This window comes from Kineococcus halophytocola, assembly GCF_041276425.1.
Lineage (GTDB): Bacteria > Actinomycetota > Actinomycetes > Actinomycetales > Kineococcaceae > Kineococcus > Kineococcus halophytocola.
Genome location: NZ_JBGFTU010000017.1, coordinates 1 through 56,879 on the forward strand (window position 1 = coordinate 1; position 56,879 = coordinate 56,879).

Sequence of the window (56,879 nt, forward strand, 5' to 3'; positions counted from 1 at the left end):
CCCGGGCGCGGCCCCCGCCCCCCCCCACGTCAGGTCCCGGCGGGTCCGTCGGTCCCGACGGATCCGTGGCCGGGGTCAGACGGCGGCGGGCTCGGCGGCCCGGATGGCCTCCTTGAGCTCGCGCGCGGCGGCCGCGGGGTCCGGCGCACCGTAGATCGCGGCCCCGGCCACGGCGACCGACGCGCCCGAGGCCTGCACCTGGGCGATGGTCGACAGCTTCACCCCGCCGGCGATGGAGAACGGGACACCGGACTCCCGGCCGTCGCGCAGGAGGACCTCGATGGAGTAACCGGGCTGCGCCTGCTCGTCCAGGCCCGCGTGGACCTCCACGAACTCCACGCCGAGCTCGGCCAGTTCCCGGGCCCGGTGGACGCGGTCGGGGTGGTTGATGAGGTCGGCCACCACGCCCTTGCCGTGGGCCCGGGCGGCCTTGACCGCACCGGCGATGGTCGCGTCGGCGGCCGAGCCCAGGACGGTGACGAGGTCGGCACCGGCGGCGAACGCCAGGTCGGCCTCGAGCTCGCCGGCGTCGGCGGTCTTGAGGTCGGCGAAGACCTGCTTGTCGGGGTGGGCCGCCTTGACGGCGCTGATGGCGCTCAGCCCCGCGTTCTTGATGAGGGGGGTGCCCAGTTCGATGATGTCGACGTGGGGGGCGACCTGGTGCGACAGCGCCAGGGCGTCGGCGGTGGTGAGCAGGTCGATGGCGACTTGCAGCTTCACGGGGTCCTCCTGCGGGGTGGGTTCCGGGGTGGGTGGGGGTTTTCCTCATTCGAGGTTCGTGTGCCGGGGCCAGAGCTCTGCGGCGGCCAGACCGCTGGTCTTCCAGGCGGAGTGGAACAGCGCGTCGAGCACGACGACGACGGATTGCTCGAACAGCGACCCGGCGTACTGGACCGACGCGGACCCGCTGTGGTCCTGCTTCGTGGCGGCCGGCAGGACGAGGGTGGCGTCGGCGGCCTCGAAGAGCGGGGCGGGGGTGAGGGCCGTGACCGCCAGGACGCGGGCGCCGGCGCCCGTGGCGGTCCTCGCGGCGGCCAGGGCCGAGCCGGTGGTCCCCGACCCCGACACGACGACGAGGAGGTCGCCGGCGCCGATGGCCGGGGCGGTGACCTCACCGACGCGGTGGACGGTCAGCCCCAGGTGCATCCAGCGCATCGCGGCGGTGGACACGGCCAGACCGCTGCGTCCCGAACCGGTCGCGAAGACGCGCCGGGCCCGCAGCAGCTCCCCGGTCGCGGCGGCCACCTGGGCGGGGTCGACCGCGGCGACGACCCCGGCGAGCTCGGCCACGACGGTCTCGGCGTCGGCGCGGAACCGCGCCGCCACGTCGGCGGTCGTGACGGCCCGCAGACCCGGTGCGCCGGTGGTCTCGCAGGTGGTCTCGCAGGTGGTCTCGCAGGTGGTCTCGCAGGTGATCTCGCAGGTGATCTCGCCGGTGGTGTCGTCGGTGGTGGTGGTGCTCATGCCCCGACCCTCCCCGGCGACGGGGCGGTCGCGCAGCTGGCCGGACGGGACGCCCACCCACCCGTCCGGACGGGTCGCCCACCGCCCTGGCTCCTCCGAAGGGCAGGTCGCGGCGGGTGGCGGTGGGTATCGTGCGCGCGTGAGCTCCCCCGTGGAGGCCGGGGCCGGACCGGCCGGGTCCACCGCGCTGACGATGGCGGGCGACGTCCTGGCGGCCCCGCTGCTGGAGGTGGCCGGGGCCTTGTCGCGGCACGTGGCCGGACGGGTCCGCCACGAGGCCCTGGTGGTCTTCACCGAACGGTGCACGGGTCACCCGCGCAAGACCGCCGGCCGCCCGCAGATCACCGAGCGGGTGACGATCGCGGAGATGGTGGCGGTCCTGGACCTCGTCCTGGCGGCCGGTGGCGTCCTCGACGGCCCGGCGCGCGTCGCCGGTGCCGAGCACGTCGTCCACGCCCGGGTGGCCCGGGACGGGCGCACCCTGCTGGTGCTGGTGGACCCGCGACCGCGGCCGGGCGCGTCGTGGGAGGCCGTGCGCGACCTGTTCGAGATCGCCGCCCTCAGCATCGCGCACCGGGTGGGTTTCGCGGGCCCGCAGTACCTCGCGGACTCCCGGGCCGCCTCCGCGGAACGGGCCCGGGCGGTCGCGGAGTCCACCGAACTGCAGCTGACGACCCTGGAGACCCTGCTCGGCGTCCTGCGGTCGGCGACCCTGGACGACGCGACGGCCCGCGCGCGGGCCGAGGAGATCGCCTCGCAGGCCGTCCTGGCCCAGCGCCGCCTGCGCGACGCGAACCGGGCGTTCACCGAGGAACCGGCGCTGCGGGCCTTCTCCGTCCTGCGGGCGCAGGTCGAATCGCTCGTGAAGCACCGCGACGTCGAACTGGACTTCGTCGAACCACCCGCTGACGGCCGGCCCGTGCCCGGGGAGGTCGCCAACGCGGCGCGGGCGGTGCTGCGCGAGGCGATCCTCGTGATGGTCGCCCAGGAGGGGGTGCGACGCCTGCGCGTGCAGTGGGACTGCGACGGCCGCAACCTCCTGTTCGACCTGCGCGACGACGGGGGAGGGCGCCTGCGCGAGGCCGACATCGCCTCCGGCGACGTCCGGGCGCGGGTCAGCGCGCTGGGGGGAGAGGTGAGCACCGAGATCGTCCCCGGCTGGGGTTCGCGGCTGAGCGCCCGCCTGCCGCTGGACGCGGCGGCGGTCCCCGAGCGGCCGCGGCTGGCCGGGTTGCAGCCGCGCGAGCAGGAGGTGCTGCGGCACCTGGCCGACGGGGCCCGGAACCGGGCCATCGCCACGACGCTGGGGATCAGCGAGAACACCGTGAAGTTCCACGTGGCCAACGTCCTGCGCAAGCTCGGGGTCTCCTCACGGGCCGAGGCCGTCGCCCTGCTGCACGAGCAGTCCCCGGGCTGATCCGCGGTCGGGGCTGGCGGCAGGGGTTTGGTGGCAGGGGTTTGGTGGCAGGGGGCCGGCAGTAGGGTTCGCCCATGCCGGCGGCCCCCACGTTCACCCTCCGCCAGTTGCAGTTGTTCTGCGCCGCGGCGGACCACGGGTCGTTCGCCGCGGCGGCCCAGGCGCTGTACCTGACCCCGAACGCGGTCTCGACCGCCGTGCGGGAACTGGAGACGGCCCTGGGGACGGACCTGTGCGTGCGCCACCGCGCCCGCGGTCTGACGTTGACCCCGACGGGTGCGCACATGCTGCCCAAGGCGCGGGCGTTGCTGCGCGAGGCCGAGGAGATGCACCAGACGCTGGGCAGCGTCGACGGGACGTTGAGCGGCCCGGTCGGCGTCGGGTGCTACTCGACCCTGGCCGCCACCGTGCTGCCCCCGCTCATGGACGGTTTCCGTCGCACCCACCCCGGGCTGGAACTGGGGGTGGTGGACGGGACGGTCACCGACCTGGTCGGCCGCCTGCACGACGGGCAGCTCGACGTCGTCATCGCCTACCGGTTCGGTCTGCCCGCCGACCTGGAGCACGTGGTGCTGTACGAGACCGAGGGGCACGTCCTCCTGCCGGCCGACCACCGGCTGGCGGCGGCCGAGGCCGTGCGGTTGACGCAGGTGCAGGACGAACCGCTCATCCTGCTGGACCTGCCGCCCAGCGACGTGCACACCCTGGAGATGCTGTCCAGGGCCGGCGTGAACCCCGTGGTGGCGCACCGGACGGCGAACTACGAACTGGCCCGCTCGCTCGTCGCCCGGGGTTTCGGCTACAGCATCATGATCCAGAAACCCACCATCGACGAGAGCTACGAGGGTCGCCCGCTCGTGGCGAAGCGGATCGTGCCGCCCCTGCCCCCCGCAGCGGTCGTCGTGGCCTGGCCCCGGGGAGCGCGCCTGACGGAACGGGCCCGGGCCCTGGTCGACTACGCCCGCACCACGGTCGGGTCGCAGCAGTGGACCCCCGCCACCCCCGCGCCCCGCCGGTGACCGCGCGGCCGCGTCAGCGGTGCACGCTGGACATGTCCGGGTAGCGGTCCCCGGCCGTCACGCCGACCGGCAGGACCGCGTCGAGGCGGGCGAGGTCCTCGGCGGTGAGCCGCACGTCCACCGCGGCGAGGTTCTCCGCCAGGTACGTGCGGCGCTTGGTGCCGGGGATGGGGACGACGTCCTCGCCCTGGGCGAGCAGCCAGGCCAGCGCCACCTGCCCGGCGGTCACGTCGCGGTCGGCGGCCAGGGCACGCACCTCCTCGACGAGTTCCAGGTTGCGCTGGAAGTTCTCGCCCTGGAAGCGGGGGTTGGTACGGCGGAAGTCGTCGTCGGCGAGGTCGTCGAGGCTGCGGATCGCGCCGGAGAGGAACCCCCGGCCCAGCGGGGAGTAGGGGACGAACCCGATCCCGAGCTCGCGCACGGCGGCCAGGACGCCGTTCTCCTCCACGTCGCGCGTCCACAGCGACCACTCGGTCTGCACGGCCGTGACGGGGTGGGTGGCGTGGGCGCGGCGGACGGTGTCAGGGGCGGCCTCACTGATGCCGAGGTGGCGGACCTTGCCGGCGTCGACGAGCCCGGCCATCGCACCCCACGTCTCCTCCACGGGGACGGTCGGGTCGACGCGGTGCTGGTAGTACAGGTCGATGTGCTCGACGCCGAGGCGCCGCAGGCTCGCGTCGCAGGCCGCGCGCACGTACTCGGGGGTTCCGTTGACGCGGCGGGTCCCGTCGGGTCGACGTTCGTTGCCGAACTTCGTGGCGAGGACGACGTCGTCGCGGCGGGAGGCGATCGCGCGTCCGAGGAGCTCCTCGTTGGTGAAGGGCCCGTACATGTCGGCGGTGTCCAGGAAGGTCCCGCCGGCGTCGAGGAAGGCGGCGATGGTGGCGACCGACTCCTGCTCGTCGCCGGTGCCGTAGAACTCGCTCATGCCCATGCAGCCGAGGCCGAGGGCGGAGACGGACAGGGCGGTGCCGTGCTCGGCGCTGCCCAGGACCCTGGTCGGCAGGTGTTCGCTCATGACCGGAACCCTGCGCCTTCGAGCGCGCTCGAGGTCAAGCCGGGACCGAGGCTCCCGCCACCGACCCCTCGTAGAGCGCGATCTTCGTCTCGATGGCCTCCAGGTGGGTGGCGACCTCGGCGAGCTGAGCGCGCACCTGGTCGCGGTGGGCGTACAGGAGGGTCAGGCGGGCGTCCTCGTTGCCCGCCCCGGCCCGGCACAGGTCGGCGTAGGCGCGCACTCCCCGCACCGGCATCCCGGTGGCCCGCAGCCGCTGCACCATGGTGATCCAGCGCAGGTGGGCGTCGGTGTAGCAGCGGTGGCCGGACCCGTCCCGCCCCGGCGGGTCCACCAGCAGCCCCGCGGTCTCGTAGTAGCGCAGGGTGTGCGCGCTGATCCCCAGCCGGTCCACCACCTCGGCGATGCCCATCGTCGTCACCGGTGGCCCTCCGGCCCGCTGCTCATCCACCCCACCAGTCTGCCCGGAGGCTGCCCGGCGGGCGTCGGCGCCGGTCAGACCACCCAGATCGGCAGCAGGAGCGGAGCGGGACTACCCGGCCTCGGGGGTCCTGGCGGGGACCGCAGTGACGGCGGCCACGGCACTGACCTCCAGCAGCGCACCGGGGACGCTGAGCCCGCTCACCCGGGCGACCTGCACCAGGGGGGCGGCACCCTCCAGGCCGGCGGCCGCGGCCGGGTAGGCGGCGGCCAGGTCGGCGGTGTCGAGGAGGAGGACGGTGACCGAGATGAGGTCGTGCACGCTCGCCCCGGTGGCGGCCAGGGCGAGGCGCACGTTCTCCATGACGCGTCGTGTCTGGGCCGCGACGTCGTCACCACCGACGAGCGCACCGTCGGCGTCGACGGCGTTCTGACCGCCGACGTGGATCGTGGTCGCCCCCGGCGGCACGACGGCGACGTGGGTGAAGGCGGGGGAGCGGACGAGTCCGTCCGGGCGCAGGCGGGTGATCTCGCTCATGGCGGCAGCATGGCAGCGGCCGCGCGCCACCGACAGGGTCGGACGCGGTGGGCGTGGCGGCGACCGCCTCGAGGCGCCCCGCGTCACCAGGTCAGGGCGAGGTGGTCGTGGCTGCGCTCGCGCAGGAGGGCGGTGGTGGCCCCGTCCTGCAGGCCGGGACGCATCGCGGTCTCCCAGCGGGCGTTGAAGGCCACGATCCACGCCGCCGCCGCGGCTGCGGTGCGCTGTTCGGCCCCGTCGAAGGGGCGACCGCGGGCCACCTCGTAGTCCCGCAGGAACTCCAGGGTCTCCTCCGGGGTGGACAGCCCTCCGCCACTGCTGGAGCTGGAGGCGTAGGACGAGGCGGCGAACCCGGCGACGACCGCCTCGGCGTCGGCGATGAGTTCCCAGTCGAAGGTGGCGACCAGTTTCCCGTCGGCGACGGCGCAGTTGCCCGCGTACCAGTCGGCGTGGCCCACGACGAGTTCGCGACGTCGATGGGTCAGCACCTGCTCGCTGGCGCGCCGGGCGAATGCGTCGAGCCACGCGTAGCCCGGGGGGCAGGTGGTGAAGTCCACGATCGGGTCGTGCGGGGTCGGCCACGGGCCGTTCTGGTACCGGCACCACGACGGCCCGGCACCTGCCCGCGCGAGCAGGGTGCCGTCCCGGCGCAGGAGCTCGATGTGCTGGGCCAGCCCCTCCGCCAGCAACCGCCGGACGCCCGGGGCCGACCCGTCAGGGGTTTCGCCGCGGTCGAGGAGTTCTTGTGCGACCAGCACGTGGCCCTCGACCTCGTCAGGACCCGGCCAGGGGCGGGGGCACGGGTAGCCGGCTGCGGCCAGCAGGGACGTGGCGTCCGCGCACCTGCGTCACCGTGACGTCGCCCAGCACCGCGCGTTCGGTGTCGGACAACACCGGCGACGTGCCGTTCAGCACGTCCTCGTGCGTCCCACCGGGGTTCGTCACGGGCCGAAGACTCCCACGATGCGCACCTCGCCGGAAGGACCCCGACGAGCCGCGGGGTGGGGCCTCGACAGCGGGACGACCGTGGGGTTGTCGAGACGCAGGATCAGGTCAGCACCAGGACGTGACGTCGTGCGGCGAGTTCCTCGTCGCTGGGGTCGTGACCCGCGGGTACGGCCAGGGCGATCCGGGCGGGGCTGAGGCCTTCGGCGACGGCGGCGCGGACGAGGGCGCCCACCTCTGCGGGGTCCTCCACCAGGTGCACCCGCACCGTCCTGCGCTGCCCGGCCTCGAGCAGTTCGGCGGTGGCGCCGCCGCGGAAGTTCACCCGCCACGGAGCAGCCGTGAAGACCAGCCGTCGCCCGGCCACCCGGTGCACGGTGACGGGGACCTCGAAACGTCGGCCGCTGCGCCTGCCGGTGACCGTCAGCACCGCCACCGGCAGGCGGGCACCGAGGCGGGTCGGCGCCAGGCGCCGCACCAGGGGGTTGGCGACGTACCGGGTGAGCCAGCGGGGTGGGCGACGGTCCTGGACGCGCTGTTCCACGGTGGTCCTTCCCTGGCTGAGGGACGGGGGAGGTTCTCCTTCGACGCCTGTTCCTACCGCAGCTTCCTACCGCACCGGGGGGAACTCCGGTAGGGGCGACGGTGGACCCGCGGGGTTGCCCGCGTTCGGCGGTCAGCGCAGTCCCTCGAGGATGTCGACCGCGGTGCTCGCCCCCTGCTCACCGGTCATGGCCCGCGCCGTCGAAGCCGCCACCTGCCGGTGTCCGGCCGCGGCCAGGAGCCGCTGCGTCAGCCGGTCCACCGTGAGTTCGCGCGCGGGCACCGGGGCAGGGCTCAGCCCGCGGTGGTGCAACCGGGCGGCCCACCACGGTTGGTCGGCGATGAAGGGGACGAGCACCGAGACCGCGCCGGCACGGGCCACGGCGTGGACGGTGCCCGCCCCTGCGTGGTGCACGACGACGTCCACCCGGGGCAGAACGCTGGCGTGGGGGATCGAGGACGCGACGAGCACGTCGTGCCCGGCCCCGCCCGCCGTCCGGGCCGCGCCGGCGTCCAGGCCGCCCCACCCCGTCACGACCAGCACGCGGGCCCTGATCGCCCGGGCCGCGCGGACCACCACCCGGCTGCGTTCCCGGGCCGCGGCCACGCCCGTCGCCATCGAACCGAACCCGGCGACGACGACCGGGGCACCGTCGCGGTGCGCCGCGGTGAGGAACCCGTCCACCTCCGCGCTCGGGCGGGCAGCGGTGGCGTCCTGCCACGGCCCGGTGAGGTGAGCGGTGCCCGGCCAGTCCCCGGGGCGGGGGACCAGGACCGGGCTGACGGGGCAGAGCACCGCGGCAGGGGGCGGCAGGGACGCCGTGCGGGGGAGACCGTGCGCGACGCGCAGGCGCCGCAGGTCCGGGCCGAGCACCGCCGCCGCGCCGGCGGTGGCGCGGTAGGTGAGCCGGTTCACGTGCCGGCCCAGGTCGCGGGAGGCGATGCCCGCGGCGGGGAAGTCACCGGTCGGGGTGAGGGTGGGGACGGTCTCCACGACGACGTGGGGCACGTCGAGCACCGCCGCGGCCAGGGGAGCCGAGAGCACCTTGGGGTGGGCGACGAGCACGTCCGGCTGCACGTCCAGAGCCGTCCGGGCCGCCGAGGCCAGCAACCCCCGCAACGCCGGGTGGACCGTGGAGCGCCACGACCGCAGTGCCGCGACGGGCGAGACGCCCTGGGTCGTGATCAAGCCGCCGAGGTCACCGTCGAGGACGACCACCTCGAACGGCTGGGGTCCGAGCCCGGCCGTCATGCTGCCGGTGGCGGCCAGCACCACGTGGTGGCCGCGGCGGGAGGCCTCGCGCGCCAGTTCCACGAACGGTTCCACGTCGCCGCGGGAGCCGGCCGTCAGCAGCAGCAGGCGACGTGGGCCGCCGCCGGGGTCCGGTTCGTCGTCCTCACGGCTGAGCACGTCCGAAGGCTGCCACGCAGTCGGCGACCGGCTCACTCCCGGTGGTCGTCCCCGGTGGTGGCCAGGGTCTTGACAGCGGTGACCGCCGATGTGAATCTAACGTCGTTAGAAGTTCTACCGGCGTTAGGTCCAAGGCCGCCACGTCTGGCCCGTGGCCGCCCCCACCCACCTCGACGGGAACGCCCCGCTTCGAGACCGGCACGGAGGAGACGAACGACATGGACGCAGTCCGCACGACCACCGCCCCGGCAGTGACCGCAGCACGCCCGGACCGGGTCGACCCCGACCGTCGCAGCGTGCTCGCCGACAGGATCAGCCGGGTCCTGACGGGGCTGAACGCGGTCCTGACCCTGCTCGCGCTGGGGTACGGCGTCTACCGGCTGACCCAGTCCGCCCCCGAGGACCTCGTCGTGCAGGCCTGGCGGACCTTCGGTTTCCTGGTCTTCTTCAGCCTGTGGACCATGGTCACCCTGTGGCCGCGCAGGACCCCGGGCGCCTGGGAGCTGATCTTCCTGCACAAGGTGGCGATCACCACCTTCGCCCTCGTCCTCGGAACGGTGCCCGAGGCCCGGGAGACGGCCCTCATCGACGGGTGGCTCGTCCTGAGCGGGGCCGCCGCCTACGTGCTCACCCGCGGGTGGGTGGCCTGGCGGCCCCTGCGCGCGGGCCGCGGTGCGGTTCCCGCGCCGGCGCCCTCGCGCGACTGAGGTGCCCACCCCCGCAGGCCCTGGACACCGACACTCGCATCGGCACGACCCCGGGGTCCGGGTCGAACGCGGCGGGACGCGGTGCAGGGACTGGGGAACGTGCGGTCGGTGGCGGTGGCACCGTTCCCCGGACGTCGAGCTCAGGACGCCGGCTCGATCTCGCTCTCGACCACCCACTTGTGGTTCACCATCGTCATCCCGTCGGCCTCGACGTCGACCATGTACGTGGTCTCGTCCGTCGAACCGGAGACGGTGGCCGTCGCGCCCTGCATGCCGGTCATGTGCGTGGCGTCCAGGACGACCTGCGCCCCGTCGGGCAGTCTCGCGTCCCCGACCCCTCGCAACTCCTCCTGGACGACCCAGCGGTGGTTCAGGACCGGCTCCCCGCCGGTGGTCGGGATCTAGTCCACCTCGTAGGTGTACGTGTCGAACGCGCCGACGACCGTGGCCTCGACGCCGTCCATCCCCGGCACGTGGTCGGCCCGCAACACCACCTGCGAACCCACCGGGTGGGACGGCGCCGCCGCGACCGCGATGCCCTCGGGTGCCGGACCACCGGCCGGGGCGTGGTCGTGACCCGAGTGGTCGTGACCGGAGTGGTCGTGACCCTCGTGCTCGTGCTCGTGCCCGGCGTCCGCGTCGCTGGACGTCGAGGTCTCCGGAGTTCCCGCGGTCCCGGGGGTCGCGCTCTCCTGGCTCGCACACCCGGCCATCAGGACCACCAGCCCGACCAGCCCCGCGACCGTCCGCCGATCCGCTCTCATCCCGTCCTCCTCGTGCGTCGCCGCGGTCGCCGGGAGCAGGACCCGACCACCGAATTCTTGAGAATGGATCCTGACTGGGGATCCGCCGCTCACCCCGACGGGCACGACCGGGACCGGCGCAGCGGAAGGGTCTGCTGCAGGGGGAGGCGACTGTTCGCCTCACGGCGCGCATCCCTGGGCATCGAGGCGATCGGGATCCGCTCGCGGAACATCGCGGTCTCACCGGTGCGGCGGAATCCGTGGCGCTGTTCCAGGCGCGGGCCGCGCGGCAGAGGGTGGTTTCGGGGTTCACGCGTCGGGTGCTGACCAGACACCGGCGGAAGTCGCCGGCCGTCGGGGACGTCCGGGGCACCACCTGTTCGTCGATACGTTCCGGGGGAGCGGGACCAGGTGTTCTCCACCCAGTCATCGGGCGCAGTGACCGCACATCGCGCGTGCTGCGCCAGACGCGTCGGGTCCCCGCAGGAGAAGCGCCCTTCTGCCACGATCGCGCGATGGCTGTCCATCACCCGGCGACGATCGTGCCGTCCGAGCGGGAACTGCTGCAGGCCTGGGTTCCACACCAACCCTGGACCGGAGACTCCGACACCTCCGTCCTGACCAAGCTCGGCTCGTACGCTTCGACGACCCCGACGGTGAGGTGGGGATGGAGACGCACCTGCTGGCCGGCGCCGACGGGCAGGTGCTGCAGGTGCCGCTGACCTACCGCGGCGCCCCTCGCGCGGGAGCCGAGGACTCCCTCATCACCACGATGACGCACACGACTCTCGGCCAGCGTTGGATCTACGACTGCTGCCACGACCCCGTCCACGTCAGCGCCCTGGTCACCACGATCGTGACCGGTGGCCGCGAGGCCGACCTGTTCGCCGCCACCGAGCAGGGCCTGGTGCTGGAACCGGTCACGACCCGGGGCAGGAGACCCCCTGCCTGTTGGCGACAGTGGTCGTCTCGTCGTAGCAGGGTGCCGGTGTGATGAGCGGCGGCTCACGTCAGGTGCAGCGCGGTGCGCAGGTGCCGCCTCGCCGAACCACCGCAGCGGCATGGCTGCGGCGCCGTGGTCGGCGAGCAGTCGTACCCGGTCGGTTCCGATGCGGCTGCTGGAGGCGGGCAGGACCAGGACCGCTCACCGCGGGCGTCCGGTGAGCGAGTCGTTGACGACGTCGGTGGCCGTCCTCGGTCGCACCCGCTCGGACAAGTGCCTGAGGCGGGACAACAGGCGTGGTCGCCGAGGAGCGGCCGTCAACGGCTAGTTGTCATAATGATGATTATCGGCTAATGCTGCAGCGCCGCCTGAGGGCCCGATCGAGGCCGATCCGTCCCGGTGCGGGCCGATTTGCGCCAGGTCACCGTCGACAGGTCACCTTCGAGGTGAGCACCACGCGCCGACGTGCCGACGTCCACGTGGGACGCATCGACCGGCGAGAACTTACGGTGGCTCCCGAGACGTTCCACCGAGGCCCGACGGTTCCTCCTGATCGCCGGTGACTGTCGTCGTGATCCCGGTCGCTGCAGCACCGGCCACCGGTCACCGTCGCCGGTCAGCGCCCCATCAGCCCGGCCGTCGTGCCCGTCGTCCGTCGCGGCTCGAACTCCAGCACGTTCCCGCGAGTTCGATGAACCTGAGCCGTCCACACGACCGACGACGCGACCGAACCCTTCGAGCGCCCCGCCCGTGAACTCCGCATAACGACGAGTATGCGGAACCTCTGGTCGTTCGTCCCCCAGACCCGTTGTGCCGCAACGTTTTAACTTGACGCCTCACTCCCCCGTCGCGTATCGTCACTGACATGGCTCCCCTGCACCCCGGGGTTCTCGAGTCCCTCACCACCTCCTCGGCGCTGCCGGTCGCGGTCCGCGCCTACGAAGTGGCCCGACTCCCCCGCAAGGACTCCCCCAACACCCTCGCCGCCCGCGCCCGCGACATCGCCGGCATCGCTCCCCGCCTGGCCGCGGCCGTCGGTGTCGACGACCCCCTCGTGGGTGACCTGACCACCCCCGCCCTGCGCGCGGCCTTCGCCGACTTCTCCCTCGACCACGCGCGCAGTTCCATCGCGCGCTGCTGGTCGACGTGGAACGGGTTCTGCGGGTTCCTCGTCGCCGAGGACGTCCTGCCGGGCAACCCGATGGCCGGGGTGCACCGGCCCCGCCCCGTCCAGCAGAGCCCCAAACCGTTGCGGGGCAACGACACGCCGGAGGTGCTGCTGGACGCCGTCGCCGCCGGGCGCCGCGCGCGCGACCCGTGGCCCGAACGCGACCTCGCGGTCGTGGCGACGTTGCTGGTCACCGGGATCCGCAGCGCCGAACTCGTGGGCCTGCGCATCGGGGACCTGGCCGGGACGGCCGGGGAACGCCGGATCCGGGTGCGGGGTAAGGGAGGTGCCGAACGCAGCCTGCCGGTGGAGGAAGCCCTGGGCGAACTCCTCGACCGGTACCTGACCGGGAGGGCCCGGCGGTTCCCGACGCCCCGGGGTCCGCGCCAGGACGCCCCCCTGTTCGTCGACACCCGCGGCCGGGAACTGTCCCGGCACCAGCTGCAGTACCTCGTGGAGCAGTGCTACCGCGCCGCCGGGGTCAGCGACCGCGTGCAGCGCGGCGCGATGGTCCACGCGCTGCGGCACACCTTCGCCACCCGCGTCGTGGCCGGTGGGGCCAGCGCGGTGGAGGTCATGCGACTGCTGGGGCACCGGAGCCTGGCCACGTCCCAGCAGTACGTCGACGCCGGCGCCGACGAGCTGCGAGCGGCGGCCGCGGCCAGCCGGTCCTACGCGGCCCTGCGGACACTGGCCACCGACCCCGCCGGCCCGCGACCGTGACATGATCCGGGCATGGCGACGACGCGGCGGACGCACTGCGCGAACAAGATGCCCTGGCCGGCAGGGAACCACCGCAGCCTCGAGCGGTTCCTCGACGAGGCCGAGAGGGCCGGCACCCTGGACGTCATCGCCGACCACCCGCAGGCGGCGACCACGCTGGCCTTCGCCCCGCACGGCCTGGACGCCGAGACGACCGGCACGGTGCTGAGGTTCGCGGAGTCCCCCGAGCAGGGCCTGGCCTTCCCCGCCGCCTGGCAGCACTGGCTGCAGGCCACCGACGGCACCTACGCCGACCGCTCGGCCGCGGCCGACGGCTTCGCCCGGTTCGCCGAAGCCGTCCAGCACGAGCACTGGGAGGCCCGCGGCGACGTGCCGGTGCAGGAGGCCCTGACCGGGTTCATCGACACCGTCGTGGCCGCGCAGGCCGACGGGACGGACCCGCGACAAGCGCTGGACGCCGCCACGGGCGTCACGACCGAGGGCTGACCCCCGGACCGGGCCCGCGCGCCGGTCAACCGCGCCGGTCGCGCTGGTAGGCGGTCCACGCCGCGGTGCACCGCTCGCACCGGCAGCCCAGGTTGCGGTAGCCGTTGGCGGTGCCGTGCCGGGCGTCGTGCCCGTCCTGGCGGAAAGCCTCTGCGCTCTGGGCCGGGGAGGGGCGGGCGGCGGCCCGGTCCAGGCCCAGCTCGGCCCGCCACACCCGGATCGTGGGGTGGCTCACGCCCAGCAGCCGCCCCGCCTCCTGCTGCGGCAGGCCGGCAGTGGCCTGCACGGCCTCGCGCCAGGTGGCGTACCCGGCCCGGCGGGCGATCTCGTCTCGGTCGTGGCGGGGCACCGGCGCACCCTACGGCCCGCGCCGCCGGCGCCCTCACCGGGCCGGTGTCTGCCCCAGCGCCCGCCGGGAGACCTGCAGCGCCTTGCGGAACGTCTCGCGCTCGCGCGAGCCCAGACCGGCCACCATCTCGGCCTCGATCTCGCCCACCGGCCCGCGCAGCTCCTCCAGGATCCGCTGGGCCTGCGGGGTCAACGTCAGCAGCATCCGGCGCCGGGACCGTTCGTCGACGTCGCGCCGCACGTGGCCCTTGGCCTCCAGGTCCACGACCATCTGCGCCATCGTCTGGGCCCGCACGAACGAGTTGCGGGCCAGGTCCGCCGACGTCATCCCGGGGTGGCGTTCCAGGACGGTCAGCGCCGTGTACTGCAGCGACGTCAGCCCGTGCCTCCCGACGACAGCGTCGAGGCGGTTGCGGATGGCGAGCTCGACCTGCTTGAGCAGGTACAGCAGGGTCACGTCGGTCGCACTGGTCACCGGCACATCCAACCGCACGTCCCGGCCCGTCCCCCGGCCCCGCACCGAGGGCGCGGGGCCGGGGGACGGACCGGGACGAGGTGGGGGCAGGTCAGGCGTAGAAGCGGGCGAGGAAGTCCACGACCACGGCCGGGCGCTCCTGGCCCTCGATCTCGATGACGGCCGCCACCGTCAGCTGCACCCCGCCCTTGACCTCGGTGACGTCCTTCAGGGTCCCGCTCAGACGCACCCGGGAACCGGCCGGCACCGGGGCGGTGAACCGCACGCGGTCCATCCCGTAGTTGACCTTGCTCGTGACGCCCTCGACGTCGAAGGTCTCCGACCACAGCGGGATGAGCAGGGACAGGGTGAGGAACCCGTGGGCGATGGTGCCGCCGAAGGGCCCGTCCTCGGCGCGCTCGGGGTCGGTGTGGATCCACTGGTCGTCACCGGTGGCCACGGCGAAGCGGTCGATGCGTTCCTGGTCGACGACCATCCAGCTCGAGGGCCCGATCCCGGTGCCGACCAGCCCGGCCAGTTCCTCGAAGCGCACGACCTTCTGCGCGGCGCCGGCCTGGGTTCCGTTCTCGACGCTCATGCGTCCTCCTCGGTGTGGGTGGGGATCTGGGGGGCCAGCCCGAGGATGCGCAGCGCGTTCTCGCGCAGGATCAGGGGCCGCACCTCGGGGCGGATCGGCAGGTCGGCGAAGTCCTTCATCCACACGTCGGGGTGGATGAGCGGGAAGTCCGAACCGAACAGGACACGCTCGCGCAGGAACGTGTCCGCGGCCCGCACCAAGGCGGGCGGGAAGTACTTCGGGCGCCACCCCGACAGGTCGATCGCCACGTTCGCCTTGTGGGTGGCGATCGAGATGGCCTGGTCCTGCCAGGGCACCGAGGGGTGGGCGAAGATCAGCGACAGGTCGGGGAACTCGGCGGCGACGTCGTCCAGCAGCATGGGGTCGGAGTACCGCAGCTTGAAACCGTGCCCGCCGCGGACCCCGGCGCCGATGCCCGTCTGACCGGTGTGCACGACCACGGGCAGGCGCAGTTCGGCCAGCGCCGCCCAGAACGGGCGGTACCGCGGGTCGGAGGGGTCGAAGCCCTGCACGGTCGGGTGCAGCTTGAAACCGCGCGCCCCGTGCTCCAGGGCCAGGGACCGCACCCGGTCCACGGCGTCGGGCCGGTGCGGGTCGACCGAGCCGAACGGGATGAGGACGTCGGCGTGGTCGGCGGCCTGGTCCACGACCTGCTCGCTGGGGATGGGCGGGTGACCGAGCTGGTGCTCGGCGTCGACGGTGAAGACGACGGCGGCCATCCGGCGCTCGCGGTAGAACTGCGCGATGGAGGCCAGGTCGGGGGTGATGCCGTCGGTGCGGAAGTACCGCGCGGCCGCGGCGGCCAGGTCCGGCGGCAGCGAGCAGTGCCCGTGGTCACCGACCTCGACGTGCACGTGGACGTCGACGGCCGTCAGCGCCTCGACGTCGATCTCGGGGCGGTACACCGGGCTCAGCCCTGCGGGCGCACGAGGTCGCCCGGCAGGTCGGGGAAGCGTTCCCCGACCGACTGCAGGTTCTCGCGCAGCGTCGGGGCGAACTGCTCGGCGATGGTCTGCGCGTCCCACCCGCCCTCGTGGTGGACGGTGAGGACCGGTTCGGGGTGGCTCCACACCTGCAGCCGGTCACCGCCGGCGCCCAGGACCTGACCGCTGATGCCGGCGGCCTCCTCCGAGGCCAGGAACACCACGAGGCCGGCGACGTCCTCGGGGGTGCCGAACCCCAGGTCGTGCCGGTAGAACGACGGGATCGGCTCGTCGGCGTCCATGGCCTCCACGGCGGCGGCGAAGTAGGGCACGGTGCGGGTCATGGCGGTGGCCGCGACCGGGACGACCGCGTTGACCGTGACCTGGGCCTTCTTCATCTCCAGCGCCCAGGTGCGGACCATGCCGACGATCGCGGCCTTGGCGGCGGCGTAGTTCGTCTGCCCGAAGTTGCCGCGCTGGCCGGTGGGCGAGCCGATGGTCACGATGCGCCCGGTGACGCCGCGTTCCTTGAACGAGGCGTAGGCGGCGCGCACGCAGGAGAACGTGCCCCGGACGTGGACGGCCAGGACGGCGTCGAAGTCCTCGTCGCTCATCTTCAGCAGCGACCTGTCGCGCAGGATCCCGGCGTTGGTGACCAGGACGTCGAACCCGCCGAACTCGGCCAGGGCGGTCTGCACGAGCTGCTCGGCCGTCTCGGCCGGCCCGACCGGGGCGACCACGGCCACCGCGCGCCCGCCGGCGGCCTGGACGGCCTCGACCGTGCTGCGCGCCGCGTCCTCGACGGCGTCGTTGACCACGACGGCGGCCCCCGCCCGGGCCAGCGCCACCGCGTAGGCGGCGCCCAGGCCCGCCCCCGCGCCGGTCACGACCGCGACCTTGCCCTGCAACGTGGTGCTCATGTGCTGATTCCTCCTGTGTGGAACGGTTCGTGGTCCCCCGGCGGTGGGGTCGGTGCCCTCAGAGGACGGTGAAGACCCGCACGTCCACCCGGCGGGGATGGCGGTGGGCGTCGGCGACGAAGACGCGACCGGTGACCCACGCCCAGGCCGGCGCGGCGCTCGACAGGCGCGGGGTGCAGCGGAAGTAGACCCGGGCGGGGTCGACCTCCTCGCCGCGGGCGAGGGCGGCCATGTCGGCCGGGTCCCCGCTGCGCACGCCGCGGTTGTGGACCGAGAGGCGTTCCCCGGCGGCGGTCTCCACGACGTACTGGGCGTCCAGCAGGGCGAACCCGGGGGTCAGCACCTGGTGGTCGGCCCCACCGGGCAGGACGCGGCCGGTGAGCCCGCCGGGGCCGTCGAGGGTCCCGCCGGTGATCGGCACCATGCGGCGGTGCCCGTCGGGGGCGGGCCCCAGGTCCACGGGGTCACCGACCTCGATCCGCAGGGTGAACAACTCCTCCAGGGTCGGTGCGCTCACCGGACTCCCTCCTGCTGCTGCTGCTGTCGGGCGACCAGGGCGGCGACGTCGTCGGCGGCCCGCCGGCGCAGGTCGACGCGGCGGATCTTGCCGGTGCCGCCCATGGGCAGTTCCTCCACGCAGAACACCCACCGGGGGACCTTGTAGGCCGCGATGCGCTCGCGCAACTGCTCGCGCAGGGCCTGCGGGTCGAGCGTGACGCCCTCCAGCGCCGTCACGTAGGCGGCGCCGACCTCGCCCCAGCGCTCGTCGGCCACGGCGACCAGCGCGGTCGTGGCCACGCCCGGCAGGCTGGCGATGACGGCCTCCACCTCGGCCGGGTAGACGTTCTCGCCGCCGGAGATGAACAGGTCCTTGAGCCGGTCCACGACGCGGACGCGACCGTCGGGGCCGACGTCGACCACGTCCCCGGTCCGGTACCAGTCCCCCGCCGGCCCGGTGAAGGCGTCGGCGGTGTCCGCGGGACGGCCCCAGTAGCCGGCGAAGACGTTGGGTCCGCGCACGAGCAGTTCCGAGGGCGTGGAGGCGGCGTCCAGGGCGACGGGCCGGCCGTCGGGGCCCACGGCCGCGACGTCGACGAAGAAGTGCGGGGCCCCCACCGAGGTCGCCCGGTCGGCGCCGTCGGCGGGGGTCTCCATGAAGACCCCGGGGGCGGCCTCGGTCATGCCGTACCCCTGCACGACCTCGACCCCGCGCTCGCGCCAGGCGCGGGCGACCCGTTCCAGCACCGCCGACCCGCCGTAGACGACGGTGCGCAGCGAGGACAGGTCCGCCCCGGCCCAGGCGGGGTGGTCGGCCATCATCTGCAGCATCGTCGGGACGCAGGCGAAGCTCGTGGCCCCGAAGTCCTCGACCGTGCGCAGCAGCCCGGCGGCGTCGAAGCGGGGCAGGACCTCGACCCGCCCGCCCTTGAGCAGCGTCGGCAGGGTCACCTGCCCCAGGCCCACGGCGTGGAAGACCGGGGCCGTGCACAGGGCGCGTTCGTGGCGGGTGACGTCGACGTGGGTGAGCTGGTTCAGCGTGTTCCAGGTGAGGTTGCCGTGGGTCAGCACCGCGCCCTTGGGCCGGCCGGTGGTGCCGGAGGTGTAGAGCACCACGGCCGGGTCGTCCAGCGAGGCTCCCAGGCTGGCCGGGTCCGGCGGGGCCGTCCCGGGGGCGGCCAGCACGTCCTCCAGCGCCCGCCCGGGCACGCCGGGCACCGGTCCCAGGGTCAGGACGGTCCGCAGCGCGACGTCCTCGGTCAGCACGGCGGCGGCGACCGGTTCCACGCCCGGCCCCACGACGAGGACCTCGGTGCCGCTGTCGCGCAGCGCGAAGGCCAGCTCCCGGGCGACGAGGCGGACGTTGAGGGGGACGAAGACGGCGCCGGCGCGACCGCAGGCGAACAGCAGTTCCAGCGCGGTGAGGTCGTTCAGGCCCAGGTAGGCGATCCGGTCGCCCCGGGCGACTCCCAGTTCCAGCAGGCCGGCGGCCAGGCGGTCGGTGCGGTCGGCGAGCTCGCGGTAGGTGCGGGTGCGCTCCCCCTGGCTCAGGGCGGTGGCCTCGGGGTCGATGCGGGCCCGGCGGGCGGGCCACGACCCCAGTCCGCGGTCGAGGAGGGTGTCGAAGCCGTCCACGGGCGGTGCTCCTTCTTCCACGTCGTCGGGGGGCCGGGAGGACGGCCACGGCACGAGTGTGCAGATCGACAGCAAACCTGTCAATCGGCGGGCTCGGGGGGCATGCTGGGTCCGTGACCCTCACGTCGCGCACCTTCGAGGTGCTCGCCGCCTTCACGCCCGAGCACCGCACCCGGCGCCTGGCCGAGCTGGCGGCCACCAGCGGGCTGCCCCTGACCACGACCCACCGCATCGTCGCCGACCTGGTGCGCTGCGGGGCCCTGGAGCGCGCCCCGGACGGGTCCTTGCACGTGGGGCTGCGGCTGTGGGAGATCGGCTCCCTGGCCCCCCGCGGCAACGCGCTGCGCGACGTGGCCCTGCCCTTCCTGGAGGACCTGTACGTCGCCACCCGCGAGAACGTCCAGCTCGCCGTCCGCGAGGGCCTGGAGAGCGTCTTCGTCGAACGCCTCACCGGCCGCGAGGCCGTCACGGTCATGACGCGCGTGGGCACCCGCTTCCCGCTGACCTCCACCGGTGTCGGGCGCGCCCTGCTGGCCCACGCCCCCGCCGACGTCCAGGAGGCCGCCCTGGCCCGCCCCGTGCGCCGCTGGACCCCGTTCACCGAGGTCGACCCCGCGCGCCTGCGCGCCGGCCTGGCCGAGGTCCGCCGCACCGGCGTGGCCGTCAGCGACCGGGAGGTCACCCGCGACGCGGTGTCCGTGGCGGCCCCCGTGCGCGGCCCCGGCGGGGACGTCGTCGCCGCCGTCTCCCTCGTCGTGCGCCACGGCACCGTCTCCCCGCCGGCCCTGGGGCCCGCCGTGCGGGCCGCCGCCCTCGGGATCTCCCGCGCCCTCGGCGCCCCACCTTCCGCTGTGCGGAAGTCCCTCTGGCGCGAGGAGCCCGCCCCGGCCGACGCTGCACAGGACCGGGACCCACCGGCACCGTCGCCGCGACCAGGAGGACCACCGTGACCGAGCTCGACGTCCCCGGGCGGGTGACCGCCAAGATCTTCCCCCACCCCCTCAACGCCTGGTACGTGGCGGCCTGGGACCACGAGGTCACCGCCAAGGCCCCGACCGCGCGCACCGTCGCCGGCCGCCCCCTGGCCCTCTACCGCACCCAGGACGGACGCCCCGTCGCCCTCGACGACGCCTGCTGGCACCGCCTCGCACCCCTGTCCCAGGGCAAGCTCGTCGGCCGCGACGGCATCCAGTGCCCCTACCACGGCCTGCAGTACAACGCCGCCGGCCGCTGCACCGCCATGCCCGCCCAGGCCACGGTCAACCCCAGCGCCCTCGTCACGTCCTACCCCGTCGTCGAACGCCACCGCTACGTCTGGGTCTGGCCCGGCGACCCCCTCCTGGCCGACGCCGCCACCATCCCCGACATGCACCAGATGGACTCCCCCGAGTGGGCCGGCGACGGCCTCACCATCGAAGCCCCCTGCAACTACCAGCTCATCCTCGACAACCTCATGGACCTCACCCACGAGGAGTTCGTCCACGGCTCCAGCATCGGCCAGGCCGAACTGTCCGAGAGCGAGTTCACCACCCGCCACGAGGACGACGGCAGCGTCACCGTCACCCGCTGGATGCGCGATGTCGAACCCCCGCCGTTCTGGCGCAAGAACATGCGGGACGAGTTCCCCGACTTCGAGGGCCGCGTCGACCGCTGGCAGATCATCCACTACTACGCCCCCTCCACCATCTGCATCGACGTCGGCGTCGCCGAAGCCGGCACCGGCGCCCCCGAGGGCGACCGCTCCCGCGGCGTCAACGGCTACGTCATGAACACCATCACCCCCGAGACCGACACCACCTCGCACTACTTCTGGGCGTTCATGCGCAACTACCGCCTCGACAGCCAGCTCATCACCACCCAGCTGCGCGAAGGCGTCCGCGGCGTCTTCGCCGAGGACGAAGCCATGCTCGTCGCCCAGCAGCGCGCCATCGACGCCAACCCCGACAAGGTCTTCTACAGCCTCACCGTCGACGCCGGCGGCATGTGGGTGCGCCGCATCCTCGACCGCATGCTCGCCGCCGAAGGCCGCGCCCTGCCCGTCCCCAGCGGGGTCCAGGCCCTCTCGTGAACGCCCGCACCTTCCACGACGCCCGCGTCCTGGAGACCACCGACGTCGCCACCGACATCCGCCGCGTCGTCCTGGAACCCCCACCCGCCGCCCGCCGGCGCGCCGACCCCGGGACCCACCTCGACGTCCGCGTCGAGGTGCCCGGCGGCCGCCCCGAGGTCCGCTCCTACTCCGTCGTCGACTCCACCCCCGACGGCTCCCGGCTCGCCCTGACCGTCCACCGCTCCCCCACCAGCCGCGGCGGCTCCGCCTACGTCCACGGCCTGCGCCCCGGGGACTCGCTGCGGTGCACCGGCCCCCTGCAGAACTTCCCCCTGCGCATCGGCGCCCAGCGCTACCTGCTGCTGGCCGGCGGCGTCGGCATCACGGCGCTCGCGGCCACCGCCCGCACCCTGGCCCGCCTCGGGGCCGACGTCGAGCTCGTCTACGTCGGCCGCTCCCGCGACCGGATGCCCTACCTCACCGACCTGCAGGCCGAGCTCGGCGACCGCGTCCGCCCCGTCGTCTCCAGCGAGGGCACCCGCCTGGACGTCGAGGACCTCATCGCCCGCACCGCCCGCGACGCCCCGGGCACCGAGGCCTACGTCTGCGGCCCCCTCGGCCTGCTCGACGCCGTCACCGGCGCCTGGCACCGCCACGGACTGCCGCAGACCAACCTGCGCTACGAGACCTTCGGCAGCTCCGGGCGGCACGCCGCCGGCCGGTTCCGCGTCCAGGTGCCCGCCCTGGACCTGGAGACCGTCGTCGACCCCGGCAGCACCGTGCTCGAAGCCCTCCGACGGCGCGGGGCCGACCTCATGTACGACTGCCTCAAGGGCGAGTGCGGACTGTGCGTCCTGCCCGTGCGCACCGTCGAGGGGGTCCTGGACCACCGCGACGTGTTCCTCTCCCCCCAGCAGCAGGAATCCGCCGAAGCCCTGTGCGTCTGCGTCTCCCGGGTGGCCGCCGGACCGGAGGGGAACGACCCCCTCCTCGTCCTCGACCTGCCCTGACGGGACCGACGCCGCCGCCGCAGGGATCAGAACCGGAAGCGGCTCACCAGGGTCTGCAACTGGGTAGAGATCCCCGCGACCTCCTCGGAGGCGCGCTGCGCGTACTCCACGGTCTGCACCGTCGTGGCCGTGGCCGCCGAGACCTCACGGACCCCACCGTCGACGCGATCGGCCCCGGCCGCGGCCTCGGCGATCGACCGCGCGATCTCCGAGGTCGTCGCCGTCTGCTCCTCCACCGCCGAGGCGATCGTCGTCTGCAGGTCGTTGATCCGGGCGATGACCTCCGCGATCGACCCGATCGCCGAGACCGCCCCCGTCGTGTCGTCCTGGATGGCCTGCACCTGCCGGGAGATGTCCTCCGTGGCCCGCGCGGTCTGCTGCGCCAGCTCCTTCACCTCACCGGCCACGACCGCGAAGCCCTTGCCCATCTCCCCGGCCCGGGCGGCCTCGATCGTCGCGTTCAGGGCCAGCAGGTTCGTCTGCTCGGCGATGGCCGTGATGACCTTCACGACCGAGCCGATCTGCGCGGAGGACTCCCCCAGCCGCGAGACCGTCGCCGTGGTGTCGTCCGCGACCTGGACCGCCTGAGCCGCGACCCCGGTGGCGTCGGCGGCCGAGGTGGAGATCTCCCGGATCGCGCTGCCCATCTCGTCGGCGCCCGCGCCGATCGCCTGCAGGTTCGTCGCCACCGACGCCACGTCCCCGGCCACCAGCTCCACGCTGCGACCGGTCCGCTGCGACGCGGCCCCGGCCTCGCTGCTGCGGTCGGCCAGGCTCGCCGACGTCGCGCTCAGCGTCCCCGCGCCCCGGGCCACCGAGGCCACGTCCACCCGCAGCTGCGCGAGCGCGCGGTCCAGCGCGGCGGCCGCTCGCCCCAGCTCGTCGTCGTTGTCCACCCCGCTGCTCACCGTGAGGTCACCGCGCTCCAGCGCCTGCGCGACCTCCACGATGGCGCGCGCGTCCGCCCGGATCCGTCGCACCGTCAAGGTGACGATCCCGGCCGACACACCGAGCCCGACCGCCAGCAACCCCAGCGTGAGCAGCAGCGACAACCGCGCCCGGCCCTGACCGTCCTCGACCGCGGCGGCCACGGCCGCGGCGGCGCTGGTGTTGAGGGTGGCGACGTCCTGGGCGAACGCGGCCTGCGCCGCGGTGTACGCCTGGTCGGCGCTCGCGGCCGAGGCGGCGTCGCGCGCGGCGATGATCTGCTGGCCCGCGGCCTCGCCGGCCTCGTACTGCGCCTGCAGGTCCCGGACCAGGTCCTGCTCGGCGGCGGGCACCTGGGTCAGCAGACGGTCCATCAGCGTGGTGATCTCCGTGCGCCGCGCCTCCAGCCGCGGCGCCAGGCGCGGTCCCTGACCGGGCACGAAGTTCGAGCTCAGCGCCAGCGTCGCGATGTCGCTGCTGGCCAGCTCGATGGCGCGCACCGTCGTCTGCCGCTGCAGCGGTCCGGTGGACAGGTCGGAGATGTTCTGGGACATCGCCTGCGCCGCGAGCACGCCGCCCGTGCCGGTGACGGCGGCCACGGCCGCCAGCGAGGCGGCGGCACCCACGATCCTGGTGGTCAACGACACGGTGGACAACTCCCCTCGACACGACTGGTGAGGAGTCCATCGACAGTCGCCGGGCGGGTCTTGAGCGTTCGACGCGCCGTCAGGGCGACCCGTCGGGACGACCCGTCAGCAGGTGGCGAGGAACCGCCGCAGCACCCGCACGCCGAACCCCAGGGCATCGACCGGGACGCGTTCGTCGACCCCGTGGAACATGCCCGCGAAGTCCATCCCCGCCGGCAGCCGCAGGGGGGCGAACCCGTAGCCGCGCACCCCCAGGTGCGAGAACGACTTGTTGTCGGTCCCCCCCGCCAGGCAGTACGGCAGGACCGCCGCACCCGGGTCCTCCGCCTCCAGGGCCGAGCGCATCCGGTCCACCAGCGGAGCGGCGAACTCCGTCTCCAGGGCCACGGACTCGTTGACGACCTCGACGTCCACGCGCTCCCCGGCCAGTTCCCGGATCGTGGCCATGAGGTCGTCCTGCCGGCCGGGCAGGAACCGGGTGTCGACCAGGGCCGTGGCCGTCCCCGGGATGACGTTGTGCTTGTACCCGGCCTCCAGCACCGTGGGGTTGGCGGTGTTCTGCAGCGTGGCCCCGACCCAGCGCGCGGTAGTGTCCAGGGTGGCGAGCAGGGCCGAGGGGTCGTCCTCGTCGAAGCGGACGCCGGTGATCTCCGAGACGCCCTGCAGGAACTGGCGCACCGTGGCGGTGTACTCCAGCGGCCAGGTGTGCTCCCCGATCCGGGTGACGGCCGCGCACAACCGCGTCACGGCGTTGTCGGTCCCGACCTGCGAGCCGTGCCCGGCCCGTCCGTGCGCGACCAGGCGCAACCACGCCAGGCCCTTCTCGGCGGTCTGCAGCAGGTAGGTGCGCCGGCCGTCGAGGTCGACGGAGAACCCCCCGACCTCGCTGACGGCCTCGGTGACCCCCTCGAACAGGTCGGCCCGGTTCTCCACGAGCCACTGCGCCCCCTGGGTGCCCGCGGCCTCCTCGTCGGCCAGGAACGCGAACACGAGGTCGCGCGGGGGGCGGGTGCCGGTGCGGGTCATCTCGCGCAGGACGGCCAGCAGCATCGCGTCCATGTCCTTCATGTCGACCGCGCCGCGGCCCCACAGGCACCCGTCGGCGATCGCCCCGGCGAAGGGGTCGACCGTCCAGTCCGCCGCGCGCGCGGGCACCACGTCGAGGTGGCCGTGCAGCAGCAGCGCCCCGCGTTCGGCGGTGCCGCGTTCCTCGCCTGGGACGCGCACGACGACGTTGCCGCGGCCGGGGAACCCCTCGACGTACTCCGGTCGCAGGCCGACCTCGTGCAGCAGCCCGGCCACGTGCTCGGCGGCGGCGCGCTCGCCGGGGCCGGAGCCGTCGCCGTAGTTCGAGGTGTCGATGCGGATCAGGTCCCGGCACAGGTCCAGGACCTCCTCCTCGGCGGTGGGGGTGGCCTGCGCGGTACTGGTGTCGGCGCTCACCGGCGCCACCGTAGCCGGTAGCGTCCCGGTCCCATGGACGACTGGTCGGTGACGACTCCCCGCGGGCTCACGGACACCGTGCACGACACGCTCCTGGAACTGCTCATGAACCGCGGCCTGGAACCCGGTTCGGCGTTGCGGACCCAGACGCTGGCCGCCCGCCTGGGCGTCTCGGCGACGCCGGTGCGCGAGGCCCTGGCCCGGCTGGAGGGGTCGGGTCTGGTCGTGCGCACCGCGCGGCGCGGGTACCGGGCCGCGCCGCTGCTGTCCAGCGAGGAGCTCGCCCAGCTCGTCGACGTCCGTCTGCTGGTCGAGCCGGGCAACGCCGAGCGCGCCTGCGCGCGTACCGACGACGGCTTCGTGCTCCGCCTCTGGGCGGCGGTCGAGGAGCAGCGGCAGGCGCCGACCGGGCCGGGCTACACCGGGTTCAAGCACTACCTGGAGGCCGACTGGTCCTTCCACGAGCTGCTGGCCGAGGGCACGGGCAACCCCTTCATCGTGCGCACGCTGGACTCCTTCCGCGGCTTCGTCCAGCGGCTGCACCAGGTCGAGGAGCACGTCGGGGACGCGCAGGAGAGCGTGGCCGAGCACGAGGCGATCGTGCGCGCCTTCGAGCGCCGGGACCCCGCGGCCGCCGCGGAGGCCATGCGCGTGCACCTGCGGGGGGTGCTCCAGCGCGCCGTGGCGTGAGCGCGGGGTCACGGTGGGGGGTGCAGGGAGGACGCGGGGTGACACGGTGAGCCCAGGCTCGCCAAGCCCCGTGATTTTCTATACAATCTGTGGCACGACGACCTCAGGAGTGAGAACGTGAGCGACGACGCCACCCGCGTGTTCGACGGCTTCCCCGACGTGCTGACCCGTCAGAACTGGCCGATCACGGTGCCGATGATGCCGCACCCGCACGTCCTGCCCGACGGCACGACGGTGCAGGAGCAGTCGGCCGAGGGCTGGGCCCAGACCCTGGAGGTGATGGTCGACGCCGGCTACACCTGCATCGACCCCACCGACACCTGGATCCGCATCGCGGACCTGCCGGCGCAGCGGCAGCAGGAGTTCGCCCGCACCGTGCGGGCCGCGGGCCTGCAGATCCCCGCGTTCTCCACCTCGCGCCGCTCGGTCATGGACCCCGAGAGCGGGGAGGAGAACCTCGCTTACTCCCACCGGGCCATCGACGCCTGCGCCGCCATCGGCATCCCCGTCGTGAACTTCGGGTTCATGCGCGGTTTCACCCCCGCCCAGGCCGAGGCCCTGTGGTTCTGGCTGGAACCGGGCTACTCCGACGACTTCAGCGACGACGTCCGCGCCGTCGCCGTCGGCAAGATCAAGGAACTGGCGAAGCACGCCCAGGAGGTCGGCGTGCAGATCGCCCTGGAGATGTACGAGGACACCTACCTGGGCACGGCCGACCGCATGGTCCAGTTCGTCCAGGACGTCGGCTACGACAACGTCGGCCTGAACCCCGACTTCGGCAACATCCTGCGCCTGCACCGCGAGGTGGAGCCGTGGGAGGAGATCGCCGCCAAGACGTTCCCGTACACGAACTACTGGCACCTGAAGAACTACTACCGCGACGAGGAACCCTCCACGGGTTCGGTGCGCACCCACCCGGCTCCCCTGGAGTTCGGGACGATCAACTACCGCAAGGCCATCACGATGGCGATCGAGGCCGGGTTCCGCGGCGCGTTCTGCGTGGAACACTACGGCGGCGACAGCATCAGCGTGGGCGCGACCAACCGCGAGTACATCCGTCGCGTGCTGCCCAAGGTGACCCCCTTCCAGTCCTTCCGCAGCGGCGCTGCGAACCACTGAGCGATCGAAGGAGACCGTTCCCATGACGAAGATCTTCGGTGACCCCGCGACGTTCGTCGACGAATCCGTGGCCGGTTTCGTCGACGTCTACTCCCGGTACGTCCAGCCCGTCCCCCACGGGGTGATCCGCTCCACCGCCACCCCCGAGGGCAAGGTGGCGCTCGTCGCCGGCGGCGGCTCGGGGCACTACCCCGCCTTTGCCGGCTACGTGGGCCCGGGCCTGGCCGACGGCGCCGTCTGCGGCAACGTCTTCGCCTCCCCCTCCACCCGCTGGGTCTACGACGTCGCCAAGGCCGCCCACCGCGGCGGCGGTGTCCTGCTCGGGTTCGGCAACTACGCGGGGGACATCCTGAACTTCGGCCTGGCCGCCGAACGGCTGCGCGCCGAGGGCATCCGCGCCGAACTGCTCGTCGTCACCGACGACGTCGCCTCCGAGGGCCAGGGCGCCAACGGGCAGCGTCGCGGCATCGCCGGCGACGTCGTCGCTTTCAAGATCGCCGGTGCCGCGGCCGAGGCCGGCTACGACTTCGACGAGGTCGTGCGCGTGGCCCGCCACGCCAACGAGCGCACCCGCTCGATGGGCATCGCCTTCGCCGGCTGCACCCTGCCCGGGGAGACCGAACCCCTGTTCACCGTCACCGACGGGCACATGGGCATCGGCCTGGGCATCCACGGCGAACCCGGCATCAGCGAGGAACCGATCGGCACCCCCGAGGAGATCGCCGACCTGCTGGTCGAGAAGGTCCTGGCCGGCAAGCCCGAGGGCGCTCCCGACGGCGGCCGGATCGCGGTCCTGGTCAACGGGCTGGGCTCGACGAAGTACGAGGAGCTGTTCCTGCTCTACGGCCCGATCGCCGCGCGGCTGCGCGAGGCCGGCCACGAGATCGTCGCCCCCCAGGTCGGGGAACTGGTCACCAGCCTGGACATGGCCGGGGCCTCCCTCACCGTCACCTGGCTGGACTCCGAGCTGGAGGAGCTGTGGACCGCGCCGGCGCAGTGCCCGGCCCTGTCCGTGGGCCCCACCATCGAGACCACCCCGGCCCCGGTGTACGAGGTGCCCGAGGACGAGGTCGCCGACTACACCGGCACCCCCGAGGAGGCCCAGTCCGCGGGCCGTCGGGTCGCCGACCTGCTCGAGGCCGTCCGCGACGTGCTGAAGGACGCCGAGGCCGAACTGGGCCGCATCGACGCCATCGCCGGTGACGGCGACCACGGCACCGGCATGGTCAACGGCTCGGTCGCCGCCGCCCGCGCGGCGCGCACGGCCGCCGACGCCGGCGCCGGCGCCGGCGCGACCCTGGCCGCGGCCGGCGGCGCGTGGGCCGACCGCGCCGGCGGGACCTCCGGGGTCATCTGGGGGGTGCTGCTGCACGCCTTCGCCGACCAGCTCGGCGACGAGGGCGAGCCCACCGCCCAGCAGGTCGCCGCGGGCGCCGGGGCCAGCGTGGAGGCCGTCCAGCGCCTGGCCGGGGCGCGGGTGGGCAACAAGACGATGCTGGACGCCCAGGTCCCCTTCGCCCAGACCCTCGCCCAGCGCGTGGAGGCCGGTGACGACCTGAAGACGGCGTTCACCACCGCCGCCCAGGCCGCGACCGAGGCCGCCGAGGCCACCAAGGACCTGCGCCCGCAGATCGGGCGGGCCCGGCCCCTGGCCGAGCGGTCCCTGGGTCACCCCGACGCCGGCGCGGTGTCGCTGGCGCTGGTCACCCGCACCGTCGCCGACGAGCTCTGAGAGAAGGAGGAGGACATGACCGACCTGCAGTGGCGCGTCGTGCTCGCGGCCGACGAGGCCGGTGTCTCGTACAAGGACGCGATCAAGGCCGACCTGGAGAAGGACCCCCGCGTGACGGAGGTCATCGACGTCGGTGTGAACGCCGACACGGACAAGACCGCCTACCCGCACGTGGCGGTGGCCGCGGCCCGCAAGGTCGCCGCCGGGGAGGCCGACCGTGCCATCCTGGTGTGCGGGACCGGGATGGGTGTGGCGATCGCGGCGAACAAGGTGCCCGGCATCCGGGCCTCGGTGGCGCACGACTCGTTCTCGGTGGAGCGGCTGGTGCTGTCCAACGACGGCCAGGTGCTGACGTTGGGTGAGCGGGTCATCGGCAAGGAGCTGGCGCGGCGGCTGGCGAAGGAGTTCCTGGGGTACGTGTTCGACACCTCCAGCGCCTCGGCGGCCAAGGTGGACGCGATCACCGGGTACGAGACCGGCACCGAGGGCGAGGCGGGTAGCGTCGGCTCCTGCTGACGCACCCCCTCGAGACCGGAGCCCCACCCACCATGTCGACCCGCCCCCGCCCGCTCGTCGGGGTCAGCCTGAAGATGTACTTCTCGCTGGCCCGCACGCGCAGCTACCTCGCCGACGTGGCGTCCCTCGGCCCGGTGGTCGCCGAGGCCGGCGTGGACGCCTTCGTCATCCCGGACTTCCTCACCGTGACCACGGGCCTGGACCTGCTGCGCGGCACGGGCATCGCCATCGGGGCCCAGGACGCCTCCTGGGAGGACTTCGGCGCCCTCACCGGGGAGGTGTCCCCCGCCGCGCTGCGCGAGGCGGGGGCCCGGTTCGTCGAGATCGGGCACGCCGAGCGGCGGCGCATGTTCGCCGAGGACGACATCGTCACCGCCCGCAAGGCCGCCGCGGCCGCCCGCAACGGCCTCGTGCCGCTCATCTGCATCGGCGAGAACGTGCGCATCGACGTCGCCGACGCCGCCCGCACCACCGTCAGCCAGGTCCTGGCCGCCCTCGAGGACGTCCCGTCCGAGGCCGAGGTCGCCATCGGCTACGAACCCAACTGGGCCATCGGGCAGACCGAACCGGCCCCGCCCGAGCACGTCGTGGGCGTCACCACCCGACTGCGCGACGCCCTGTCGCACCGCCGCGGCCGCACGCGCATCCTCTACGGGGGCAGCGCCGGGCCGGGCATGTTCACCGACGTCGCCGAGGGGGTCGACGGCCTGTTCCTGGGCCGCTTCGCCCACGACGTCGCCAACTTCCAGGCCGTGATCGAGGAGATCGCGGCCCACCCGCTCAACCGAGCGGACGACCCTTCCTAGGAGAGACCGTGCCCACAGCACCCCGCACCGACGAGATCACCAAGGTCGCCCAGATCGGCACCGGCTACATGGGCGGCGGCATCGCGCAGTCCCTGGCCCTGGCCGGCAACGACGTGTGGCTGGCCGACGCCGACAAGGAGTCCACGCAGCGCAACTACGAGCGGCTGCTGAAGGAGTCCGAGCTCTTCGAGGCGCAGGGGCTGTTCGCCCAGGGCAGCACCGAGGTCCTGAAGCAGAAGTTCCACCCCGCCGACTCCATCGAGGAAGCCGTCGCCGACGTGCACTTCGTCGAGGAGGCCGTCTTCGAGGACCCGGCGGTGAAGAAGGAGGTCCTGTCCCGCGTCGAGAAGGCCGTGACCCCCGGCACCATCATCGGCACCAACACCTCCACCATCCCCGTCAAGGTGCTGGCCGAGGCGTTCGAGGACCCCTCGCTGTTCCTCACCGTGCACTTCTCCAACCCGGCCCCGTTCATCCCCGGCGTCGAGCTCGTCACGGGTGAGGCGACCGACCCGGCCGTCCTGCCCATCGTCGACGACCTGCTGGCCCGCGCCGGCCGCCGCGGCGCGCAGGTCAAGGACGTCCCCGGGTTCGTCCTGAACCGCCTGCAGTACGTCCTGCTCAAGGAAGCCATGACCGTCGTCGAGGAGGGGGTGGCCACCCCCGCCGACGTCGACACCATCGTCTCCACGACCTTCGGTTTCCGGCTGCCGTTCTTCGGCCCCTTCGCCATCGCCGACATGGCCGGGCTGGACGTCTACGCCAAGGGCTTCAAGGTCCTGGAGGGCCACTTCGGGGACCGCATGTCGGCCCCGGCCAACCTCACCGCCCTCGTCGAGGCCGGCAAGTACGGCACCAAGACCGGTTCGGGGTTCCTCGAGCTCGAGCCCGACAAGCTCGCCGAGCTCATCGACTACCGCAACAAGGCCTACCGCAAGATGCAGGAGCTGCTCGACGAGCTCGGCCCCTCCCCGCTGGCCTGACCCTCCCCAGCGCACCCACCGGGCCCCGGCCCGGACGCGAACCCCCCTCGGGGCCGGCCGCCACCCCGCGGCCGGCCCCGAGCCGTTCCCCGCCCGACCGGACCTCAGCCCGCCCGCTCCCGCGGGTGGAAGGCCAGGTGCAGTCCCCCCTCGTGGTCCACCCGCCGCACCCCCACCTCGAAGACGGGTTCGAGCACCGCGGGGACCAGCACCTGCGAGGGCGTCCCCGCCGCCCGCACCACCCCCGCGTGCAGCAGGACCACCTCGTCGCAGTACGCCGCGGCCAGGGCCAGGTCGTGCAGCACCACCACCACGGTCGTGCCCAGCGTCCGCACGAGCTGCAGCACCTCGTGCTGGTAGCGCACGTCGAGGTGGTTCGTCGGCTCGTCCAGCAGCAGGTGCCCCGCCCGCTGGGCCAGGGCCCGGGCGATGAGCACCCGCTGCCGCTCCCCACCGGAGACCTCCGCCACCGGCCGCCGCGCCAGGTGCAGGCCACCGACCCGGCGCAGCGCGTCCTCGGCGATCCGCACGTCCCGGCCCGTCGTCCCTGCGAACGCGCCCCGGTGCGGGATGCGGCCCAGCAGCACCGACTCGGCCACCGTCAGCGGCAGGTCCGCCCCCGGTTCCTGGACGACCACGGCCACCCGCCGGGCCAGTTCCCGCGCCGACAGGCCCGCCACGTCCCGGCCGTCGACCTGCACCGTCCCGCGCCGCGGGCGCAACGCCCCGTGCAGCAGGCGCAGCAACGTCGTCTTGCCGCTGCCGTTGGGCCCGAGCAGACCCAGCACCCGGCCCTGCGGCGCGTCGACGTCGACCCCGCGCAGCACCGGCTGGGCCCCGTGGGCGAACTCCAGCCCCCGCGCCCGGATCACCGCCCGAACCGCTCGACGATGCGGTCCAGCCCCTCCAGCGCCAGCGGCGTCGGCGGCTCGGTGAAGTTGAACAGCAGGGGCAGCACCGCCCCCGAGCGCACCGCCGTCAACGACTGCGCCCCCGGAGCCGAGGCCACCGCCTCCACCACGGCCGCCGGGTCGCCGTCGGAGTGCAGCAGGACCAGCACGTCGGGGTTGCGCACCAGCAGCTCCTCGCGGGTGACCTCGAAGACCCGGTCGGAGACGTCGGAGAACACGTTGGTGAACCCCGCCGCCTCCAGCTGGGGGTGGGCCGTGCTGCCCGTGCCGTAGGCGTACGTGACCCCGCCCCCGATCGTCGGGTACAGCACCGCCGCCGTCCGTCCCGACGCTTCCCGCCGCAGCGCCGCGAACCGCTCGGTCAGCTCCCGCGCCGCGACGCCCGCCTGCTCCTGCCGGCCCAGGACCCGGCCGTAGAACTCCATCTGCGCGGCCACGTCCTGCAACCGCACCTCGCCCCCGCCGCCCTCGCACAGGGCCGGTTCCTGCAGCAGCGGCACCCCCGAGGCGGCCAGCGTGGCCCGGTCCAGGGTGTCCGCGACCCCCAGGACGAGGTCGGGCCGCTGGGCCAGCACCACCTCCCGGGAGATCTGCAGGTGCCCGCTGCTGTCCGTGCGCTCGGTCAGGACCGGGATCGCGGCCAGTTCCGCCCGCGTCGCCTCGTCGTAGTAGGCGTCGGGGTAGTGACCGGCCCGGGCCACCACCGCGTCCATCACCCCCAGCCGGTGCAGGAACGGCACCGGTGCGCTGTGCAGCAGCACGATCCGCTCCGGGGGGCGGTCGAAGGAGACCTGCGCGCCGCAGTTGGTGACGGTGAACCCGGCCGGGGCCGGCTCCTGCCCCGCGCACGCGCTGACGCACGACAGGGCCAGCGCGGCGGAGGTGAGCAGGGGCAGCAGCGGACGCACGGGGTCCTCCTTCGGGGACGGGCTTCGGGGCCGGGCTTCGGGGACGGGCTTCAGGAACGGGCGGTCGGGCTCTGACGACGGACGAGGTGCAGCAGGAACGGCGCCCCCACCAGCGCGGTGACGATGCCGACGGGCAGCTCCTGCGGGGCCATGACGGTGCGCGCCACCAGGTCCGCCCACACCAGCAGGCACGCCCCCAGCAACGCCGCGGCCGGCACCACCCACCGGTGACCGGCCCCGACCAGCCGCCGGGCCAGGTGCGGCACGACCAGACCCACGAAACCGATGCTGCCCCCCGCGGCCACCAGGACCCCCACCGTCAGGCAGACCACGACGAGCAACCGCACCCGGGCCCCGGCCGGGGAGACCCCCAGCGCCTGCGCCGTCGCGTCCCCGTGGGCCAGGGCGTCCAGGACCGGCGCCCATGCGCGCAGCACCACGACCGCGGCCACCACGACCACGAGCACCACGGCCAGGGCCGGACCCCACCCGGCCAGCCCCACCGACCCCAGGAGCCAGAACAGCACCGACCGCGCCCCCTCGGCGGAGTCGGAGGCGAACACCAGGAAGCTCGTGGCCGCCGACAGGGCGTACCCCACCGCCACCCCGGCCAGCAGCAACCGCACCGAGGTCAACGACCCGCCCGAGCGGGCCACGGCGAACACCAGGGCCGTGGCCGCCAGGGCCCCCAGGAACGCGCTGACCGTCACCGCGTGCGGACCCAGCCCCGCCGCGACCCCGAACAGGATCGCCGCGGCCGCCCCGCACGAGGCCCCCGAGTTCACCCCCAGCACGTAGGGGTCGGCCAGCACGTTGCGGACCACGGCCTGCAACGCCGTCCCGCACACCGCCAACCCCGCCCCCAGGGCCAGCCCGAGCAGCACCCGCGGTACCCGCACCGACCAGACGACGGCCTCGTGCTCGGGCGACCACGCGCGGGCCGCCCCGATGTCCGGACCGGCCCCGGCGCCGAGACGGTGCAGCACGATCGCCAGCACGTCCCCGGGCGCCACGACCACGGCTCCCACCGCGGTCGCGACCAGGGCCGACAGGACCGTCAGGGCGCTCAGGACGGCGAGGATCACCCCGTTGCGGCGGGTGCGCGACCGCACCCCCAGCACGTCGGTCGTCACGACACTCCCGTCTTGTTGCAAGACGCTCGCAACAAGGCAGGAGCCTAGACGTCCCCCGCGCGCCGCGGCCACTAGGGTCGACGGCATGGCTGACGAGGTGTCCTTCCCCAGCTCCACGGGCCACCGGCTGGCCGGCCTCCTCGACGTCCCCACCGGCCCCGTCCGCGGGTGGGGGATCTTCGCTCACGGCTTCACCCTGGGCAAGGACTCCCCGGCCGCCTCCCGCATCTGCAAGGGCCTGGCCGAGGAGGGCATCGGCATGCTCCGCTTCGACAACCTCGGGCTCGGCGGGTCCGAGGGCGACTGGGGCGACGGGTCCTTCACCCACAAGGTCGACGACACCGTCCTGGCCGCGCAGTTCATGGCCGACCGCGGAACCCCGGCCGCCCTCCTCGTCGGGCACTCCTTCGGCGGCGCGGCCGTCCTGGCCGCCGCCGGCCGCGTCCGCGACTTGCAGGCCGTCGTCAGCGTCGGCGCCCCCAGCGAACCCCGCCACGTCGAGCACAACTACGACGCGCTCGTGGACCGCGTCATGGCCGACGGTCACGCCGAGTGGCTCGTCGGAGGCCGCGCCCTCACCCTCAAACGGGCCTTCGTCGAGGACGTCCGCACCGCCGACCTCAAACGGCACGTCCGCCGCCTCACGGTGCCGCTGCTGGTCATGCACTCCCCCACCGACTCCACCGTCAACGTCGAGAACGCCAGCGCCATCTTCAAAGCCGCCCCGCACCCGCGCAGCTTCGTCTCCCTCGAAGGGTCCGACCACCTGCTCACCGCCCGCGGCCAGGCCCGCCGGGCCGCCCGCATCATCAGCGCCTGGGCCGACCAGTACCTCAGCGCGCTGGAGACCTGAGCCCGAACCGGGCGGCGACGTCCTCCACGAGCACCTCCAGCGGACGACGGCCGTCGACGCCCACCACCGCCCCGGGAGCACACCCGGCCAGCTCCGCCGCCAACCGGTCCGTGAACAGCGCGTCCCGCGCCAGCAGGTTCCCCAGGGCCCGCGGCGGGTCGCTCGTCCGCCCGGCGATCTCGCCCTCCGACCCGCGCTCGCGGAACGCCCACGCCCGGAAACTCGGCGTCGGCAGCAACCACACCGCCCCCGCCCCCGCACCGCCACCGGCACCTGCGCCGGGCAGGAGCGGGAGCACCCACCGCGGCAGCAACCGGAACCCCTCGACCACCACCACCCGCCCGGCCGGACGGGCCAGCAGGTCCGCCACGACCAGCTCGAACCCCTCACCGGCGAACCACGGGAACGTCTCCAGCATCTCGACCGGGTCCCGCAGCACCCACCGCTCGTCCATCGACATCGCCAGGAAGCGGTGCAGCAGCGGCGCGCTCCCCGGACTCAGCCGCCGCACGTGGTCGGCCATCGCGGCGTCGGTGTCGTACACCTCCACCCCGTACCGCCGGGCCAGCTCACCGGCGACGGTCGACTTCCCCGCCCCCGACCCCCCACCGAGCCACCGCACGTGCGCCAGCCGCCCGGGATCCACGTCCGGCAGGCTGGACCCGCACCCACCACCGACCGACGGAGGACGTCCGTGACCGACCACCCGAAGACCCACCTGCCCCGACCCTTGCCCCGCCCCCTGTCCCGCACCGTCCTGACCCGACGCGCCCTGGCCACCACCGGCGGGACCCTCGGCGTCGGCGCGGCGCTCGCCGCCTGCGGCGGGGACGACGCGGCAGCCCCGGTCGCCGCCCCCGCGCCCGGGGAGACCCTGGCACAGCTGTCCGACGTGCCCGTGGGGTCCGGAGTGGTGGTGCAGGACGCCGACGGGTCCGCCGTGGTCATCGTCCAGCCGGAGGCCGGCCAGGTCGCGGCGTTCAGCGGCCTGTGCACCCACCAGGGCTGCGCCGTGACCCTGCGCAACGGTGAACTGGACTGCCCCTGCCACGGGTCCCGCTTCGACCTGACCACCGGCCAGGTGCTCAAGGGCCCCGCGACCGAACCCCTCGAACCGCTGCCCGTGCAGGTGGACGGCGACTCCGTCGTCGCCGCCCCCTGACCGTCCCTCAGCCGTGGGTGCGGTCCGGGACCCTGCGGACCGCACCCGTCGAGGCCGACGTCGCCATCGCGGCGTACGCCCGCAACGCACCGGTCAGCGGACGGTCCCGCTCCACCGGCTCCCACGGGCGCTCGCGGGAGTCCATCTTCGCGCGGCGCTCGGCCAGGACGTCCTCGGGGACGCGCAGGTGCAGTCCGCGGGTCTGCACGTCGATCTCGATCGGGTCCCCGTCCTCGACGAGCCCGATGAGCCCGCCGGCCCACGCCTCGGGCGAGACGTGCCCGATCGAGATGCCGCTGGAACCGCCGGAGAACCGGCCGTCGGTGACGAGCGCGCAGACCTTCCCCAGGCCCCGGCCCTTGAGGAACGACGTGGGGTGCAGCATCTCCTGCATCCCCGGCCCGCCCGCGGGCCCCTCGTAGCGGATGACGACGACGTGACCGGGCTGCACGGCCCCGGACAGGATGCCGGTGACGGCGTCCTCCTGGGACTCGAAGACCAGGGCCGTGCCCTCGAAGTGGAACAGCGACTCGTCGATGCCGGCGGTCTTGATGACCGCACCCTCGGTGGCGAGGTTGCCCTCCAGGACGGCCAGCCCACCGTCGGCGGTGTAGGCGTGCGCGAGGTCGCGCACGCACCCCGACTCCGCGTCGGTGTCCAGGGAGCTCCACCGGTTCTGCGTCGAGAACGCCTGCGTCGTGCGGACCCCGCCCGGTGCGGCGTGGAACAGCTCCACGGCCCGCGCCGACGGGGACGCGGCCCGCACGTCCCACTCCTGCAACCAGGACTCCAGGTCCGGGCTGTGGACCGTGCGCACCGACTCCTCCAGCAGCCCGGCCCGCCACAACTCCCCCAGGATCGCGGGGATGCCGCCGGCGCGGTGCACGTCCTCCATGTGGAAGTCGGAGTTCGGGGCGACCTTCGACAGGCACGGCACCCGGCGGCTCACGGCGTCGATGTCGGCCAGCGTGAAGTCCAGGCCGGCCTCCTGCGCGGCGGCCAGGATGTGCAGCACGGTGTTCGTGGACCCGCCCATCGCCACGTCCAGGGCCATCGCGTTCGAGAACGCGGCCCGGCCGGCGATGCTGCGCGGCAGCACCGAGGCGTCGTCACCGTCGTAGTACTGCTTCGCGAGCTCGACGACCAGCGATCCCGCGCGCAGGAACAGGTCCCGCCGCGCCGCGTGCGTCGCCAGCGTGGACCCGTTGCCCGGCAACGACAGCCCGAGCGCCTCGGTCAGGCAGTTCATGGAGTTCGCGGTGAACATCCCCGAGCACGACCCGCACGTCGGGCAGGCCGAGCGCTCCACCGCGTCCAGGCCCGCCGCGTCGACCTGCTCCGACGCCGAAGCGGCGATGGCGGTGATGAGGTCGGTCGGGGCGTGCGCGACGCCGTCGACGACGACGGCCTTGCCGGCCTCCATCGGCCCGCCGGAGACGAACACGGCCGGGATGTTCAGGCGCATCGCCGCCATGAGCATGCCCGGCGTGATCTTGTCGCAGTTCGAGATGCAGACGAGGGCGTCGGCCTGGTGGGCGTTGACCATGTACTCCACCGAGTCGGCGATGAGCTCGCGGCTGGGCAGGGAGTACAGCATCCCGGAGTGCCCCATCGCGATCCCGTCGTCGACGGCGATGGTGTTGAACTCCTTCGACACCCCGCCGGCCTCGGCGATGGCCCCGGCCACCAGGTCGCCCATGTCCTTCAGGTGCACGTGGCCGGGCACGAACTGGGTGTACGAGTTCGCGATCGCGACGATCGGCTTGCCGAAGTCGCCGTCGGTCATGCCGGTGGCGCGCCACAGGGCGCGCGCTCCGGCCATGTTCCGGCCGTGGGTGGAGGTACGGGAACGCAAGGCGGGCACGACGGGCTCCAGGTCAGGGTGCGAGGTGGGTCCCGCACGGGACACCGCGGCCGATGGGCCCGCGGACAGCGCCCCGCGCGAGCGGGCGTCTCCCCCGGACCGCGGGTGTGCGGGCGGGCAGGACGCCACGACGGCGACCACCCGGTCGTGGTGGTGCACCTGGCCCCGGGTCCGTCTTGGAGTTCCCCGGGGTGTCGCCAGGATAGACCCGAGCGGACGAGGCCTTTGTTGTTTGGGTTGTGGTGGTGCGCGCTGTCGACTCTTCACGACAAGTATCCAAATTGATTCCGATAACGGAACTTCACTTGTTACTGTGGCGAGGTGAGCTCGAACCGGCCGACCGAGGTCCCCGACGAACTGGTGGCTGCGCTGCTGCCGCCCCTGGACCCGCCACCGGTCCTCGACGTCGACACCCTCCTCGCCTGGTTCGCCTCCCTGGACCCGCTCCGGCGGGGGCTGCGCGCCCCGTCGACGTGGCGCGCCTACGCCGTGGACCTGACGCACTTCGGCGAGTGGTGCACGCTGCAGGGCCGCGACCCGCTACCGGCCGCGCCGGAGACCGTGGCCGACTACCTCAGCGCCCAGGTCGAGTCGTTCTCCATCGCGACCCTGCAGCGCCGGCTGGCGGCCATCGCGGTCGCGCACGGCCTCCTCGGGGTCCCCTCCCCCACGGACACCGAGCACGTCGGCCTCGTCTGGCGCGGACTGCGGCGCGTGCACGGTCCCGGGCGGCGTCGCCGCCGGGTGGACGCCCTGGAGACGCGCGGGCTGGTGGACCTCCTCGCCCCGCTGGAGGACACGGTGATGGACCACCGCGACCGGGCTCTGCTCGTCCTGGGCTTCGCCGGGGCCCTGCGGCGCTCCGAGCTCAGCGCCCTGGACGTCACCGACGTCGTGGCCGAGCCCGAGCGGCTCCTCGTCACCGTGCGCGCCAACGGGTCCCGTGACGAACGCGTCGTGGAGCTCCCCCGCGGGCACCGCCTCGAGACCTGCCCCGTCCGGTCGTGGCGGCGGTGGACCGAGGTCGCCCGGCTCACCGAGGGCCCCGCCTTCCGGCGCATGACCAAGGGCGGCCGGTCGCTGCGGCCCGAACGCCTCGGTGACCGCGGTGTCGCCGAGGTGGTCAAGCGCCGCACCCTCGACGCCGGGCTCGACCCGAGCCTGTTCTCCGGGCACAGCCTGCGCGCCGGGTTCGTCACGGCCGCGACCCGCGCCGGGGTGCCGGGGGTCTCGATCGCCCGCCAGACCGGGCACCGGTCGGCGGCCGCCCTGGCCGCGTGCGTGCGCGAGGACCGGCCGTTCCCGGGCAACCCCGCCGCCCACGTGGGTCTGTGACCTACCGGGAGCGACGCCCGTCGTGGAGGTGCCATCCTATTAGCTCCGGTAACTGAACTTCCATATTTGTGATGGACGAGAGTCCCGCGCCGCGGATCACCGCCACGCGTCAGGGCGTCCCGGCGCGCCGTGGGTGCGTCAGTGGGCCGGGCCCCCGGCCGCCCGCCACGCGGCGAACCCACCCTCGAGGTGCGCGACGTCGGTGCGCCCGGTGGCGAGCACGGCGCGCACCGCCTCCGCGGAGCGGGACCCCCGCGCGCAGTGCAGGACGACCGGGCCCGCGGGCAGGGCACCGGGATCGGCGAGGAGCTCCCCCAGCGGCAGGGCGAGCGACCCCGGGATCGCTCCCCGGGCGCGTTCGTCCGGTTCCCGCACGTCGACCACGACGGCGCCGGGCCGGGTCAGCAGGTCGGCCGCCGTCACCGTCGGCAGGTGCGTGGGACCGGCGCGGCGGGGGTCGGCCCGCAGCGGCAGCTCGCGCCACGTCATGGCCAGGGCGTCGTGGACGAGGACCCGGCCGAGCAGGGGGCGGCCGGCGCCGGTGAGCAGCTTCACGGCCTCGGTCACCATGACGGAGGCGACGGCGGCGCAAACGCCCCCGAGCACCCCGGCCTCCCCGCAGCCGGGCACCGTCCCCGGTGGCGGTGCCGTCGGGAACAGGTCCCGGTAGGTGGCCCCGGCCGGGTCGAAGACGCTGACGTGACCGTCGAAGCGCAGGACCGCGCCCCACACCCACGGACGCCCCGCCGCGACGAGCGCGTCGTTGACGAGGTAGCGGGTCTCGAACGTGTCCGACCCGTCCAGGACGAGGTCGTAGCCGGCGACGATCCGAGCTGCCGAGGCGCTCGTGAGCCGTTCGCGGTGGCGCACGACCGTGATCCCCGGATCCAGCCGGGCCACGGCGTCCGCCGCGCTGTCCACCTTCGCGCGCCCCACGTCGGCCGTCCCGTGCAGCACCTGGCGCTGCAGGTTCGAGGTCTCCACGACGTCGTCGTCCACGACGCCGATCGTCCCGACCCCGGCCGCGGCCAGGTACAGCAGCGCCGGTGAGCCCAGCCCGCCGGCGCCCACGACGAGGACGCGGGCGTTGAGCAGGCGGCGCTGACCGAGCTCCCCGATCTCCGGCAGCAGCAGGTGCCGCGACCAGCGGTCGCGCTGGGCGGCGGTGAGCTCGGGACCGGGTTCGACGAGCGCTCTCACGGGCCCACCCTCTCCCCCACCGCCGCGACGTGGGCCGGGGGGCTGTCCTGGCGCTCCAGGGCAGCCCGCAACCGGCGGGCCCCGTCGGCGGCGGCCAGCGCGGACGCCGGCGGGGACTGCCCCGTGAGCCGTTGCAGCGCACGGGAGGTCGCCTCCAGGACACCCAGGACGTCCGGGCCGGTGAGCTGCGCCAGCGAACCGGCCGGCCCGTCCAGGACCAGCGCGCCCGTCACCGCCGAGCTCGCCCCGGAGTCCTCGACCAGCGGCACCGCCACGACCACGGCGTACTTGCCCCGCACGCGCCGGAACTCCTCCGGGTCCAGCCCCTGCCGCTCACCGGCCTCGTCCAGGACCGTCACGTCCCGCGCCACGACGGCCCCCGTCGCCACGCACTCGCCCACGACCCCCTTGCCGGGCGCCCAGCGGACGCCGGAGGCGACGGGCCGGCGACGGGCGCGGACGCGGTGCACGCGGGCCAGGCGCGGGGCCCGGCCCCAGGGCCGGACCAGCCGGTACCCGGCCAGGGCCAGGTCGCGCGGGTCGAGCCCCGTCGCGTCGGCCACCGCCCACACGGCACCGGAGAGGAGGTCGTCGAAGACCTCGCGCCGGGCCGCGGTGCGGCGGTCCCGCACCGTCGCGACGGCCCGCGCGACCGCCGGGACGACGGCCACGACCGCGGTCAGGGCCACGAGCGTGACGACGACCGCGTCCGAGGCGGTCCACACACCGCTCCGCGACAGCGCCAGCAGGGCCGCCAAGACGGCCGCGAGCGCGGCCAGCGCGACGTCCAGGACGGGGCCGCTGCTGACCCGGGAGACCTTCACGGCGCCACCGTAGGCCGGGCCCCGGACACGTCGCCGTCGGCGTCCTGCGGTGCCCGTCCGTCCACAGTCGGGCGATCACGGGTTTCCCTTCTCGTCGCGTCGTCAACTAGCCTCCGCCGCGACATCGACACCGACGAAGGACTCCTCACACCCGTGCGCCGCTCGCTGCCGTCCGCCCTCCCCCGCCGCACCACCCGCTCGCTGGCCGCCGCCGCCGTGCTGGTCGCCCTGTCCGCCCCGCAGGCCGGGGCCACGACCGTCCCCACCGGCCAGGACCAGCTGACGACGCTGGCGGCCCAGGCGGCCTCGGCCCTGGAGACGTACCAGCAGGCGCTGCAGGCCCAGCAGGACGCCCAGGTGGCCGCCGACGCCGCGCAGCAGGAGCTGGCCGCCGCGGACGCCGCCCTGGCCGCGAGCCGGGAGGAGATGGGCGACTGGGCCTCCCAGGCCTACCGCGGGGCCAGCGGGTTCAGCGAGCTGTCGGGGGTCGCGGTGCTGCTGGACCCCCGGCGCACCGGCGACGTCGGCTCGACGCTGGCCACCATCGACCGGGTCGGCGGTCAGCACGCCGAGGTCGTCGAGACGGCGGTGCAGGCCCGCGCCCGCCAGGAGGCGGCCACCGCCCGCGCGAGCGCCGCCGTGGACGCCGCGCACACGCGCGTGGAGGAGGCCGCCGCCGCCAAGGCCACCGCGGACGCCGCCGTCCAGCAGCAGCTCCTGGCCTACTCCGAGGCCCAGCGCACCTCCGCGGGCCTGGGGCCGCTGGCCCCGGACGCGGCCGTGACCGACCGGGCCCGGGCGTTCCTGTCCAGCACCCAGACGTGCGCCGGGGGGACCCTCACCGGTTTCCCCAACGGCCTGCTCCCGCTGGAGGCGCTGTGCCCCCTGCCCTCGGCGCCGGGCATGGTGCTGCGGGCCGACGCCGCGCACGCGTTCGAGGCCCTGTCCCAGGCCTTCCAGGCCGACTTCGGCACGCCGCTGGCCGTCACCGACGCCTACCGGTCCCTGGCCGCGCAGGTCGACGTCAAGGCCCGCAAACCCGGTCTGGCCGCCGCTCCCGGGACCTCCCGCCACGGCCTGGGCCTGGCCGTCGACCTGGGCGGCGGGGTGCAGGACGCCGGGTCGGTGCAGCACCAATGGATGGACCGCAACGCGGCGTTGTTCGGGTTCGTGAACCCCGCGTGGGCGCAGGGCTCCCCCGGGCCGTTCGAGCCGTGGCACTGGGAGTTCGTCGCCTCCTGAGGGTGGCCCGCGGGTGATCGTCCCCGGGCACGGACCGGTTGCGCCGCGAGGCGGCGGCCCGTGCCCGGAACGGTGTCGGCCACCCGGGAACGACGAAGGCCCCGACCTGGTGGTCGGGGCCTCACCTGTGTGTCCGAGGGGGGACTTGAACCCCCACCCACTATACGTGGACTAGCACCTCAAGCTAGCGCGTCTGCCTATTCCGCCACCCGGACGAGTGGTGCCGCACCGGCCCGGAGGCCCCGTGCGAACGAGGAAAACCGTAGCACGACAGGCAGGTCCCCCACGCCACTGCGCCGGTCGGGCGACCGCGGGTGCGCGGCCCCGGTCACCGGGGACGTGGAGCGTCAGGCGCTGCGCGAGCAGCTCGCCGGCGACCGGCCCGAGCGGTCGGCCCCCGTCGTGGACCTGGCCGACCTGCTGCACCTGCAGGAGGCCACGGCCGCGGTCCACGTCGCGGACACCGTGCTCGACCTCGCGGTGCGGCTGTGCCGGGCCCCGCGCACCGGCGCCCGTACCCGGCTGGGGGCGTTGGTGCGCACACGGCGCTGACGCTCGTCGGCTGCGCACCGGCCCCGGCCCTGCTGGTGCCGTCCTTCGGCGTCGGGCACCGCTGGCTGGCCCTCGTGGGGCGCCTGCTGCTGGCCGCCCTCGCCCTGGCGGCGTCGAGACGACCCGGTCCGCGAGCGCCGTGGCGCTGGCGGGCGCTGGCGGGCGGTGGCGGGCGGCGGCGGGCTGGTGGACGGGGACGTGCCGGCGGCGCTGGAGGTGGTGCAGCGGGCCTGCTTCGCGCGGGCGGCGCCGGGTAGGACGGAACTGCAGGGGCGCGGTGGGCGTTGGACCGAACGTCGTCCGCCCTGCTCGCGCGCAGGGGGCGGACCGGGGTCGGGGCCGGGGGTGACCTGGGCGAGCGGGACGTCCGTCGGCGGTTAACCTGAGGTCCCGCCTCGCAGGTGGTCCTCCGTTCCTTGGGCGGACCACGACGGACCTCGTACGGTGAGCCTCCGCCGCGCGGCCGACGACCAGATCGGGGAAGCCCTTGTTCGACCCTTCCAGCTCAGAGGCTGCTCCCGCGCACCGCGTGGGGTCTCCCTTCCAGGGGAACTCCACGTTCGCTCCGGCGAACGCGGCGTTGCTGTCGATCTCGCACGTGGAGGCGCCGGTGGTGGTGCCCTCCTCGCACTTCGACGAGGTCCTGGCGCCGACGTTGGAGCGGTTGCGGTTGCGGCCGGGGCTGCTGGAGAAGGTCGCCGGGGTGCAGGAGCGCCGGTGGTGGGCGCCGGGGCAGCGGGCCTCGGACGTGGCCGCGGAGTGCGGGGCGAAGGCGTTGTCGGAGGCGGGGGTGGACGCCTCGGAGGTGGGGATGGTCATCTCCACGACGGTGACGCGTCCGCACCTGGAGCCGGCGATCGCCACGAGCGTGCACCACGGGATGGACCTGCCGACGTCGGCGCTGAACTTCGACATCGCCAACGCGTGCCTGGCGTGGGTGAACGGGGTGCAGGTGGCCTCGGCGATGATCGACGCGGGCATGGTGCGGTACGCGGTGGTGCTCGGCGCGGAGGACGTGCGCTCGATGCACGAGGGCACGGTGTCGCGGTTGCAGCGCGAGGGCATCACGCGCAAGGACTTCCTCAACGAGTTCGCGACGATGACGCTGGGGTGCGGGGCGGCGGCGGCGGTCATCGGCCGCGCCGACGAGCACCCCGAGGGGCACCGCATCGTGGGGGGTGTCTCGCGGGCGGGCACCGCCCACCACGAGCTGTGCATCGGGGACATGAACCACATGCGCACCGACGCGAAGCTGATGCTGACCGAGGGCATCGAGATCGTCTCGGACGCCTTCGAGGCCGGGGACGCGCTGTGGGGGTGGCGGGAGGCGAGGAAGTTCGTCATCCACCAGATCTCCCGCGTGCACACGCAGACGCTGGTCGAGCGGATCGGGGTGGACCCGGCGAAGGTGCCGATGACGTTCCCGACGTGGGGCAACGTGGGGCCGATCTCGCTGCCGATGACGCTGGCGGCCTCGGCGCCGGAGTTCTCCGCCGGGGACAAGGTCATCGCGATGGGCGTGGGGTCGGGTCTGAACACGGCGATGCTCGAGCTGGAATGGTGAGCGGGGCCGGTCTCGCGGTGCTGCCGGCGGTGACGCCGGCGGCGGACCTGCCCGGGTGGGACCCGCGCTGGTCGCGGTTGGTGGAGGCGGTCGACCACACCGGCGCGGTGCGGACGTGGCACGTCCTGGACACCGCCCCCGAGGGCCGGGACGTGCTGGGGACGTTGCTGTGCGTGCACGGCAACCCGACGTGGTCCTACCTGTGGCGGGGTCTGGCCTCGGCGGCCTCGGCGGTGCAGCTGGGGTGGCGGGTGGTGGCCGTGGACCAGCTGGAGATGGGGTTCTCCGAGCGCACCGGGGTGGTGCGGCGCCTGGGTGAGCGGGTGCAGGACCTGACGGGGCTGGTGGACGCCCTGGAGCTGTCCGGCCCGGTCGTGGCGGTCGGTCACGACTGGGGCGGGGTGATCGTCTCGGGGTGGGCCGCGCAGGAGTTGCAGCGGCCGGTGGGCCGGCACGGCGGCGGGTCCCGGGTCCGGCTGGCGGGGCTGGTGGTGGCGAACACGGCGGCGAGCTGGCCGGCGGACGCGGGGGCGCCGGGGGTGCTGTCGGCGGTGCTGGCCCCGGGGGTGCGCTCGCTGGTGACGTCGCGCTCGGAGGCGTTCTTGCGCACGACGTTGGCGTTGCCCCGTCCGGGGCTGTCGGCGGCGGTGAAGGCGGCCTACCGCTCCCCGTACCGCAGCGCCGGTGAGCGCGCCGGGATCGACGCGTTCGTCGCCGACGTGCCGGTGGGTGCCCACCACCGGAGCCGGGCGGCGCTGGAGGAGGTGAGCGCCGGGGTGGACCGGCTGGCCGCGGCCGGGGTGCCGACCCTGGTGGCGTGGGGGCCGCGGGACCCGGTGTTCGGTCAGTGGTTCCTGCGGGACTGGCGGGCGCGGGTGCCGCACGCCGACGTGCACCGCTTCGCCGGGGCCTCGCACCTGACCCCGGAGGACCCCGCCTTCGCCGACGTGGTGCTGCGCTGGCTGGACGCGCGGGTGCTGCACCCGGCGGCGCGCGAGGGGGCGCCGGACCCGGACGGGACCGGGACGGACGGCGAGCGGGACGGGGACGGCGGGCAGGACGGCGGACAGGACGGCGGGCAGGACGGCGGGCAGGACGGCGCGCCGCGGTTGTGGGCCGCGCTGGGCGAGCGGGGCGCGGACCCGCAGGTCGCGGGCACGGCCGCCGTGGTCGAGATGGCGACCGGCCGCAGGGGCGGGCCGGGCTCGGGGGCACCGCGGACGACGTCGTGGGCCGAGCTGGACCGCCGCACCCGGGAACTGGCCGCCGGGTTCGTGCTGCAGGGGGTGCGGCCGGGGCAGCGGGTGTCCCTGCTCGTCCCGCCCGGGGCGGACCTGACCGCGACCCTGTACGCGCTGCTGCGCATCGGTGCGGTCGCGGTCGTCGCCGACGCCGGTCTGGGCGTGCGGGGCCTGTCGCGCGCGGTGACCGGTGCGGGCGTGGACTGGGTCGTGGGGGTGCCCACGGCGATGCTGGCGGCGCGGGTGCTGCGCTGGCCCGGGCGGCGGGTCCCGGTCGAGGACCTGCCCGAAGTGGCCCGCGCCGGGGCCGCGCGCCTGGCGGCCGGGTTCGAGCTGCCCGCCGAACCGGGCGCCGGGGCCCAGGCCGCGGTGCTGTTCACCTCCGGGTCCACCGGCCCGGCCAAGGGCGTGGTGTACACCCACGGCCAGCTCTCGCAGCTGGCCCGGGCGATGGGGTCGGTCATCCGGATCGGCCCGGGCCAGCCGCTGGTCTCGGCGTTCGCGCCGTTCGCGCTGTTCGGGCCCGCGCTGGGCGCGACGTGCGTGGTCCCGGCGATGGACGTGACGAAGCCGGCGACGCTGACCGCGCCCGCCCTGGCCGACGCGGTCGAGGCGGCCGGGGCGACCTCGGCGTTCCTGTCCCCCGCCGCCGTGGTCAACGTGCTGGCCACCGCCGGGGACCTGGACCCGGCCCAGCGCGCGGCGCTGGGCCGGGTCCGCACGCTGCTGTCGGCCGGGGCGCCGGTGCCGACGCCGCTGCTGCAGCGGGTGCGCGAGCTGATGCCGCTGGCCGACCCGCGCACCCCCTACGGGGCGACCGAGGTGCTGCCGGCCACCGACGTGGGCCTGTCGGACATCCTGGAAGCCGGTGCGGGAGAAGGCATCTGCGTGGGCCGCCCGGTCCAGGGCGTCACCGTGGCCCTCGCGCCGCTGGACGCCGACGGCCGCGCCGGCACCGACCTGGTGACCACCCCCGGGGTGCTGGGGGAAGTCGTCGTGGGCGGGGAGCACGTCAAGGACCACTACGACCAGCTGTGGGCCACCCAGGCCGCCAGCGTCGACGTGCGCCCCTCCCCGACGCTGCTGGGGTCGGTGCGGGCCGGGCGCTGGCACCGCACCGGTGACGTGGGGCACCTCGACGAGCGGGGGCGGGTGTGGATCGAGGGGCGCCTGGCGCACGTCGTCACCACCGCCGAGGGGGTCGTGACCCCCGTCGGGGTGGAGCAGCGCGCCGAGACCGTGCCCGGGATCGCGCGCGCCGCGCTCGTCGGGGTGGGCCCGCGCGCGGCGCGCCAGCTCGTCGTCGTGGCCGAACCCGACACCGCGGTGGTGGCGGGGATCAAGCGCACGACGGTGGCCGACCCGGTGCTCTCGCAGGCGGTGCGGGCCGCGACGGGCCGCAACCTGGCCGCGGTGCTGCTGGTGCCGGCGCTGCCCACGGACGTGCGGCACAACTCCAAGATCGACCGGGCGAAGGTGTCGTCGTGGGCCGGGCGGGTCCTGGCCGGGGAGCGGGCGGAGGCGTTGGCGTGAGGGTCCTGGTGACGGGGGCCAGCGGGATGCTGGGCCGGCAGACGGCGCGGGCGCTGGCCGGGCGCGGGGACGAGGTGCGCGTCCTGCAGCGGCGCAGCGCCGGCGCGGGCCTGGAGGAGGTGCTGGGGTCGGTGACCGACCCCGAGGCGTGCGCGCGCGCCGTCGAGGGGGTCGAGGCGGTCGTCCACCTGGCCGCGAAGGTGTCGGTGACCGGTCCGCACCCGGAGTACGTCGCGACGAACGTCGAGGGCACCGCGAACCTGCTCGTCGCCGCGCGCGCGGCGGGGGTGTCGCGGTTCGTCATGGTGTCCTCCCCCTCGGTCGCGCACGCCGGGTCCGCGCTCGTGGGGGTGGGGACCACCCCGGCCGACCCGGAGGGTGCGCACGGCTCGTACGCGCGGACGAAGGCGCAGGCCGAGCTGCTGGCGCTGGCCGCGGACTCCCCCGCGTTCGCGGTGTGCGCGGTCCGCCCGCACATCGTGCTGGGCCCGGGGGACACCCAGCTCGTGCAGCGCATCGCCGACCGGGCCCGGGCGGGCCGGTTGCCGCTGCTGGACGACGGGACCGCCCTCATCGACACCACGTACGTCGACAACGCGGTGGACGCCCTGGTGGCCGCGCTGGACCGCTGCACCGACGAGGGGGTGCACGGGGAGGCGTTCGTCGTCACCAACGGCGAACCCCGGACCGTGGCGGAGGTGTTCGGGCGCATCTGCGCGGCTGCGGGGGTGCCCGCCCCGACGCGGCGGGTCCCCGCGGCGGCGGCGAAGGTCGCCGGCGGCGTGGTGGAGCGGGTCTGGACGCGGTTCGGTCTGCCCGACGAGCCGCCGATGACGCGGTTCCTGGCCGAGCAGCTGTCCACCGCGCACTGGTTCGACATCGCCCGCACCCGGGACCGGCTGGGCTGGGAACCGCGGGTGCCGCTGGACGAGGGGTTCGACCGCCTGGCCGGTGGGTTCGGGTCCCGTTAGGGTCGATGGGGTGATCAAGGGGCCGGCTCTGACCCGTGGACAGCGGCGCGCGCGGGCGGCGCGCCGGGTGGAGGAGGCGCGCCGCGACCTCGTGGACCTGCGCGGGGACCTCGTTCCCCGCCCCGGGGAGCACGGCCTGCACCGCGCCGCCCGCGTGGAGGACGCCGTCAAGGGCCTGGTGGGGTCCCGGCTGCGGCGCCGGGGGTACCACGCGCGGGCGCTGGCCTACCCCGGGTACGGCGGCCCGGGCTGGGTGCGGGTCTTCGGGCGGGTCCTGCTGGGGCGGGAGGACACCGTCGAGCAGACCGAACGGGACGGGGCCCGCAGCGTGCGGGGCTGGCGCAACTTCCTCACCGTCCCCGTCGCCGGGGCCCGGGTGAGCGTGCGCATCGGGGATCACGAACGGGTCCTGCGCACCAACCGCGAGGGCTACCTGGACGAACGGGTCGAGGTGGACCTGCCCCCCGGGCGCCACGAGGTCGTGCTGACCGTGGGCCCGGACGTGGCCGAGACCGCCGAGGTGGCACCGGAGACCGAGCTGGTCGAGGACGACACCGAGGGCGGGGCCGACCTGCCCCCGCAGGTCGCGGTGCCGCACAGCGGCTCGGCCGAGGTCGTCGTCGTGGGCTCGGACCCGGTGGTGGGGTTGCTGTCCGACATCGACGACACGGTCGTGGTCACGCGCCTGCCCCGTCCGCTGGTGGCGGCGTGGAACTCCTTCGTGCTGGACGAGCGGGCGCGGGTGCCGGTCAACGGGATGGCCGAGCTGTATCGGCAGGTCGTGCAGGACAACCCCGGTGCACCGGTGGTGTACCTGTCGACGGGGGCGTGGAACGTGGCCCCCACCCTGGGCCGGTTCCTGCGCCGGTTCGGCTACCCCGCCGGGCCGATGCTGCTGACCGACTGGGGTCCGACGAACACGGGCTGGTTCCGCGACGGCAGCGCCCACAAGCGCGAGTCGCTGGCCCGGCTGGCCCGGGAACTGCCGCAGGTGCGCTGGTTGCTCGTCGGTGACGACGGTCAGCACGACCCCCGGCTGTACGCCGAGTTCCTCTCCGCGGCCCCCGAGCGGGTCGCCGGGGTGGGGATCCGCCGCCTGACCCCGGCCGAGCAGCTCCTGGCCGGTGGGCGGCCCCTGGCCCCGGCCGCCACCCCGCAGGACTCCCCCGTGCCGTGGGTGACCGGGGACAGCGGTTACGAGATCTGGCACCACTGGTCGCGCGAGGGGATCCTGCGGACCCCCTGAGCGGCGGGTGGGAAGGGGCCCGGACGCACGGGAGGCCGGTCCCCGAGGGGGACCGGCCTCCTGCGTCGGGCGCGGGTCAGAGCTGGGTGCGGCGCGGGTTGGCGACCGTGGTCAGCTCGACCTCGCGGACGTCGATGACGCGGGCTTCGGTGGTGTTCTCGTCCATGGCGTACCTCCAGTGGGTGTGGACCGTGCCTGTCCTTCGAACCGCAGACGCCGTCGTCCTCACCGGTCGGTGGCGGATCGTCCACCAGGGTAGTCAGGCCCCGCGGAGGACGGCAGGTCCGGTACCAGCGTCCAGGACGTGACGTTCATCACCCGCTGAGCTGGGACCGTCCGCCCGGGCCGCCCGGGCCGCCCGGGCCGTCCGCCCGGGCCGTCCGCTCGGGCCGGCGGGGGCGGTGGGTCAGGCGGCCCGCCAGCAGGCCCGCCCGGCGGCCTTGGCCCGGTACATCGCCCGGTCGGCCTCCCGCAGCAGCTCCTCGGCGTCCCACGTCCCGTCGGTGCGGGCCGCGCCGACGCTGGCGCTGACGGTGACGGTGCGCGCACCGAGGTCGACCGGGATGGTGATGCGGGCGCACACCCGATCGGCGATGGCGCTCAGCGCCTGGGCGTCGGCGACGTCCTCGCACACCAGCACGAACTCGTCCCCGCCGATGCGCGCGGCCAGGTCCCCGGTGCGCAGCAGCGAGCGCAGCCGGTCGGCCACGTCGCGCAGCAGGTCGTCGCCGGCGGCGTGGCCCAGGGTGTCGTTGACGTCCTTGAAGTGGTCCAGGTCCACGAACAGCACCGCGCACCCGCCGCCGCGCCGGCGCGTGCGGGCCAGCGCGGTCACCAGGTGGTCCTGGGCCTTGGCCCGGTTGGGCAGCCCCGTCAGCGGGTCGTGCAGCGCGGCGTGCTCGAGCTGCTCGGCCTCGCGCCGGCGGGCGGTGACGTCCTCCACGAAGGCCAGGAACGCCGGTTCGCCGGTGCTGGAGGACGTCAGCGACACCGTCAGCTGCGCCCACACCCGCCGGCCGTCGGGCAGGTCGAAGCACCGTTCGCGCTGGACGACCTCGACGGCACCCTCCACGAGGGCCTGCAACTGCGCCCGCGCCTGGAGCGGGTCGTGGTCCGGGTCATGGCCCGGGTCCTCCCCCTCACGACCACTCCCACGCTCACCGGCGGGCGGTCCGAGCAGGTCGAGGGCCGGCGCACCGACGAGGTCGGCGGCGTCGCGCTGCAGGAACGTGCACAGGGCCTCGTTGACCTCGCTGATCCACCCCTCCAGGCTGAACAGCACCATCCCCACCGGCCCGCGGGCGAACACCTCGTGGAAGCGGCGCTCGGACCCGGCCAGGGCGTTTATGGTCGTGATGGTCTCGGTGAGGTCCTGGGCGATGCCCACGACGTGCTCGGCCCGGCCGGTCTCGTCGCGGTCGGTGACGGTCGAGCGGGTGTGGATCCACCGCTCCTGGCCCCAGCCGTCCACGACCCGGTAGGTGCACTCCACGATCTGCCCGGGTTCGGCCCCGCGCAGCGTCTGCAGGGCGCGCTGGACACCGGGCAGGTCGTCGGGGTGCACCGCGTCGGAGGGCACGGCGTCGGCCGCGGCGGGGTCGGCGGTGGGGTCGCCGGCGGCGGGCAGCCCGAACAGGCACGTCCCGTCGGTGTTGGTCCACTCGACGTGACCACGGCCCAGGTGCAGGCGGTAGATCGTGTCCGGCGAGGCCGAGATGACGGCCTCCTGCTGCGCCAGGCGCGTGCGCAGGGCACGGCGCTCGACCTGCTCGGCCCGCTCGGCGCTGACGTCGCGCAGGAGCAGGACGGCCCCGCCGGCGGGGACGGCGCTGAGGCGGACGTGGACGAGCCCGGCCGGACCCAGCGGCCCCCGGCCCCCGGCGCCGGTGAGCGACACGTCGACCTCGAGGTCACCGCCGGCGACGGCCTGCAGCAGGGCGCTCACCGACGGGGCCGGCCCCGGCCCGCTCCCCCACCAGGGCAGCACCCGGGCCCCGGGCACCGTGGCCGGGTCGGTGCCGGTCAGGCGCAGGTAGGCCGTCGTGGCGGCGGCGAGGTGACCGGCGGGGTCCAGACGGGCCAGCGCCACCCCGGCGCGGTCCAGGGCCTGCCCCCACGGGTCACCGGCGGGCTGCGGCGACGGCGCGACCAGGCCCGCGCCCAGGTCCGCGCCCAGGCCCGTGCCCGCCCTCGTGCCGGCCCTCGTGCCGGTCGTGCCCATCGTCCACCTCCTGCGCCTCGCACGTTCCGCCCCCGGCCGCGCCGGCTGCTCCGGGGCGGGCGGACGTCGCCGGGCGGGTCCTGCAGGAGGTGTCGGAGGCGGGGACGGGGCCCTTGAGGGTGAGCGCTCGATCAGCGCAACCGGGGCCGGCCGGCCCAGCAGGCTGCCGTGCAGCCAGCCGTGCCCGGTGCGAGGGGCCCGGCGCTCACTGGGTGGGGCCGACCGCCCCGGCCCGGCGCACGATGCCCTGCAGCGCCGTGATCGCCTCCTCCGAGGCGGTCGAGGCGGCGATGTTGGCCTCGCGCACGGCCTCGTACACCTCCTGCCGGTGCACCTGCACGTCGCGCGGTGCGTCGATGCCGACCCGCACGACGTCCCCCCGCACCTCCAGGACGCGCACGACGACCTCGTCGCCGATGACGACGGATTCCCCGGCCTTGCGGGTCAGGACCAGCATGCGGCCAGTGTAGGTGACGAACCGTGGTCGGCCATGTCGTTCACGTCACCTCCGGGGACGCGGAACCGCCCGCCCCCGAGCGGTCGGGGACGGGCGGTGCGAGACGGTGCGAGGTGGTGCGGGGCAGGGGCGGGGGGACCGGCTCAGCGGTCGTCGCGCCGCCGACCCGGGCCCGTCTCGGGCTCGGTGGCCTCCGCGGGCGTGCGGGCGGGCTGGTCCTGGTACCCGCGCACGACCGTGCGCACGACCTGGGCGGCCACCGAGGTGACGACGAGGGCGAGGACGAGGTGCAGCAGCGCGGTGTCGACCTCCCCGGTGCCGCGGGCCACGGCCAGCAGCGAGGGTCCGGCCAGCAGCAGGCTGACGGCCAGCACGATCGCGGTCATCGGTCTCCTCCACGGCGTTGCCTGATCTGGGTCTGCATGACGTAGCGGCGCAGCCGGTCGGCGGCGGCGACGGGTTCGGTGAAGGCCACGACGACCTCCAGCCGGTGGGCGTCCAGGGAGTCCAGGGTCCGCACGACCTGCCCCTCCTGATCCAGCGCGACGCCCTCCAGGTCGAAGGACAACCGCGCCCGCCGGCCCAGCCGCACCCAGGTGCCGGCCGGCACCGAGACCGCCGAGCCGCCCTCGGACAGGTCCAGCAGGCGGGCCGCCACGGCCGGTTCCACCACGGGGTCGGCCGGGTCGACCTCGGCGGCCAGCGGGTCGCCGGGGACGGCGCTGAGCCGCACCCCGCCGGTGGCCGGGACGCGGACGTAGCGGCGGCGCTGCTCCACGGCCACCTCACCGCAGGGGGCCAGGTCCCACGCCGGGACCCGGCGCCGGACCACCTCGGCGATCAGGAAGTCCTGCCGGGACTGCCCGCGCCGGCCGGCCCAGCAGACCGCCACCGGCAGGCCCGGGGCGACCACGTGCAGGTCCCCCCGGAAGCTGGGGGCGGCCACCACGAGGCTGGCCTCGCTCGCGTCCTCGACGCGGGTGGGGATGCGGATCGCCTCCCCGCCGTGGCTGTCCGGCATCTGCACCTCGACCCAGACCCGTTCGTTCAGACCGGGCCAGTGCGCAGGGGCCGAGCGGGTGAGCTCGGCCCCCGCCGGGGTGCGTCGGGCCATCGTCGCCGGGCCGTCAGCGCAGGGGGTGGTCGCCGGCGGCGTCCAGCAGCAGACCCGCCCACGCACCGGAGGTGGCCGGGCGGCCGTCGAGGAAGCCGACGGGGACGTCCAGGGACAGCACGTCCAGCGGGTCCGGGCTCTCGGCGGCGCGGTGCACGGCCAGGCGGCGGGCCGGCAGGCCGACGCCGTCCAAGGCGCGCAGGAGGCTGGCGACGGCGTGGCTGCGACGGGTGGCGTCGACGCACACGACGACGGAGGCGGCGCCGATCTCGGCGGCCATGCGGGCGGCGCGCTCGGCGTCGGCCCCGGTCGGGCGGGCCGGGACGGCCACGGTCAGCGGGGCGCTCCAGCGGCGGGCCTGGTCCTGGCGGGCGGGCAGCTCGTCGGCGGTCACGGTGTTCTGCACGTCGGCCCGGCCCAGCACCAGCGGCGCCTCAGAGCCGACCTCGTCGGCGACCAGCAGCGCGGCCGCCACGACGGCGTCGGCCTCGCCGATGACCACCACGAGCTCACCGGCCCCCACGCGCAGCGGGGCGGGGACGTCGATGTCGCGCGCCAGGCGCAGCACGTCGCCGGTGTCCTGCGGCTCGCGGTAGGTCGCGCGGGACGACCCGGGACGCTCACTGTAGGTGGTCACGGGTTCACGGTAAGTCAGATCCATGGTCATCGCCTCGTTGTCGTCCCCATCGCGGTTCACCGCTCGGTCGGTCACCCGGTCCACGCCGCGCTCGGTGGCGCGGGCGGCGGGCGGGTAGCTGCGGGCCGGACGCTCGTCCGGGCGCTCGTAGCCGGGCTCGTAGCCCTTCTCGTGGTTCTCCTGCTCGTAGAAGGACTGCGGAGCGACCTGCTGCTCGAGCTGGTCGTAGTCGTGCGCCCACTCGCCCCGGCGGTCCGCCGCGCGGTCGGCGGATCGCTCGACCTCGAAGCGGTCGCCGAACTGGTCGCCGAACTGGTCGGCGAACTGGTCACCGAACTGATCGGCGAACTGGTCCTCGACGGCGGCCGGGCGGCGCAGCTCCGGTCGGCGGGCCGGACCGCGGCCCTCTCGGGTGGCGCCGTTCGTGGTCCCGAACTGATCGGACACGCGTTCCTCCGGGGTGCGAGCGGGTCGAGCGTCGGGGTGTCCCGGACGGGGACGAACGGAACGCACCGGCGTGGTAACGGAGCGTACATCAGCCGTCACTCCCGCGCCGGGGGTGCGCGTGGCCCCGTCCCGCATCGAGGCCAGGGTGCGGGCGAAGGAGTCGCTCTCGGTGGAGATCGGCCGGTGCGGGCGGGCCGCGCGCTCACCGGCACCGCGCTCGGGCCGGCGCTCCCCCGCCTGCCCGGCGGCGAACATGGCCCCCAGGCGGTCGGTGCCGTCGGCGGCGTCGGCCGCGGCCAGGACGTCACCCAGGGAACGGGCCTGACCCGGGACCTGGGCCGGGACCTGACCGGCGGCCGGCCGCGGGGCGCTGACGCGCTCGGCCTGCCGGCGGCGCACGTCGGCCCGGGCCGCCTCGCGGCGGGCCTCCTGGGCCCGGACCGCCTCGCGGTGGGCCTGCTCGGCGCGCTCGGCCTCCCGGCGCTCCATCTCCAACTGCTGCATCCGCTCCTCTTCCTGGGCTCGTTCGGCGGCGGCTCGTGCGGCGGCGGCCCGCTCGATCTCGGCCCGCTCGGCGGCGGCCCGCTCGATCTCGGCCCGCTCGGCGGCGGCCCGCTCGATCTCGGCCCGCTCGGCGGCGGCCCGCTCGATCTCGGCCCGCTCGATCTGGACTCGTGCCTGCTCCAGCAGCTCCGCCTCGAACGCCGCGGCGGCGTCCTGGGCGGCGTGCTCGTCGAGGTGCTCCTCCTCGAGGAACTCCTGGGGGAACTCCTCGGGGTGCTCGGGCGCGGGGTCCGGCGTGGACCCCGGCGCGTCGGCGGCCTCCTCCGAGTGGGTGAGGCCGCTCGACGCAGCGTGCTGGCCCTCACCCGTTCGCGCGATCACGTTCCGGTCCTCGGCATCCGCGCCGGAAACCTTGAGCCCGGTGTGGTCCGGGCCCGCGGCCGGCAGGGCCGGGCCCTGCTGGGAGGCGCGCAGCACCTCCAGCAGCCCGGCACGGGCGGACTCGAAGGCCTCCCCCGTCCCGGCCCGCCCGGCCTCGACCTCGGCGTCGGCGATCGGCGCGGCGGGCGTGGTGCTGGCGGCCGTCTCGGCGGCGTCGGCCGCGGCCAGCAACGCCTCGAAGTCCAGGGCCTCGCGCTCCTCGGCCTCGGGGGATCCGGGAGCCTCGGGGGCCTGGCCAGCTCCCTCGACCTCGGACGCGGGCTGGGAGGCGGGCTGGGGGGCGGGCTGGGGCCCCTGGTGCTCGGCGTGGGTCACGTCGTCCCCTCCGGCGCCGTCCATCTCGACGGTCACCTCGTAGCGTTCCTTGCTGAAGAAGCCGGCCACCCCGCCGGAGCGGATGCGCTCGGCGCGCACGACGCGGGCCGCGGGGCCGTGCTGGCCGCGCACCTCCGCGAGCAGCTCGCCGAGGTCAGAGCCTTCAAGAAGCAAGTGCATGGACACCGCTCACCGATCCAACCGTCTCGATCCGGGGGTGGTTGCTCACGTCGTCGTAGGACAGGACGTGCAGGCGGCCCACCGCCACCTTCAGGAGGCGGCGCAGCGGGGCGCGCAGGGGGGGTGCGCACACGAGGACCGCGCTGATGCCCTGCCCTTCGGCACGTTCCAGGCACGAACTTGAGGCGGTCACCAGGTGCTCGGCGGTGCGGGCGTCCAGGGCCAGGCTCGCGCCCTGCTCCCCCGGGCGCAGGGACTCGGCCAGCTGCTGCTCCAGGACGGGGTCGAGGGTGATGACGTGCAGGGTGCCGTCCTGCTCGTGCACGGCCGCCACGGCCGGGCCCAGCGAGCGCCGGGAGGCCTCCACGAGCCCGTCGAGGTCGCTGCCGGCCTTGGCCCGCAACGAGAGCGCCTCGAAGATGCGGGCCAGGTCCCGGATGGGGACGGCCTCGTCGAGCATGGCCTGCAGGACGCGCTGGACCTCCCCCAGGGTCAGGACCGCCGGGGTGAGCTCGTCCACGACCGCGGGGTGGGTGCGCTTGAGGGCCTCCACCAGGGAGCGGACGTCCTCGCGGGAGAGCAGGCGCGGGGCGTGGCTGCGCACGAGCTCGCCGAGGTGGGTGATGAGCACGCTGGCGCGGTCGACGACGGTGGCCCCGGTGAGCTGGGCCTGGTGGCGCAGCTCGGCGGGGATCCACTTGCCGGCCAGGCCGAACACCGGCTCGACCGTCGCGCGGCCGGGCAGGCCGTCGAGGTTGTCGCCCAGGGCCAGGACCTGCCCGGGCGGGGCGGTGCCGCGGGCCACCTCGACCCCGGAGATGCGCACCGCGTAGGTCGACATCGGCAGGTCCAGGGAGTCGCGGGTGCGCACCGGGGGCACGACGAGGCCGAGCTCCAGGGCGATCTTGCGGCGCAGGGCGCGGACGCGTTCGAGCAGGTCCCCGCCGCCGGAGGTGTCGACGAGGTCGACGAGGTCGGGGGCCAGGACGACCTCCAGGGGGTCGACGCGCATCTCCTCCAGCAGGTTCTCCGCCGCCTCGTTCGGGTTGGCCGGTGCGGGCAGCAGCTCGGCCATCGCGCTCTCGCGGGCGCTCTGGGCGTCCCGCTTGGCGATCCGGGTGGAGGCGAAGACGGACAGCGCGCCGATGACGATGAACGGCAGCTTGGGCATGCTCGGGATGAG

General features: G+C 74.8%; 57 protein-coding genes and 1 tRNA gene (1 of these 58 running past the window's edge). 24 read left to right on the forward strand and 34 right to left on the reverse strand.

Features of this window, described 5'->3' with window-relative positions; genetic code table 11:
* Positions 1-75 precede the first annotated feature (75 nt).
* Both hxlA and hxlB read right to left on the reverse strand, forming a co-directional pair.
* Positions 76-720 carry a 3-hexulose-6-phosphate synthase gene (hxlA, locus tag AB2L27_RS14540; protein ID WP_370442202.1) on the reverse strand — a complete coding sequence of 215 codons (645 nt, stop codon included), beginning with the start codon at positions 718-720 and terminating at the stop codon, positions 76-78.
* Positions 721-765: 45 nt separating this feature from the next.
* Positions 766-1,464, reverse strand: coding sequence for a 6-phospho-3-hexuloisomerase (gene hxlB / locus AB2L27_RS14545; protein WP_370442203.1), 699 nt, complete (start codon positions 1,462-1,464; stop codon positions 766-768).
* Positions 1,465-1,603: 139 nt separating this feature from the next.
* Here hxlB and AB2L27_RS14550 point away from each other — a divergent pair, with 139 nt between their 5' ends.
* Together AB2L27_RS14550 and AB2L27_RS14555 are read left to right on the forward strand one after the other, a co-directional pair.
* The gene (locus AB2L27_RS14550; protein ID WP_370442204.1) at positions 1,604-2,881 is read left to right on the forward strand and encodes a helix-turn-helix transcriptional regulator; all 1,278 of its coding nucleotides are present in this window, start codon (positions 1,604-1,606) and stop codon (positions 2,879-2,881) included.
* A 74-nt stretch (positions 2,882-2,955) separates the two neighbouring features.
* A complete protein-coding gene (locus AB2L27_RS14555; protein ID WP_370442205.1) occupies positions 2,956-3,900 on the forward strand; it encodes a LysR family transcriptional regulator in 945 nt (314 codons plus the stop codon).
* 13 nt (positions 3,901-3,913) lie between these two features.
* On the opposite strand, the gene AB2L27_RS14560 is transcribed toward AB2L27_RS14555, so the two are convergent.
* From AB2L27_RS14560 to AB2L27_RS14590, 7 genes are all read right to left on the reverse strand, one after another.
* On the reverse strand, positions 3,914-4,906 hold the full coding sequence (locus AB2L27_RS14560; protein ID WP_370442296.1) for an aldo/keto reductase: 993 nt from the start codon (positions 4,904-4,906) through the stop codon (positions 3,914-3,916).
* 46 nt (positions 4,907-4,952) lie between these two features.
* A complete protein-coding gene (locus AB2L27_RS14565; protein WP_370442206.1) occupies positions 4,953-5,366 on the reverse strand; it encodes a MerR family transcriptional regulator in 414 nt (137 codons plus the stop codon).
* Positions 5,367-5,447: 81 nt separating this feature from the next.
* A complete protein-coding gene (locus AB2L27_RS14570; protein ID WP_370442207.1) occupies positions 5,448-5,873 on the reverse strand; it encodes a RidA family protein in 426 nt (141 codons plus the stop codon).
* Between the two features lie 83 nt (positions 5,874-5,956).
* Positions 5,957-6,631 carry a hypothetical protein gene (locus AB2L27_RS14575; RefSeq protein WP_370442208.1) on the reverse strand — a complete coding sequence of 225 codons (675 nt, stop codon included), beginning with the start codon at positions 6,629-6,631 and terminating at the stop codon, positions 5,957-5,959.
* Between the two features lie 16 nt (positions 6,632-6,647).
* The gene (locus AB2L27_RS14580) at positions 6,648-6,818 is read right to left on the reverse strand and encodes a hypothetical protein (RefSeq protein ID WP_370442209.1); all 171 of its coding nucleotides are present in this window, start codon (positions 6,816-6,818) and stop codon (positions 6,648-6,650) included.
* A gap of 103 nt (positions 6,819-6,921) precedes the next feature.
* On the reverse strand, positions 6,922-7,362 hold the full coding sequence (locus tag AB2L27_RS14585; RefSeq protein ID WP_370442210.1) for a grhN: 441 nt from the start codon (positions 7,360-7,362) through the stop codon (positions 6,922-6,924).
* Between the two features lie 132 nt (positions 7,363-7,494).
* Positions 7,495-8,772, reverse strand: coding sequence for a glycosyltransferase (locus AB2L27_RS14590; RefSeq protein WP_370442211.1), 1,278 nt, complete (start codon positions 8,770-8,772; stop codon positions 7,495-7,497).
* Between the two features lie 296 nt (positions 8,773-9,068).
* Between AB2L27_RS14590 and AB2L27_RS14595 the strand changes: the two genes are divergently transcribed.
* On the forward strand, positions 9,069-9,479 hold the full coding sequence (locus AB2L27_RS14595; protein WP_370442212.1) for a hypothetical protein: 411 nt from the start codon (positions 9,069-9,071) through the stop codon (positions 9,477-9,479).
* 140 nt (positions 9,480-9,619) lie between these two features.
* On the opposite strand, the gene AB2L27_RS14600 is transcribed toward AB2L27_RS14595, so the two are convergent.
* Both AB2L27_RS14600 and AB2L27_RS14605 read right to left on the reverse strand, forming a co-directional pair.
* Positions 9,620-9,823: a DUF1541 domain-containing protein gene (locus tag AB2L27_RS14600; protein ID WP_370442213.1), complete on the reverse strand. Its 204-nt coding sequence runs from the start codon at positions 9,821-9,823 to the stop codon at positions 9,620-9,622.
* A 57-nt stretch (positions 9,824-9,880) separates the two neighbouring features.
* Positions 9,881-10,243, reverse strand: a complete 363-nt coding sequence (locus AB2L27_RS14605) for a DUF1541 domain-containing protein (protein ID WP_370442214.1) — start codon at positions 10,241-10,243, stop codon at positions 9,881-9,883.
* 646 nt (positions 10,244-10,889) lie between these two features.
* Between AB2L27_RS14605 and AB2L27_RS14610 the strand changes: the two genes are divergently transcribed.
* From AB2L27_RS14610 to AB2L27_RS14620, 3 genes are all read left to right on the forward strand, one after another.
* Positions 10,890-11,216: a maltokinase N-terminal cap-like domain-containing protein gene (locus AB2L27_RS14610; protein ID WP_370442215.1), complete on the forward strand. Its 327-nt coding sequence runs from the start codon at positions 10,890-10,892 to the stop codon at positions 11,214-11,216.
* 814 nt (positions 11,217-12,030) lie between these two features.
* Positions 12,031-13,056: a tyrosine-type recombinase/integrase gene (locus AB2L27_RS14615; RefSeq protein ID WP_370442216.1), complete on the forward strand. Its 1,026-nt coding sequence runs from the start codon at positions 12,031-12,033 to the stop codon at positions 13,054-13,056.
* Positions 13,057-13,068: 12 nt separating this feature from the next.
* Complete coding sequence (locus AB2L27_RS14620; protein ID WP_370442217.1) at positions 13,069-13,542, forward strand: hypothetical protein; 474 nt, start codon at positions 13,069-13,071, stop codon at positions 13,540-13,542.
* A gap of 25 nt (positions 13,543-13,567) precedes the next feature.
* Here AB2L27_RS14620 and AB2L27_RS14625 read toward each other — a convergent pair whose 3' ends face one another.
* The 7 genes from AB2L27_RS14625 to AB2L27_RS14655 form a co-directional block, all read right to left on the reverse strand.
* Entirely contained in the window at positions 13,568-13,891 is a 324-nt protein-coding gene (locus AB2L27_RS14625; RefSeq protein WP_370442218.1) for a hypothetical protein, read from the reverse strand.
* A gap of 33 nt (positions 13,892-13,924) precedes the next feature.
* Positions 13,925-14,365: a MarR family winged helix-turn-helix transcriptional regulator gene (locus AB2L27_RS14630; protein WP_370442219.1), complete on the reverse strand. Its 441-nt coding sequence runs from the start codon at positions 14,363-14,365 to the stop codon at positions 13,925-13,927.
* A gap of 91 nt (positions 14,366-14,456) precedes the next feature.
* Complete coding sequence (locus AB2L27_RS14635; RefSeq protein ID WP_370442220.1) at positions 14,457-14,942, reverse strand: MaoC family dehydratase; 486 nt, start codon at positions 14,940-14,942, stop codon at positions 14,457-14,459.
* Positions 14,939-15,847 (reverse strand): amidohydrolase family protein, encoded by a 909-nt coding sequence (locus AB2L27_RS14640; RefSeq protein ID WP_370442221.1) that lies wholly within the window; start codon positions 15,845-15,847, stop codon positions 14,939-14,941. Before AB2L27_RS14640 ends, AB2L27_RS14635 begins: the two co-directional genes overlap by 4 nt.
* A gap of 5 nt (positions 15,848-15,852) precedes the next feature.
* A complete protein-coding gene (locus AB2L27_RS14645) occupies positions 15,853-16,785 on the reverse strand; it encodes an SDR family oxidoreductase (RefSeq protein WP_370442222.1) in 933 nt (310 codons plus the stop codon).
* 58 nt (positions 16,786-16,843) lie between these two features.
* A complete protein-coding gene (locus tag AB2L27_RS14650) occupies positions 16,844-17,302 on the reverse strand; it encodes a DUF3237 family protein (protein WP_370442223.1) in 459 nt (152 codons plus the stop codon).
* On the reverse strand, positions 17,299-18,918 hold the full coding sequence (locus AB2L27_RS14655; RefSeq protein WP_370442224.1) for an acyl-CoA synthetase: 1,620 nt from the start codon (positions 18,916-18,918) through the stop codon (positions 17,299-17,301). The genes AB2L27_RS14650 and AB2L27_RS14655 overlap by 4 nt, the downstream gene beginning before the upstream one ends.
* Before the next feature lie 113 nt (positions 18,919-19,031).
* Between AB2L27_RS14655 and AB2L27_RS14660 the strand changes: the two genes are divergently transcribed.
* The 3 genes from AB2L27_RS14660 to AB2L27_RS14670 are packed head-to-tail and all read left to right on the forward strand — an operon-like array spanning position 19,032 to position 21,978.
* On the forward strand, positions 19,032-19,868 hold the full coding sequence (locus AB2L27_RS14660; RefSeq protein ID WP_370442225.1) for an IclR family transcriptional regulator: 837 nt from the start codon (positions 19,032-19,034) through the stop codon (positions 19,866-19,868).
* Positions 19,865-20,986: an aromatic ring-hydroxylating dioxygenase subunit alpha gene (locus tag AB2L27_RS14665; protein WP_370442226.1), complete on the forward strand. Its 1,122-nt coding sequence runs from the start codon at positions 19,865-19,867 to the stop codon at positions 20,984-20,986. The genes AB2L27_RS14660 and AB2L27_RS14665 overlap by 4 nt, the downstream gene beginning before the upstream one ends.
* A complete protein-coding gene (locus AB2L27_RS14670) occupies positions 20,983-21,978 on the forward strand; it encodes a PDR/VanB family oxidoreductase (RefSeq protein WP_370442227.1) in 996 nt (331 codons plus the stop codon). Before AB2L27_RS14665 ends, AB2L27_RS14670 begins: the two co-directional genes overlap by 4 nt.
* A gap of 26 nt (positions 21,979-22,004) precedes the next feature.
* On the opposite strand, the gene AB2L27_RS14675 is transcribed toward AB2L27_RS14670, so the two are convergent.
* Positions 22,005-23,552, reverse strand: a complete 1,548-nt coding sequence (locus AB2L27_RS14675) for a methyl-accepting chemotaxis protein (RefSeq protein WP_370442228.1) — start codon at positions 23,550-23,552, stop codon at positions 22,005-22,007.
* 105 nt (positions 23,553-23,657) lie between these two features.
* Positions 23,658-24,995 (reverse strand): M20/M25/M40 family metallo-hydrolase, encoded by a 1,338-nt coding sequence (locus AB2L27_RS14680; RefSeq protein ID WP_370442229.1) that lies wholly within the window; start codon positions 24,993-24,995, stop codon positions 23,658-23,660.
* A gap of 33 nt (positions 24,996-25,028) precedes the next feature.
* On the opposite strand from AB2L27_RS14680, the gene AB2L27_RS14685 reads away from it, so the two are divergent.
* The 6 genes from AB2L27_RS14685 (at position 25,029) to AB2L27_RS14710 (ending at position 30,841) form a co-directional block, all read left to right on the forward strand.
* Complete coding sequence (locus AB2L27_RS14685) at positions 25,029-25,685, forward strand: GntR family transcriptional regulator (protein WP_370442230.1); 657 nt, start codon at positions 25,029-25,031, stop codon at positions 25,683-25,685.
* A 195-nt stretch (positions 25,686-25,880) separates the two neighbouring features.
* Entirely contained in the window at positions 25,881-26,804 is a 924-nt protein-coding gene (locus tag AB2L27_RS14690; protein WP_370442297.1) for a sugar phosphate isomerase/epimerase family protein, read from the forward strand.
* A gap of 22 nt (positions 26,805-26,826) precedes the next feature.
* Complete coding sequence (locus tag AB2L27_RS14695; protein WP_370442231.1) at positions 26,827-28,536, forward strand: dihydroxyacetone kinase family protein; 1,710 nt, start codon at positions 26,827-26,829, stop codon at positions 28,534-28,536.
* A 15-nt stretch (positions 28,537-28,551) separates the two neighbouring features.
* The gene (locus AB2L27_RS14700; protein ID WP_370442232.1) at positions 28,552-29,052 is read left to right on the forward strand and encodes a ribose-5-phosphate isomerase; all 501 of its coding nucleotides are present in this window, start codon (positions 28,552-28,554) and stop codon (positions 29,050-29,052) included.
* Between the two features lie 32 nt (positions 29,053-29,084).
* A complete protein-coding gene (locus AB2L27_RS14705) occupies positions 29,085-29,858 on the forward strand; it encodes a triose-phosphate isomerase family protein (protein WP_370442233.1) in 774 nt (257 codons plus the stop codon).
* An 8-nt stretch (positions 29,859-29,866) separates the two neighbouring features.
* The gene (locus AB2L27_RS14710) at positions 29,867-30,841 is read left to right on the forward strand and encodes a 3-hydroxyacyl-CoA dehydrogenase family protein (RefSeq protein WP_370442234.1); all 975 of its coding nucleotides are present in this window, start codon (positions 29,867-29,869) and stop codon (positions 30,839-30,841) included.
* Between the two features lie 104 nt (positions 30,842-30,945).
* On the opposite strand, the gene AB2L27_RS14715 is transcribed toward AB2L27_RS14710, so the two are convergent.
* The 3 genes from AB2L27_RS14715 to AB2L27_RS14725 are packed head-to-tail and all read right to left on the reverse strand — an operon-like array spanning position 30,946 to position 33,793.
* Positions 30,946-31,713 carry an ABC transporter ATP-binding protein gene (locus tag AB2L27_RS14715; protein ID WP_370442235.1) on the reverse strand — a complete coding sequence of 256 codons (768 nt, stop codon included), beginning with the start codon at positions 31,711-31,713 and terminating at the stop codon, positions 30,946-30,948.
* Positions 31,710-32,660: an ABC transporter substrate-binding protein gene (locus tag AB2L27_RS14720; RefSeq protein WP_370442236.1), complete on the reverse strand. Its 951-nt coding sequence runs from the start codon at positions 32,658-32,660 to the stop codon at positions 31,710-31,712. Before AB2L27_RS14720 ends, AB2L27_RS14715 begins: the two co-directional genes overlap by 4 nt.
* 50 nt (positions 32,661-32,710) lie before the next feature.
* Complete coding sequence (locus AB2L27_RS14725) at positions 32,711-33,793, reverse strand: FecCD family ABC transporter permease (RefSeq protein WP_370442237.1); 1,083 nt, start codon at positions 33,791-33,793, stop codon at positions 32,711-32,713.
* A gap of 85 nt (positions 33,794-33,878) precedes the next feature.
* Between AB2L27_RS14725 and AB2L27_RS14730 the strand changes: the two genes are divergently transcribed.
* Positions 33,879-34,646 (forward strand): alpha/beta hydrolase family protein, encoded by a 768-nt coding sequence (locus tag AB2L27_RS14730; protein WP_370442238.1) that lies wholly within the window; start codon positions 33,879-33,881, stop codon positions 34,644-34,646.
* Here AB2L27_RS14730 and AB2L27_RS14735 read toward each other — a convergent pair.
* The gene (locus tag AB2L27_RS14735) at positions 34,627-35,292 is read right to left on the reverse strand and encodes a hypothetical protein (RefSeq protein ID WP_370442239.1); all 666 of its coding nucleotides are present in this window, start codon (positions 35,290-35,292) and stop codon (positions 34,627-34,629) included. The genes AB2L27_RS14730 and AB2L27_RS14735 overlap by 20 nt on opposite strands.
* Before the next feature lie 48 nt (positions 35,293-35,340).
* Between AB2L27_RS14735 and AB2L27_RS14740 the strand changes: the two genes are divergently transcribed.
* Positions 35,341-35,808 (forward strand): QcrA and Rieske domain-containing protein, encoded by a 468-nt coding sequence (locus AB2L27_RS14740; protein WP_370442240.1) that lies wholly within the window; start codon positions 35,341-35,343, stop codon positions 35,806-35,808.
* A 7-nt stretch (positions 35,809-35,815) separates the two neighbouring features.
* Here AB2L27_RS14740 and ilvD read toward each other — a convergent pair whose 3' ends face one another.
* Positions 35,816-37,672: a dihydroxy-acid dehydratase gene (gene ilvD, locus AB2L27_RS14745; RefSeq protein WP_370442241.1), complete on the reverse strand. Its 1,857-nt coding sequence runs from the start codon at positions 37,670-37,672 to the stop codon at positions 35,816-35,818.
* Positions 37,673-37,993: 321 nt separating this feature from the next.
* Between ilvD and AB2L27_RS14750 the strand changes: the two genes are divergently transcribed.
* On the forward strand, positions 37,994-39,007 hold the full coding sequence (locus tag AB2L27_RS14750) for a site-specific integrase (protein ID WP_370442242.1): 1,014 nt from the start codon (positions 37,994-37,996) through the stop codon (positions 39,005-39,007).
* A gap of 138 nt (positions 39,008-39,145) precedes the next feature.
* Here AB2L27_RS14750 and AB2L27_RS14755 read toward each other — a convergent pair whose 3' ends face one another.
* Positions 39,146-40,207: a ThiF family adenylyltransferase gene (locus tag AB2L27_RS14755; protein WP_370442243.1), complete on the reverse strand. Its 1,062-nt coding sequence runs from the start codon at positions 40,205-40,207 to the stop codon at positions 39,146-39,148.
* Positions 40,204-41,031, reverse strand: coding sequence for a hypothetical protein (locus AB2L27_RS14760; RefSeq protein ID WP_370442244.1), 828 nt, complete (start codon positions 41,029-41,031; stop codon positions 40,204-40,206). Before AB2L27_RS14760 ends, AB2L27_RS14755 begins: the two co-directional genes overlap by 4 nt.
* 153 nt (positions 41,032-41,184) lie before the next feature.
* On the opposite strand from AB2L27_RS14760, the gene AB2L27_RS14765 reads away from it, so the two are divergent.
* On the forward strand, positions 41,185-42,273 hold the full coding sequence (locus AB2L27_RS14765; protein WP_370442245.1) for a M15 family metallopeptidase: 1,089 nt from the start codon (positions 41,185-41,187) through the stop codon (positions 42,271-42,273).
* Between the two features lie 130 nt (positions 42,274-42,403).
* On the opposite strand, the gene AB2L27_RS14770 is transcribed toward AB2L27_RS14765, so the two are convergent.
* A tRNA-Leu gene (locus AB2L27_RS14770) sits at positions 42,404-42,488 on the reverse strand.
* A 124-nt stretch (positions 42,489-42,612) separates the two neighbouring features.
* Between AB2L27_RS14770 and AB2L27_RS14775 the strand changes: the two genes are divergently transcribed.
* The 5 genes from AB2L27_RS14775 to AB2L27_RS14795 all read left to right on the forward strand — a co-directional run bounded on the left by AB2L27_RS14775 (position 42,613) and on the right by AB2L27_RS14795 (position 49,380).
* Entirely contained in the window at positions 42,613-42,825 is a 213-nt protein-coding gene (locus AB2L27_RS14775; RefSeq protein ID WP_370442246.1) for a MoxR family ATPase, read from the forward strand.
* A 529-nt stretch (positions 42,826-43,354) separates the two neighbouring features.
* Entirely contained in the window at positions 43,355-44,389 is a 1,035-nt protein-coding gene (locus tag AB2L27_RS14780; protein ID WP_370442247.1) for a 3-oxoacyl-ACP synthase III, read from the forward strand.
* Positions 44,386-47,163: an alpha/beta fold hydrolase gene (locus AB2L27_RS14785; protein ID WP_370442248.1), complete on the forward strand. Its 2,778-nt coding sequence runs from the start codon at positions 44,386-44,388 to the stop codon at positions 47,161-47,163. The genes AB2L27_RS14780 and AB2L27_RS14785 overlap by 4 nt, the downstream gene beginning before the upstream one ends.
* Positions 47,160-48,134 (forward strand): NAD-dependent epimerase/dehydratase family protein, encoded by a 975-nt coding sequence (locus AB2L27_RS14790; protein WP_370442249.1) that lies wholly within the window; start codon positions 47,160-47,162, stop codon positions 48,132-48,134. The genes AB2L27_RS14785 and AB2L27_RS14790 overlap by 4 nt, the downstream gene beginning before the upstream one ends.
* Before the next feature lie 97 nt (positions 48,135-48,231).
* Positions 48,232-49,380 carry an App1 family protein gene (locus tag AB2L27_RS14795; RefSeq protein ID WP_370442298.1) on the forward strand — a complete coding sequence of 383 codons (1,149 nt, stop codon included), beginning with the start codon at positions 48,232-48,234 and terminating at the stop codon, positions 49,378-49,380.
* 406 nt (positions 49,381-49,786) lie between these two features.
* Here AB2L27_RS14795 and AB2L27_RS14800 read toward each other — a convergent pair whose 3' ends face one another.
* The 6 genes from AB2L27_RS14800 to flhA form a co-directional block, all read right to left on the reverse strand.
* Positions 49,787-51,601, reverse strand: coding sequence for a diguanylate cyclase domain-containing protein (locus AB2L27_RS14800; RefSeq protein WP_370442250.1), 1,815 nt, complete (start codon positions 51,599-51,601; stop codon positions 49,787-49,789).
* Between the two features lie 205 nt (positions 51,602-51,806).
* The gene (gene csrA / locus AB2L27_RS14805) at positions 51,807-52,058 is read right to left on the reverse strand and encodes a carbon storage regulator CsrA (protein WP_367638738.1); all 252 of its coding nucleotides are present in this window, start codon (positions 52,056-52,058) and stop codon (positions 51,807-51,809) included.
* 143 nt (positions 52,059-52,201) lie between these two features.
* Positions 52,202-52,444, reverse strand: coding sequence for a hypothetical protein (locus AB2L27_RS14810; protein ID WP_370442251.1), 243 nt, complete (start codon positions 52,442-52,444; stop codon positions 52,202-52,204).
* A complete protein-coding gene (locus tag AB2L27_RS14815) occupies positions 52,441-53,172 on the reverse strand; it encodes a PilZ domain-containing protein (RefSeq protein ID WP_370442252.1) in 732 nt (243 codons plus the stop codon). The genes AB2L27_RS14810 and AB2L27_RS14815 overlap by 4 nt, the downstream gene beginning before the upstream one ends.
* Before the next feature lie 13 nt (positions 53,173-53,185).
* Positions 53,186-55,702, reverse strand: coding sequence for a hypothetical protein (locus AB2L27_RS14820; protein WP_370442253.1), 2,517 nt, complete (start codon positions 55,700-55,702; stop codon positions 53,186-53,188).
* Positions 55,680-56,879: the 3' portion of a flagellar biosynthesis protein FlhA gene (gene flhA, locus AB2L27_RS14825; RefSeq protein WP_370442254.1), read on the reverse strand. The gene runs 855 nt beyond the window's last position; only the last 1,200 of its 2,055 coding nucleotides appear in the window; its start codon lies off the right edge, out of view — the gene reads right to left on this strand; it ends in the stop codon at positions 55,680-55,682. Before flhA ends, AB2L27_RS14820 begins: the two co-directional genes overlap by 23 nt.

Bases quoted from the DNA above. Each gene is read 5' to 3' on its own strand.
- AB2L27_RS14695 (WP_370442231.1), top strand. From the start codon at position 26,827: ATGACGAAGATCTTCGGTGACCCCGCGACGTTCGTCGACGAATCCGTG.
- AB2L27_RS14685 (WP_370442230.1), top strand. From the start codon at position 25,029: ATGGACGACTGGTCGGTGACGACTCCCCGCGGGCTCACGGACACCGTG.
- AB2L27_RS14635 (WP_370442220.1), bottom strand. From the start codon at position 14,942: ATGAGCGTCGAGAACGGAACCCAGGCCGGCGCCGCGCAGAAGGTCGTG.
- AB2L27_RS14700 (WP_370442232.1), top strand. From the start codon at position 28,552: ATGACCGACCTGCAGTGGCGCGTCGTGCTCGCGGCCGACGAGGCCGGT.
- AB2L27_RS14620 (WP_370442217.1), top strand. From the start codon at position 13,069: ATGGCGACGACGCGGCGGACGCACTGCGCGAACAAGATGCCCTGGCCG.
- AB2L27_RS14555 (WP_370442205.1), top strand. From the start codon at position 2,956: ATGCCGGCGGCCCCCACGTTCACCCTCCGCCAGTTGCAGTTGTTCTGC.
- AB2L27_RS14570 (WP_370442207.1), bottom strand. From the start codon at position 5,873: ATGAGCGAGATCACCCGCCTGCGCCCGGACGGACTCGTCCGCTCCCCC.
- AB2L27_RS14615 (WP_370442216.1), top strand. From the start codon at position 12,031: ATGGCTCCCCTGCACCCCGGGGTTCTCGAGTCCCTCACCACCTCCTCG.
- AB2L27_RS14800 (WP_370442250.1), bottom strand. From the start codon at position 51,601: ATGGGCACGACCGGCACGAGGGCCGGCACGAGGGCGGGCACGGGCCTG.
- AB2L27_RS14705 (WP_370442233.1), top strand. From the start codon at position 29,085: ATGTCGACCCGCCCCCGCCCGCTCGTCGGGGTCAGCCTGAAGATGTAC.
- AB2L27_RS14610 (WP_370442215.1), top strand. From the start codon at position 10,890: ATGGAGACGCACCTGCTGGCCGGCGCCGACGGGCAGGTGCTGCAGGTG.
- AB2L27_RS14815 (WP_370442252.1), bottom strand. From the start codon at position 53,172: ATGGCCCGACGCACCCCGGCGGGGGCCGAGCTCACCCGCTCGGCCCCT.
- AB2L27_RS14810 (WP_370442251.1), bottom strand. From the start codon at position 52,444: ATGACCGCGATCGTGCTGGCCGTCAGCCTGCTGCTGGCCGGACCCTCG.
- AB2L27_RS14730 (WP_370442238.1), top strand. From the start codon at position 33,879: ATGGCTGACGAGGTGTCCTTCCCCAGCTCCACGGGCCACCGGCTGGCC.
- hxlB (WP_370442203.1), bottom strand. From the start codon at position 1,464: ATGAGCACCACCACCACCGACGACACCACCGGCGAGATCACCTGCGAG.
- csrA (WP_367638738.1), bottom strand. From the start codon at position 52,058: ATGCTGGTCCTGACCCGCAAGGCCGGGGAATCCGTCGTCATCGGCGAC.
- AB2L27_RS14645 (WP_370442222.1), bottom strand. From the start codon at position 16,785: ATGAGCACCACGTTGCAGGGCAAGGTCGCGGTCGTGACCGGCGCGGGG.
- AB2L27_RS14690 (WP_370442297.1), top strand. From the start codon at position 25,881: ATGATGCCGCACCCGCACGTCCTGCCCGACGGCACGACGGTGCAGGAG.
- AB2L27_RS14605 (WP_370442214.1), bottom strand. From the start codon at position 10,243: ATGAGAGCGGATCGGCGGACGGTCGCGGGGCTGGTCGGGCTGGTGGTC.